Origin of the sequence: Microtetraspora sp. AC03309 (assembly GCF_020826795.1) — a bacterium.
In the GTDB taxonomy this organism is placed as follows: domain Bacteria; phylum Actinomycetota; class Actinomycetes; order Streptosporangiales; family Streptosporangiaceae; genus Microtetraspora; species Microtetraspora glauca.
The window spans coordinates 1-57,671 of the sequence record NZ_JADDIL010000049.1; the positions used below are offsets into that span (position 1 = coordinate 1).

Sequence of the window (57,671 nt, forward strand, 5' to 3'; positions counted from 1 at the left end):
GTTCCCCGCCCTGGTCCCCGCCCTGTTCCCCGCCTTGGGTTCCGCCCGGGTTCCCGTCTCGGTCCGCGGGCCGGTCCTCGTCCGGCTGCCCGCCCGGTCGCTCGTAGGGCTCCGCCCAGCGGCGCAGCGCTTCGGCCAGGTGGCCGCCGAGCTGGTCGGCCTGGTGGCGCAGGAAGTAGTGCCCGGCGTGCGGGATCACCGCGAGCTCCACCCGGTCGGCGAAGGCCGTCCACTCCCGATAGCGCTCCTCGTACAACTCGGTCGCGCGGTCGGCGCCGCCGATGACCACCAGCACCGGCGCGCGCAGCCGGCGGCGCGCCGGATCGGCGAGCCGGCGGGTGAACCACGCCTGCGCCTGGCGGGCGTCGTGCCTGAGCGCGTTGACGGCCGTCTCGACCGCGGCGCCCTCCAGGTCCTCGGGCAGGCCGCCCATCGCCCGAAGGACGTCACGGTAGGCGCGGTCGGACAACCAGCGGTCGGCGGGCAGATGCCGGTTGATCCACGCGGACACCTTTCCGGGGAGCCGCGCGGTCGGGAAGCTGCCGCCGAGGAAGACGCCGGTGATCGGGACGCCCGTCTCCTCCAGCCGCAGGGCCAGGGCGGTGGCGAGCGCCGTGCCGACACAGTGCCCGTAGACCGAGATCGGCCCGGTCTCCCGCGCGGCGAGTTCGGCCACGCACCGCTCGACCACCTCCTCCAGCGGCCGCGGCTCCTCGTCGGGGCGGGCGGGATCGTGGCCGGGCAGTTCGAGCGCCAGCAGTTCCACTCCCTCCGGCAGCGCCTCGGCCAGCGGCCGGTAGACGGCCGCCGAGCCGCCGCCGTACGGCACGCAGACCACGGTCGCGGTCGCCTTCGCCCCCGCCTTCGGGCCGCCGAGCCGGTGCAGCAGCCCACCCTGGCCGCCGGAACGGCCGTCGAGGTGGGCGGCGAGCTCGCGCACGGTCGGATGGGTGAACAGGTCGATGACCCGCAACCCCCCGTCGATCTCGTGCACGGCCTTGACGGCGGTGAAGGAGTCGCCGCCGAGCGCGAAGAAGTCGTCGGTCGCGCCGACGGACTCCACGCCGAGCAGTCGCGCCCAGATCTCCGCGAGCCTCCGTTCCGTGTCCGTGGCGGGGGCCACCCGCTCGCCCGTGCTCACCGCGCCCAGCTCCGCGGCCAGCCGGGTGCGGTCCACCTTGCCGTTGGCGTTCAGCGGGAACGCGTCAAGCAACGTGATCACCGACGGCACCATGTAGTCGGGCAGCGCGTCCCGCAGCGCCGCGCGGACGTCGTCCACGGTCGGCACACCCGCACCCACACCCACGCCCGGCGCGGTGGGGACCAGCCAGGCGGCCAGGCGGCGCCCCGTACCCTCGCCGACCGGGAGGACCACGGCCTCCGCGACGCCGGGAAGCGCCCGGCACACGGCGGCGACTTCGCCCGGCTCGACCCGGTATCCCCTGATTTTCACCTGATCGTCGATCCGGCCGAGGAACTCGACGAATCCCTCGGAGGTCACCCGGGCCCGGTCGCCCGACCGGTACCAGCGGCCGTCGTCCCGCGTCACATAGCGCGGATCCTCCGGATGCCCCAGGTAGCCCCGCGCCACCTGCGGGCCGCCGATCCACAACTCGCCCGCCACGCCGTACGGCAGGGCACGCCCGGCGTGGTCGGCCACGAAGCACCGCGCCTCCGGCAGCGGCAGGCCCAGCGGGACGTTCGCCGTCGCACGCGGCGCGTTCCCGGTGGAGCAGCCGAGCACGGCGACGGTCGTCTCCGTCGGACCGTAGTGAACCTGGACCTCCAGGTCGGGCCGTACCTCCGCGATGCGGTCCACCAGCGCCCACGGGACAGCCTCGCCCGCCAGGACCAGCACGCGGCGCGGCAGCACCGCCGCCAGGTCGCCGTGCGAGGCCAGCAGCTCCAGGTGGCTGGGCACGCACTTGAGGAAGTCGACCGCGTGCCCGGTCATGTGCGCGGCGAAGGCGGGCGGGTCGGTCGCCGTGTCCCGGTCCAGCAGATGCAGCGCCGCGCCCGTGGTCAGCGCTCCGAAGACGTTGAGGATGCCCAGGTCGGCGGCGGCTGTGGACGCCAGCGCCCACGATTCGAGCGGACCGGCCGGGCACAGGCGGGACAGGATGCCGTCGAGGTACGCCGTGATGTTCCGGTGCTCGACCGCCACGCCCTTGGGCGTACCGGTCGAGCCGGAGGTGAAGATCACATAGGCGAGATCCTCCGGCCCGACCTCGCTCCCCACCTCGCTCCCCACCGCGGTGCCCACCTCGACGCCGTCCGGTACGGCGCCGTCGGCGGCACCCGCGTCCGGAAGCCAGGGCGGGACGGCGGCGACGCCCTCCGGCACCCGGGCGGCGAGATCGGCGGCGCAGACCACGACGCGTGCCCCGGCGGTGGCGAGCATCGCCGCGATCCGGTCGGCGGGCGCGGCGTCGTCGATCGGGACGTAACCCGCGCCCGCCTTCAGCACGCCGAGCATGGCCACGGGCAGGTCCCGGGTGCGCTCCATCAGGACGGCGACCCGGTCCCCGCGCTTCACTCCCGCCTCGCGGAGGCGGTGGGCGAGCCGGGCCGCGCGCTCCTCCAGTTCCGCGTAGTCGAGCGTGCCGTCCGCCGCCACGACCGCCGTCGCCGACGGTGTGCGTCCCGCGTGTGCGGAGATCCGCCCGTGCAGGGTCCGCTCGTGCAGGGTCGGCTCGTTCAGGGTCGGCTCGTTCAGGGTCCGCTCGTTCAGGGTCGGCCCGCCGACCGGCGTTCCGGGAGGCCCCGCCAGCAGCGCGTCCACGCCCGGATCGAGGTCCAGGTCGCCGATCCGGCGGTCGGGGTCGGCGGTCAGCTGGTCCAGGACCGCCAGGAAGAAACCGGCGATCCGCCGCGCGGTCGACTCGTCGAACAACTCGGGCCGGTAGGCCAGCCCGCCCCACAGTCCGGTGCGGGTGTCCTGGACGGTCCAGCTCAGGTCGAACTTCGCGGTGACCGGCTTCATCTCCACGGCGTGCGCGTCGAGTCCGGGGAAGCCGGTGACCGGCCCCGGCGCGTCGTACACGTTGAGCAGGACCTGCGGCAGCACCTGCCCGGCGCCGAGCGGCTCGCCCGCGTGCGCGAAGGCGTCCAACGTCTCCGCGCGGACCCGTTCGACCAGGTCCCTGCCGGTGAGGGCGTCCTCCACCGAGGTTCGGACGACCAGGGTCTGGAGGAAGCAGCCGATCAGCCGCTCGGTCTCGGGATGCCGTCGTCCCGACTCCGGCACGCCGACGGCGATGTCGGAGCCGCCCGACACCCGCGCCAGCATGGCCTGCAACCCGGCGAGCAGGACCATGAACACCGTCGCGCCGCTCGCGGCGGCGAGCGCCCGCACCCGCGCGGCCAGCTCGTCCGGCAGGTCGAGGTCGAGCAGCCCCACCCCGGTGCCGGGCGCGGCGGGCCGTACGCGGTCCACGGGAAGCGCGATCTCGGCCGGCATCCCGTCCAGTTCGACCGCCCACCAGCCGGGGTCCTCGGCTTCGGTGGCCAGCCGCTGCCATTCCGAGACGTCCGCGAACTGGCGGTCGAGGGCCGGGGGAGCGGGCCGGGCTCCCGTACGGGCCGCGTAGAGGTCGGCGAGGTCCCGGAGGAGGACGCCGCGCGACCAGGCGTCGCTGGCGATGTGGTGAAGGACGAGGGCGAGCACGTGCTCGCGCGGGCCGGTGGCGAGGATCGAGGCCCGCAGCGGGTACTCCTCCTCCAGCCGGAACGGCCGCGTCGCCAGCTCCGCGAGCCGCCGCTCCACCCGGTCCTCGCCGGGGCCGCGATCCTCCAGGCCCGTGATCATGCCTGTGATCGGGTCCGGGATCGGGTCCGTGAACAGGTCCGTGATCAGGTCCACGGTGACCCGGGACGCGGGACCGGTCAACGCGTACGGCTCCGCGTCGCGTACCTCGACGGTCGAGCGCAGCACCTCGTGCCGCTCGGCCAGGTCCACGACGGCGAGCCGCAGCGCCTCCACGTCGAGGTCGCCGTCGAGACGGATCACGACCGGCACGTTGTAGGCCGCGCTGTCCGGGTCCACCTCTCCGGCCAGCCACATCTGGCGCTGGACCGGGGACAGCGGGACCGGGCCGGTGCCCGCCCGCCGGGGGATCGCGACGGCCGCCGGAGCCGCCTCGCTCCGGGGCAACGCGTCCAGCCCGGCGGCCAGGTCGGCGAGCACCGGACGCTCGAAGAGCAGCCGCAGCGGGACCGTGGTCCCGAGCCCGGCGGTGAGCCGCCCGGCCACGCGCACGGCGGTGAAGGAGTCGCCGCCCAGCGCGAAGAAGTCCGCGTTCACGTCGATCGTGTCCGCACCGATCGCGTTCGGGCCGGTCCCGCGCACTCCGAGCAGCTCGGCCCAGATCTCCGCGATCAGCCGTTCGGTGCCCGTCTCGGGCGCGGGCCCTCCGTCGCCCGGCCCGACACCACCCGCCCCGAAACCGCCGTACGGGTCGGCGGCGGCCAGGTCGAGCAGGTCGAGCAGCCGGGTCCGGTCCACCTTGCCGTTGGTGTTCAGCGGCAGCGCGTCCACGAGCGTGATCGTCGACGGCACCATGTAGTCCGGCAGCACGCGCCGCAGCGCCGCGCGTACGCCCTCAACGGTGACGGTGACGGTGTCGGTGACGGCGGTGTCCGACCGGGGGACCAGCCACGCGGCCAGCCTCCGTGCCGTGCCTTCTCCCGTCGGGAGGACCACGACCTCCGCCACGCCGGGCAGCGACCGGCAGGTGGCGGCGACCTCGCCCGGCTCGACCCGGTATCCCCTGATCTTCACCTGGTCGTCGACGCGGCCGAGGAACTCCACGAACCCGTCGCGGGTGATCCGCACCCGGTCGCCGGACCCGTAGTGACGACCGTCGGCGCGGTCCGCGTAACGGGCGTCGCCGGGGGCGCCCAGATATCCCCGCGCGACCTGCGGGCCGCCGATCCACAACTCGCCCACAACCCCGTACGGCAGAGCACGCCCGGCCGGGTCGGCGACGAAGCAGCGCGCTCCCGGGAAGGGCGTGCCGAGCGGCACCACGGATCCCGTACGCGGGGTCGTCGCGGCCACGCATCCGAGTACCGAGATCGTCGTCTCCGTCGGACCGTAGTGGATCTGGACCTCCAGGTCGGGCCGTACCTCCGCGATCCGGTCGACCAGCGTCCAGGGCGTGGCCTCGCCGGCGAGCACGAGCAGGCGGCGGGGGAGCACCGCGGCGAGATCGCCGTGCGCCGCCAGCAGTTCGAGCTGGCTGGGCACGCATTTCACCGCGTCCACGTCGTGCCGGCGCAGCCAGTCCGCGTACGCCTCCGGATCGACCGCGGTCTCCCTGCCGAGCAGGTGCAGCGCCGCGCCCGTGGTCAGCGCGCCGAAGACGTTCAGGAGGCCGAGGTCGGCGGCGATCGTCGAGACGAGCGCGTACGAGCGGGGCGTCGTGCCGTCCCGTCCGATCCGGGAAAGTACCGCGTCGAGATAGGCGGCCACCTGGCGATGCTCGACCGCCACCCCCTTGGGCGTACCGGTCGAGCCGGAGGTGAAGATCACATAGGCGAGGTCGTCCGGCCGGGCCGCGCCGTGGTCGCCGTGGTCGCCGCTGTCGCTGCCGTCGCCGTCGTCGCCCCTGTTGTCGCGGCTCGCGTCGTTCGCGACCGGGTCGTGCGCGGATCCGTGCGCGGCGTCGCCGGGCGTGATCACGGTGACGCCGGCGGGCAGTCGGTCCGCGAGCTCGGGGGCGCAGACCGCGACGCGGACTCCGCCTGCGGACACGACGGCGGCGATCCGGTCGGCGGGCGCGGCGTCGTCGATCGGGACGTAGGCCGCCCCGGCCCTGAGCACGCCGAGGAGGGCCACGGGCAGGTCCCGGGTCCGTTCCATCAGGAGCGCCACCCGGTCGCCGCGCGCGACGCCGGCCGCCCGCAACCGGCCGGCGAGACCGCTCGCGCGCTCGTCCAGCTCCGCGTAGGTGAGCGTGCCGTCCGCCGCCACGACGGCCGTGGCCGAAGGGGTGCGGGCCGCCTGCGCGGTGATCCGCCCATGCAGAGTCGGTTCGCCGAGCACGGGCGGATCCGGTTCGGAGAGGGCGGGATCGGCGCCGGGTTCGAGCTCCAGCTCGCCCACGGGGCGCTCCGGATCCGCGACGAGCTGGGCGAGCAGGGCGCCGAACCAGCCCGCGAGGCGGGCCGCCGTGTCCGGCTCGTACAGGTCGGTGCGGTAGGTCAGGCTGCCGTGCAGGGCGGTGCCGTCGTCGAGGAAGGTCCACGCCTGGTCGAACTTCGCGGCGAAGGGCGGCACCTCGATCGTCTCGGCCGTCAGCCCGGGGAAGCCGGTGACCTCCGCGGGAGCGTCGTAGACGTTGAGCAGCACGTCGAACAGCGGCGCCGCCGTACCGGACCGGTGCGGGCGCACCCGCTCCACCACGCGGTCGAACGGCACGTCGGCGTGGCCGAAGACGTCGAGAGCACGGGCGCGGGCCCGCCCGACCAGGTCCCTGCCGCTGAGGTCGCCGTCGACCCGGTCGCGGATGACCAGGGTCTCGACCAGGCAGCCGACCATGGACTCGGTGTCCTGATGCCGGCGGCCCGACTCCGGCACGCCCACCGTCACGTCGGAGGTGACGCCGGAGGCGCCGGACACGCGTGCCAGTGTCGCCTGGAGCGCCGCCAGGAGCACCATGAACACCGTCGCTCCGCTCTCCGCGGCCAGCGCGCGCAATCGCGCGGCGGTCTCGGGGGCGACGGCGACGTCCGCCACCCCGGCGTGCCACCCCGGCGACGTCGTGGACCCCCCGGCTTCCGAGGTTCCGGCGACCGCCGTACGGTCCGGTGGCAGGCCGGGCACCGGTTCCAGCCCGGCGAGGTAGTCCTCCCACCAATCGAGCGTCCGCTCCGTCTGCGGGGACTCGGCCCGGGCGTTCGACCACGCGGCCACGTCGGGGTAACCCAGCGACGGCGGGTCGAGCGCGGGCCCGGTCCCGGCGCGGAAGCGGTACAGCGCGGCGAGGTCGTCGAGCAGCAGCGGCTGCGCCCACGCGTCGATCGCGATGTGGTGCATGAGCAGGACCAGCACGTGCTCGCGGGGACCGGTGGCGAGGATCGCCGCCCGCAGCGGACGCTCCTCCGCCAGCCGGAACGGCACACGCGCCAGCTCCGCGAGCCGCTCCTCCAGCGCCTCCGGGGCGACGTCCTCCACCGCGACGGCGATCCCGTCCGCGTCACCCGTGACCGCGTACGGCTCGCCGTCGCGGACCTCCACCGTCGAGCGCAGCACCTCGTGCCGCTCCACGACGTCCACCACGGCCCGGCGCAGCGCGTCCACGTCCAGCTCGCCGCGCAGCCGCAGCACGAGCGGCACGTTGTAGGCCGGGCTGTCCCGGTCCACCTCGGACGCGAGCCACATCCGCCGCTGCACGGGCGACAGCCGCCACGGCCCGCCGTCCGTACGGCGCGGGATGCCCGCCGACGCCGTCTGGCGTGCCCGCGCGATGCGCTGGTCGAGCAGGGCGCGCAGCCGGTCATCTCCGGAGACGACGGTCATGAGCGGGCCTCCTGTCCGGCCATCTCGGCGATGACCAGTCGTTCCACTTCGGTGGCGTAGTCGGCGAGTACGGGATGGTCGAACAGGAGGCGTACGGCCAGGTCGCAGGCGAGCGCCTCACGCAGCCGGACGGTCACGCGGGTGGCCAGCAGCGACGTGCCGCCGAGCGCGAAGAAGTCGTCGCGGGCCCCGACGAGGGGAGCACGCAGCACCTCCTGCCAGATCTCGGCGGTGAACTCCTGCATCGGGCCTTCCGGCGGCGTGTGGGGCGCGGCCGCCACCTCGACGTCCTCCAGGGCGCGGCGGTCGAGCTTGCCGCTGACGGTGCGGGGGAGCGTGGCGTGCGCGGCCCATCGGCGGGGCACCATGTAGCCGGGGAGCCGGTCCCTGGCGTAGTCCTCCAGTTCGGAGGTCCGTTGCTCGCCGCGCCAGACGACGTGCCCGACGAGGTGGGCGTCGGGGCCGCTCGTGGCGACGACCGCGAGATCGGTGACGGCGGGGTGGGCGCGCAGCACCGCGTCGATCTCGCCCGGCTCGACGCGGTAGCCGCGTACCTTCACCTGCTCGTCCCTGCGGCCGACGAAGTCGAGCACCAGTCCGCCCGCGCCGTCCGGGATCCAGCGCACGATGTCCCCGGACCGGTAGCGCCGCGCCGGGGCGGTCGCGGGGTCGGCGCCGAACGCGGGGTCGGGGACGAACGCGGCGGCGGACAGCTCGGGACGCCCGCGATACCCGCGGGCGACGCCGGGACCGCCCAGCCACAGCTCGCCGGGCACCCCGGGAGGCAGCAGCCGGCCGAGCGGATCGACGACGTAGAGGCGCTCGCCGGGGAGCGGGTGCCCGATGGGCACGCTCTCCCCGACCGGCCCGGTCACCGGATGGACGGTGGAGGCCACGGTCACCTCGGCCGGGCCGTACGCGTTCCAGAGCTTCCCGGCCCGCGCCTGGAGCTCCCGCGCCAGCGTGGGATCGAACGGCTCGCCGCCGACCATGAGCCGCATCTCGGGACGGCCCCGCCAGCCCGCCTCCACCATGAGCCGCATCCGGCTCGGCGTGGTGAGCACGAGGGTGACCCCGGCCGAGTCGCACAGCTCGGCGAGGGCACGGCCGTCGAAGGCCGTCGCGGTGTCGGCCATGACCACGCGGCCTCCCGCCGTGAGCGTGGCCCACAAATCGAACGCGGAGACGTCGAACACCATCGGAGCCACCGCGAGCACGGCGTCGTCCCCGGTCAGCCCCGGATCGGCCTGGATGGAGACGACGAACGCGGCCAGCGCGCGATGGGGGATCTCGATGCCCTTGGGCCGTCCGGTCGAGCCCGACGTGAAGATCACGTAGGCGAGTCCCCCGGGGTCGGCCTCCGGGATCTCGCCGCGGGGCACCGCCATCAGCGCCTCCGCGTCGAGGACCGTCACGCCGCCGATCGGCGCGACCGCGGCGTGCGCCTCCTCGCCGAGGGCGAGCACCCGCCGTACGCCGCCGTCCTCGGCGATCGCCGCCAGCCGCATGGCCGGCAGGTCGGGGTCCATCGGCACGTACGCGCCGCCCGCCCGCAGCACGCCGAGCAGGACCGCGGGCAGGTGGTGATCGCGGGGCAGGCTCACACCGACCGGCTCCTCCGCGGTGACGCCCGCGGCGACGAGTCCGGTCGCGACCCTGGCGGAGATCTCCTCCAGCTCACCGTAGGTCAGCCGGGTTCCGGCCGCCTCGATCGCGATCCGGCGCCGATCCTGCGTGATGATCGCGTCCACGATGGTGGCGGGCGGGTCGATCTCCGCTCCGGTGCCCGCCGCGAGCAGGGCCGTACGCTCCTCCTCCGAGACGAGGCGCAGCGCGGAGACCGGCGTGCGCGGGTCGTCCAGGCCGCGTTCGAGCGCGTGGAGCAGCGCGTCGGCGACCCGTTCCGCGTCGGCCGCGCCGAAGCGCGAGGCGGCGTACTCGACCAGCAGCTCCGGCCCGTCGGCACCGGTGTTCACCAGGACCGTCAGCTCCGCCACCGCGCCGCCGCAGTCCAGCTCGCCGACCAGCTCGACCCGGACCGGCCCCGCCTCCAGTACGGCGGGCACGTCCTCGGGTTGCACCGACAGCACGATCGGCGCGGGGCCGGACCCGGGAGGGCGGGGCACCGCGCCGGAGACCGCCGACCCGACCTGCTCCTGGTGGGCGAGCGCCCCGGTGATCGCCGCGCCCGCCGCACCCACCAGGTCCCCGAACGCCGGATCGTCGCCGAAGCGTACGGGGACAGGGAGCACGCCGAGCAGCGGCCCCACGACCCGGTCCAGGCCGGGCCGGTCGCGTTCGGCGGCGGCCAGGCCGATCATCGTCTCGGCACGCCCGGTCAGGCCGCCGATCACGGTGGCGAGCGCGGCCAGGTGGACCGCCGCGGGGGTGACGCCGTGGCGTGCGGCGACCCTTCTGATCCCCGTTTCGAGCGCGGGACCGATCGGCCGCCTGAGCCGGCGTCCCGTGTGCGTCGCCGCCCGCTCCGCGCCCAGGAGGTCGTACGGCACGGCGGCGTCGGCGAGCGCCTCCCGCCAGTGGGCCGTCTCGCGGGGAAGCGCCGCCTCCCGGCGCTCCTCCTCGCGCACCGCCACGTCCCCGAGCTGGAGGGCCGGGTCGGGGACCGGCAACCTGGCCAGCCCGGCCGCGAGCTCGTCGATCAGGATCCGGGTCGACCAGCCGTCGAACACGAGGTGATCCGTGACGACGATCAGCTCGGCCGCCGCCGTACCCGTCCAGGCGAGAACCGCGCGCAGCAGCGGCACGTCCGAGGCCGGGTCGAACGGCGTCGCGGCCAGGTCGGCGAGGCGCAGGATCTCGGCCTCGCGGGCCTCCGGTGCCAGGTCGCGCAGGTCGTGCTCGGCCACGCGTACGGGTGCGGGGGCGCGGACGCGGGCGACCGGCTCACCGTCGTGGTGCTCGATGACGGAGCGCAGCGGTTCGTGGCGGCTCACGATGCCGTCGAGAGCGGCTCGGAACGGCCCCGCGGTCGCGGCGCCGCGCACGCGGAGCCGTAGGGCGATCGTCGTGGCCCGCGTTCCCGGCTCGATCTGCCGCAGTGCCCAGAACTGGCGTTGCATGTCGGTGAGCGGATAGCGGTCGCGCCCGGCGTGCCGGACGAGGGGAGCGCGCCCGCCGGATCCGGCGCGTACGCGCCCGGCCAGCGCCGCCACGGTGGGGTCGGCGAGGAACTCGTGCAGTGGCACCTCGGTCCCGAGTTCCGCGCCCGCCCGCGCCACGACGCGGGCCGCCGCGAGGGAGTGCCCGCCGAGATCGGGGAATCGGTCCTCCACGCCCACCTGCGCGGCGTCGATTCCCAGCACGCCGGCGACGATCCCGGCGAGCCGCCGTTCGAGGTCGTCGCGGGGCGCCGTCGTCGCCTCGCGCGCGGCGGCCCGTACGGCGCCGAGGGCCTGGCGGTCGATCTTGCCGTTCGGGTTCAGCGGGAGCCTGTCGAGGAGGGCGAGGCGGTCCGGAACCATGTAGCCGGGCAGGCGCCCGCGCAGATAGTCCAGCAGTTCCCGCTCGGCCGCGTCGCCGGTCTGGTCGCCGGTCTGGTCGCCGGTCTGGACGCTGGTCTGGACGCTGGTCTGGACGTATCCCGCGAGCCGCCGGGTGCCGTCCGCGTCGGGCAACGCCAGCACGGCGGCGGCCGTCACGCGGGTATGGGCGGCGAGGGTCCGTTCGATCTCGCCGAGCTCCACCCGGTGGCCGCGGATCTTCACCTGGTCGTCGGCCCGCCCGGCGAAGTGGTAGACGCCGCCGTCGAATCTGACCAGGTCGCCGGTCCGGTAGATCCGCCCGGCACCGGGGCGTTCGATGAACCGGTCCTCGCCGGGGCGGCCCCCGGAGGGACGGCCGAGGTAGCCGCGCGCCACCACGGGGCCGCTCACCCACAGCTCGCCGACCTCGCCTTCGGCGACCTCGGCGCCGTCGGCGTCCCTGACGCTCACCACGGCGCCGGCGATGGGCGACCCGATCGGCGGGACGCCGGTCGCCCCGCGCGGGACCTCGTGGGCGAGGCACTGGATGGTGCACTCGGTCGGCCCGTAGAGGTTGAAGACCCGCTCGACCTGCGGGTTCCGGTAGATCGCGGCGATCAGCTCAGCCGACGCCGCCTCCGCCCCCGAGTGCACCAGGCGCGTACGCGGCGGCAACGGGCCCGTGCGCAGCAACGCGGCCAGCACGGAGGGCGGCCCGCCGAGGACCGTCACCTCGTCGCGCGCCGGCAGGCCCGGCAGGGCGAGCAGGTTGTCCGCCAGGATCACCGTGCCGCCCACCAGTAGCGGCGCGAAGATCTCCATCACGGAGGGGTCGAAGGAGATCGACGCGGCTGCCAGCGTGCCGGCCAGCGTTTCGGGCGTCCACGTCTCGGTGATCCAGGTGAGCTGGTTCATCGCGCCGCGGTGCTCGACGGCCACGCCCTTGGGCCGGCCGGTCGATCCGGACGTGTAGATGACATACGCCAGGTCGTCGGGCGACACCGCCGTGCCCGGATCCGTATCCGGGACCGCCGCGTCGTCGGCTCCGGCGAGGATCACGCGCGCTTCCAGCAGGTGGGCGAGTCCCGGAAGTGTGATCATCGACTTCAGGCCGCTGTCGGCGGCGACGAGCCGGAGCCGGTCCGGGGGATAGGCCGGGTCCAGCGGCACGTAGGCCGCTCCCGCCTTGAGAACACCGAGCAACGCGGGGATCAGATGTTCGCCCCGGTCGAGGAGCACCCCCACGGGTTCCTCTCGGGCGACGCCGTTCCTGAGGAGCGCGTGCGCGATCCGGTTCGCGCGCCGATCCATCTCCTTGTAGGAGACTCGCAGGTCACCGGCCACGTAGGCGATCGCGTCGGGTGTCCGCTCCGCCTGGGCCGTCACCGCTACATGAATGGTCACGGCCGCTGACACTAGACAGCAATGATCATTTATCCAATGATATGTCACATATCTGGTGCCAAAACGGTATAAAACTGCCTCACGCGCATTATTGCGGCCAGCGTGATATCGGCGAGGCCCCGCACCGATCCGGTACGGGGCCTCGACGGCGGCGCTCTCGCGGGCTCAGGTCAGGGCGGACACCACCCGGGCGCGGTGGGCGGCGGGGGAGCCCCACGCCGCGTAGAGGGCACGGGCCTTCCTGATCCACAGGCTCGGGTCGTACTCGTCGGTGTAGCCGATCGCCCCGTGCACCTGCAGGGCGATCTTCGCCGCCGCGTACGCGGCCTCCGACGCCGCGACCTTCGCGGCGGACACGTCACGCGCGAAGTCGGGCGAGCCGTACGCGAGGGCCGCGCCGTGGACCAGCGGGCGGGCGTACTCCAGGCCGACGAGGGCGTCGGCCAGGTGGTGCTTGACCGCCTGGAACTCGCCGATCGGCCGGCCGAACTGCCGCCGCGCCGTGGCGTACTCCACCGAGACGTCCAGCAGCGCGCGACCCACGCCGACGAGCTGCGCGGCGCAGGCGAGCGCGCCCATGTCGTACGCCGCCTCGCCCGCCGCGCGCACGGCGGGCCCGGACGCGAGCACGTCGCCCCCGGTGACCGAGAACAGCCGCCGGGCCGGATCGAGGGAGGCGCGCGCCTCGCCGGGCACGCCCGCGCGCAGCTCGTCGCCGTCCACCACCAGGACGACGTCGGCCGCGTCCGCGTCCAGCGCGTACGGCATGGCGGGGGGCAGCGCGAGCGACGCGACGGTCGTCCCCTCGGCGATCCCGGCCGACCAGGCGCCGAACTCCGTGCCCGATCCCGTGCCCGATCCCGTGCCCGGCCCGCCGCCCGGCCCGTCCTGAAGGTGGCCGAGCAGCGCGGCGACGGCGACCGTCTCGGCGAACGGCCCGGGTACGGCGTGCCGTCCCAGCTCGTGGAACGCGGTCACCAGCTCGACGGGGAGCGGTCCCGCGCCACCCGCCGACTCGGGCACGGCGATCGCGAGGACCCCGGCGTCGGCGAGCGAGCGCCACAGGGCGCGGCCCGAGTCACGCGTTCCGGCCGACCAGTCGCGGATCACGGCCGGCGTGCCCGCCTCGGCCAGGAGCTTGTGCAGGGTGTCGCCGAACAGCCGCTGCTCGGCGTCGAGGATGAACTTCACGGCTGCCTTCCGAACATCGTCGCAAACATCGTCGCAGTGTCACGGTCGCGTGCCATCGGTCACCGTCCCGCTCTGGGCAGGCCGAGCACACGCTCGGCGATGACGTTGCGCTGGATCTCGTTCGTCCCGGCGTAGATCGGGCCGGCGAGGGCGAAGACGTAGCCCTCCAGCCACTCGCCGTCGAGCTCTCCGTCCGGGCCGAGCAGGTCGAGGGCCGTCTCGTGCAGCGCCACGTCGAGCTCCGACCAGAAGATCTTGTTGATGCTGGACTCGGCGCCGACGTCCTCGGTCCGCGAGATGGTCTCGAACCCCTTCAAGCGGTACGCGCGTGACTTGATCCAGGCGTCGGCCACCCGGTCGCGCAGCGCCGTGTCGGCGGGGTCCGCGTGCTCCTTCCAGAGGTCGACCAGGCGGTCGGCGGCGGCGAGGAACCGGCCGGGGCTGCGCAGCGTGAGCCCGCGCTCGTTGCCGGTGGTGCTCATCGCGACCCGCCAGCCCTCGCCCGGCGTGCCGATCACATCCCGGTCGGGCACGAAGACGTCGTCGAAGAAGAGCTCGGCGAACGCCGGCTTTCCGTCGATGCGGCCGATCGGGCGCCGGGTGACGCCCTTCGCGTCCAGGGGGAACATCAGGTAGGTCAGGCCGCGGTGCCGCTCGGCCTCGGGACCTGCGCGGAACGGGCCGAAGCCCCAGTCGGCGAAGGCCGCGCGGGAGCTCCACGTCTTCTGGCCGTTCAGCAGCCAGCCGCCGTCGACCCGGGTCGCGGTGGCGCGCAGGGAGGCCAGGTCGCTGCCCGCTCCCGGCTCCGACCACGCCTGGGCCCAGATGACCTCGCCCGAGGCCATCGACGGCAGGACCCGGTCGAGCTGCTCGGGCGTGCCGTGGTTGAACAACGTCGGGGCGAGGAGGTTGATGCCGTTCTGGCTGACCCGTCCCGGGGCGCCGGCGGCGTAGTACTCCTCCTCGAAGATCAGCCACTCCAGCGGGCTCGCGTCCCGCCCGCCGTACCGCGCGGGCCAGGACACGACGGACAGCCGCGCCTCGTGGAGCTCGTGCTCCCAGGCGCGGTGCGCGGCGAAGCCCTCCTCGACCTCCAGGGAGGGCAGGGGAGTGGCGGGGACGTGGGCACGCAGCCAGTCCCGGACCTCGGCCCGGAACGGTTCCACCGACGACAGGTCAAGATCCATCAGCGGCCGCCTTCATGCTCTTGGGGTCCATCCCGGCCAGGGAGTCGGCCGAGGTCTCCGCGTTGTGCGCGTGCGCGAGGTGGTGGAGGCCGAACACCGAGTCCATCCCGGCGTGCATGCCCTGGAGGTCCTCGGCCTGGTTCACGGCCTTCTTCGTCAGCGCGAGCCCGAGGCGCGGCATGGCGGCGATCTTCTCCGCCAGCGCGAAGGTCTCGGTCTCCAGCTCGTCGCGGGCGACGACCCGGTTGACCATGCCCACCTCGTACGCGCGCCGGGCGGGCATCCGGTCGCCGGTGTAGAGGAACTCCTTGGCGATCCGCGGCGGCATCATCCACGGGTGGGCGAAGTACTCCACGCCCGGAATGCCCATGCGCACCACCGGGTCGGCGAAGAACGCGTCGTCGGAGGCGACGATCAGGTCGCACACCCAGGCGAGCATGAGCCCGCCCGCGATGCAGGCGCCCTGCACCATCGCGATCGTCGGCTTGGGGATCTCGCGCCAGCGGCGGCACATGCCGAGGTACACCTCGGACTCGCGGGCGAAGCGGCTCTCGGCGCCCTCCTTGCCCACGTGGTCCCACCACAGGACCGCCTTGCGCTCGAAGGAGACGTGCGCGTCCCTTTCCGGCGTGCCGATGTCGTGCCCGGCGGAGAAGTGCCTGCCCTCGCCGGCCAGCACGATCACCTTGACCTCGTCGTCGGCGACGGCCCGGTAGAAGGCCTCGTCCAGGGCATAGGTCATCGCGGAGTTCTGCGCGTTGCGGTACTCCGGGCGGTTCATGGTGACCACCGCCACCGGCCCGCGCCGCTCGTAGCGCACTACGGTCATCGGGGACCCCTCATTCTTTCTAACAATTGTTTGGTAGAGTAAACCATGTGAAGCTCAGTGAGGAGGGCCGGGGATGAAGCCGTCCTATGTTCCGGGTCACGGTCTGCTGCGTGACCGCGTGGCGGTGGTGACCGCCGCGGCCGGCACCGGCATCGGCGGCGCCTGCGCCCGCCGCATGCTGGAGGAGGGCGCCCGCGTGGTCATCAGCGACGCCCACGAGCGGCGGCTGTCGGAAAGCCTCGCCGCCCTGGAGAAGGAGTTCGATCCCGCCTCGGTGACCGCGGTGCCCTGCGATGTGACCTCGGAGGAGCAGGTGCAGCACCTGTTCTCGGCCGCGGAGGAGCGCTTCGGCCCGGTCGACGTGGTGATCAACAACGCCGGTCTCGGCGGTACGGCGAAGCTCGTCGAGATGACCGACGAGCAGTGGAGCCGGGTGCTCGACGTGACGCTGAACGGCACCATGCGGTGCACTCGCGCCGCGCTGACCCGCATGCAGCCGCGCGGCCGCGGCGTGATCGTGAACAACGCCTCGGTGATCGGCTGGCGGGCGCAGGAGGGCCAGGCGCACTACGCGGCGGCCAAGGCCGGGGTCATGGCGCTGACGCGGTGCGCGGCGATCGAGGCCGCGCCGTACGGCGTGCGGATCAACGCCGTGGCGCCCTCGCTGGCCATGCACCCCTTCCTGGCCAAGGTGACCACGGAGGAGCTGCTGGACGAGCTCACCAGGAAGGAGGCGCTCGGCCGGTACGCCGAGCCGTGGGAGGTCGCCAACGTGATGGTCTTCCTCGCCAGCGACTACTCCTCGTACATGACCGGAGAGGTCGTCTCCGTGTCCAGCCAGCACCCCTGAAAGGGTCACTCGTCCCATGAGTCCACGTCGCCGAGACTCCGCGAGCACCGCGGCAGCGCGGGCCGAGCGGCGGGCCGAGCTGCTCGCGGCGGCGGCCGAGGTCTTCGCCTCGCGGGGATACGCCGTCACCACGGTCCGTGAGGTGGCCGACGCGGCGGGTATTCTCGGCGGCAGCCTCTACTACCACTTCGACTCCAAGGAGTCGATGGCCGACGAGATCCTCTCGGCCTTCCTCACCGACATGTGGGCGGCCTACGAGGAGGTGCTCGACGCGGGTCTCGGCGCGCGCGAGACCTTCCGGGCGCTGATCGGTGCGTCGTTCCAGACGATCGACCACCATCGCCCCGCAGTTGTGATTTATCAGAACGAATCAAAACATCTGACGACAAATCCGCGTTTCTCGTACCTGCTGGACAGCCAGCAGCGGTTCAGGGAGGTGTGGTTGTCGGTGCTGGACCGGGGCGTCCTGGACGGCGAGCTCCGCGCCGACCTCGACACCGGCCTCATCTACCGGTTCATCCGCGACACCGTCTGGGTGGCCGCGAGCTGGTACCGGAACGACGGCCCCCTGTCCGCGGACGAGATCGCCAGGCAGTACCTCGCGATGGTCCTGGAAGGGATCCTTCAACCTAAGGAGTTCTGATGGCGGAGGCATACATCGTCGAAGCGGTGCGCACCCCCGTGGGCAAGCGGAACGGCGGCCTGTCCGGCGTGCACCCGGCCGACCTGGGCGCGCACGCGCTGAACGCGCTGATGGCCCGCTCCGGCGTGGACCCGTCGGCAGTGGAGGACGTGGTCTTCGGCTGCCTCGACACGGTCGGACCGCAGGCCGGCGACATCGCGCGCACCTGCTGGCTCGCCGCCGGGCTGCCCGAGGAGGTCCCCGGCGTCACCGTCGACCGGCAGTGCGGCTCGTCCCAGCAGGCGCTGCACTTCGCCGCGCAGGCCGTCATGTCCGGCACCTCCGACCTCGTGGTCGCGGGCGGCGTGCAGAACATGTCGCAGATCCCGATCGCCTTCGCCTCGCGCGGCGCCGCCGACTCGCTCGGCCTCACCGAGGGCCCGTACGTCGGCTCGCGCGGCTGGCAGGCCAGGTACGGCAAGCAGGACGTGTCGCAGTTCCGCGGCGCCGAGATGATCGCCAGGGACTGGGACATCTCGCGTGAGGACATGGAGGCGTTCGCCTTCCAGTCGCACCAGCGCGCGATCAGGGCCATCGACGAGGGACGTTTCGCCAAGGAGATCGAGCCCATCGAGGGCGTCGAGCACGACGAGGGCCCGCGCCGCGACACCACGCTCGAGAAGATGGCGGGGCTGAAGACCCTGGAGGACGGCGGCCGGCTGACCGCCGCGGTGGCCTCGCAGATCTCCGACGGCGCCGCCGCCCTCCTCATCGCCTCCGAGGAGGCCGTGCGGACACACGGCCTGCGCCCCCGCGCCCGCATCCACCACCTGTCCGCGCGCGGTGAGGACCCCATCCGCATGCTGTCCGCGCCGATCCCCGCCACGGCGTACGCGCTGAAGAAGACCGGCATGCAGATCGGCGACATGGACCTGGTCGAGATCAACGAGGCGTTCGCCTCGGTCGTGCTGGCCTGGCTGAAGGAGACCGGCGCCGACCCCGAGCGCGTCAACCCCAACGGCGGCGCGATCGCTCTCGGCCACCCCCTCGGCGCCACCGGGGCCCGGCTCATGATCACGCTGCTGCACGAGCTGGAGCGCACCGGCGGCCGCTACGGCATGCAGACCATGTGCGAGGGCGGCGGCCAGGCGAACGTCACCATCATCGAGCGCCTCTGATCCCACGTCTCGGACCGGCCGCCGTATCCCGCCCGCTATCGGGCCGACGACGGTGGCCGGTAGAGGTACCACCGCTGGGTGCCCGTCGTGATGAGGGGCACCCGCCGCCACGCCGCCAGGAACCCGGCCGGCGTGTCCTTCCTGTTGCTGATGACGCCGACCCACTCCTTGCGGACCAGCGCGGCGTCGATCTGCCGGGGAAGCTCGTACCCGCCGTAGTTCGTGGTGATCCCCCTCATGCCGCAGCCGGTCAGGTATCCCACCTGGATGGCCGCGTGGCCGTACAGGAAGCAGGGCGTCGTGATGCCGAGACCACGCAGGGCCTCGGCGGCGAGGCGGTCGGGCTCGCGCGCGGCGCCCTCGGTCTCGGCCCGCTCGAGCAGCGTGCCGCCCTGGAGCACGAAGAACGCGGCCATCGCGACCGCGACCAGCACGCGGCCGATCCGCACCCGGGCGACCGAGGCCAGACCGCAGGCCACGGGCAGCGACAGCAGCGCGTAGACCGGCAGGAGGAAGCGCGGCGCGGCGTACCCGATCGTGAAGATGTACGACAGGGCGAGCGCGGTCCCCGAGGCGGTGGCGATGAGCAGAGGCCGCCGCCGCGCGGGCTTGCGTATGGCCCACAGGCCGACCGCCGTGAGGACCGGGATCGCGGCGAACCAGGCGACGTGCGCCAGCGGGAAGTCACCACAGGGGTGACCGAACCTGCACAGGACGGGACCGTCCAGAGCGCGGAGATGCTCGCCCAGGCTGAAGTGGAGCCCGGCCTCGTTCTTCGCGCCGGCGGCGGCGAGCCGCGCGAACGGGCCGTGGTAGCTCAGCGCCGCCTCGACGAGCCACTCGCCCCAGCCGACCGCGAGCCCCGCGACGACGGCGACGGCCGCGCGGAAGCGCCTGGTCACCAGGCCGTACGCCACGAGGGGGAGCGCCAGCCACGACGCGTCCGTCGGGCGGACCAGCGACGCGAGGGCGAAGGCGAGCGCGACGCCCACGAGGGCACCCTTGCGCTTGGCCATGCAGAAGAGGCCGGCACCGCCGACCGCGCAGAAGGCGACCCAGACGTTCGGCATCGCCTCGCCGCCGTAGAACAGCGCCGTCCACAACCCGGCGAACAGGGCCGCGGCGGCGGGTACGGCGGCCCCTGGGCGCAGCCGCACCCAGGGGAGGTAGGCGAGGAACAGCCCGAGACCCGACAGCAGGCTGAGATAGACGCGGATGACGATGACGGAGGAGGTGAACATCGTCACCGGCGCGACCAGCAGGGGGACGCCCCGGGCGCGCGGCGCGCTGAACCAGGCCGGGGGAATGCCCGGGGTGACCTGGCTGACGTAGATGCTCTCGTCCCAGCCCAGTCCCACCCTGACCGTCACCAGGAGCTGGATCGTCGAGTAGCAGACGGCCACCGCGGCGAGCGCCAGGTGCCAACGGCGTGAGGCCATCCACGCCCTGGCGCCCTTCCGGGAGGACCGGCCCGGCGCTCGCGAGGAGGCGCCACCCCGTGTGGCGGTCTCCGTAAGCTGATTCATCGTATTTCTCCCCGTCACAACCGGCGCAGGTGTCTCACCTGGCTCGGCGGAATCGTCTGCGCCAGATTAGTTAGCGCTTATTCAGCGATCGGCGAGCATCGGGTAAAGGCAGGTTTAACTCCGCTCCTGCCGGTTACGAACGGGATTTTCCGGTCGCGGGCCCGCTCACCCACCAGATGTTCGCCCGACCGCCGCGTTCCGCGAAAACCCCTGGTCCCGGTCGCTGCGAATCACGCCGCTCGGGAAAGCGGGCGACCCGGCGGTTTGCGTAATGACGGGGATGCCTTGGAAAAGGCTATAAATCCGGATATATAGCTCGGTGTGCGGGGCCATCGCCTTCCGGGTATCCACACGCCGATCCCGGAAATCGAGTCCGCTCGAATTCCCGGACCGGCCATCCCTTGCCGAGCAGCCAGGAACGGTGATCCGGAGTGAGCGGTTTCGAGCCGAGGAACCTTCTGAGCCCCTGCCTGCTGCTGCTCCTCGGCGAGCGTCCGGACCACGGCTACGAACTCGTCCAGCGGCTGCGTCCCCTCGGCATCACCGATGGCGACACGAGCACCGTCTACCGGACTCTGCGCTCGCTGGAACATCACGGATGCCTGTGCTCCGACTGGGTGCCCTCCGGCGCGGGCCCGGCGCGACGCATCTACCGGCTCACCGCCAAGGGGCGGGCGGAGCTGCTGAGCTGGCTGGGCACGCTGGAGGAGACGCGCAGGAGGCTCGACTACTACATGCGCAGGCTGGCGCCGCTCTTCGACAACCGCCGCCCGCACGAGGCCGGCGACGTGGAACGGTGACAGCGGAGGGGTGACACCCGGCTCCGCTACATCCGCTTCATCTTGATGTAGCGGCGGATGTCCGGCCACTGCATGACGACCAGCGTGACCATGACACAGGTCAGGACCACCGCGGTCACCTTGAGCTTCCTCATCGCCGCACGCTCCGTTCCCCCGGGTACTCTCCCGGGCGCTCGTCAGGACCCGGCCCGCCGCTCTCCGCGATCAGGTCCGCGACCACCGACACGACCATGCGCGCGGCCTCGCCGGCCGCCGCGCGTACCGGGGGGCTGAGCTCGACCAGAACGTCCTCGTCGGGCGTGCCCCGCAGTACGGACGTCGGCTCACAGCACAGGACGAGCACACGCGGAGGGATCCGGCCGAGCTCGCGGGCGAGGCGCAGGACCTGCACCGGGTCCATGCCGTGGGTCTCCACCGGGACGCCTCCCTCGTCCGAGAGCCGCGGCTCCAGCAGCGTCAGCGTCCCGGGAGCCTCACCGCGCGGCGCGGCGTCCACGAAGAGCACGGCGGCGTAGTCCCGTTGCAGCGCGTAGGCCAGGTCCATGCCGCGGATCCCGAAGTCCACGACGTCCACGCCCGCCGGCACCTCGACCTGGTCCAGGCGGCGGACGACCTCGACTCCGAAGCCGTCGTCGCCGAGGAAGATGTTGCCGATCCCGGCGACGAGGACGCGCACCGGCCGCTCCGCGCCGGGATCGGGGGCCAGCGGTTCGACCTCCTCCGGCGAGTAGAAGAACCGGTGACCGGGCAGCCGCGCCTCTCCGAGGTCGCGGCCGGGGTCGTCCTCCAGGGTGACCGCGAGGTGCGGCGTGCCATCCTCGTCCTGCTCGACCGCCTCGACGACGGCGACCCGCCCGTCGAGCGCGAGGTCGAAGATGTCCGCGCGGGACGAGCGCGGCCGCAGCCGCACCCGGCTGCCGGGGCCGACGGACACGCCGTCCACGACCACCGCGTCCGGTCCCCGCCCCTCCATGCGCGTCCAGAAGTCCATGTTCACGTTCCCGGCCCCTCCCCGGTCATCGGCCCCATGTCCGGCCGCATGTCCGGCCGCATGTCCGGCCGCACGTCGCGCAGGGTGCCGTGCAGCCGCATGAGCTGATCCGGCGTGAGCGAGGCGCAGCGGTCGAGGATCTCCCGCGCCCGGGGATCGCCGTCGCGGATCTCCCTGCGCTCCTCGTCGGTCAGCGACAGGACGCTCAGGGTCAGCAGCTGGTCGATCTCCGTGGAGTCGAAGAGGTCGCCGGGGCTCTCCGGCGCGATCTCCGGGTGGTCGTACAGGATGATCGGCGCCGACAACATCGTGTCCCGCGTTCCCTCCGGCCCCACGAGGACGGGCCAGACGCCGATGTTCCTGCATCCCTCCGCGACCGTCCGGAGCTCGGCCGGAGGATCCATGAGCGACACGAACCCGCCGTCGCCGTCGCCGTGGGCGCGCAGCACCGTGTGGCAGGACAGGAGCGTCCGTCTCATCGCCTCCTCGCGGTCGTCGCCCTCCCAGCCGCTGGTGTTGACCACCAGGACGGTGAGCCGGAACACCCCGGGCGCCGACCGCTCCGCGCGGATCTCCACCTCGCCGCGCACCTTCCTCCAGGTGCGGACGATCGCCCCGACCCGGCGTCCGGACGGATCCGACAGCCACTCCACCTCGCGGCCCGCGGGAACGTCGATCGGCACACGATGGGGATGCTCCACGAGGACCCCGAGGGGGAGGTCGCACACCGGCACCTCGCGCTCGGTCGCCTCCTCGCGCGGGAGATGCCGCAGGTCGCCGGCCATCAGCTCCGGCACCGGTTCCAACCGGGTCCCGTTCCCGTCCTCGCGCGGCCGGGCCGGGTCGTACGCTACCGCGTGCAGGAAGCGCACCTCGACGTCGACGGTGTCCTCGGGCGCCGCCTCGACCAGGCACTGCGTCTGGGCGTACCACGCGTCGCCCCCGGCCGTGCCGTACGCGCGGGGGTGGATCCCGCCGAGCGTCCAGCGGTGCCGGTTCTTCAGCGCCGACGGCCGGTAGGGCCACAGCAGGTAGCCCTCGTACAGCACCGCCTGGGCGATCCGCCGTACCGAGTCCTCCACCTGCTGCTTCACCTGCTGCTTCACCGGGTCCATGGCTCGGTCACCGCCCCTCGAGCAGGGCCGACATCACGTCGTCCCATCCGGTGAGCGTGTTGCCCACCCGGTAGGCGTACAGCCGGTCGAAGACCGCGCGGTCCAGGCGCAGCCAGGCGCTGCCGGGAAAGTAGTGGTCCATCAGGTCCTTCCAGACGCTCACCGGCATGGCGAACTCGGCCTCGGTGTCCCAGGGGATCCGCGCCGCCTGCAGCCGTCCCTCATCGAGATAGAAGATCGTGCCGCTGAAGTGGAACTCCAGCGGGACCTGCCCGTCCGGCAGGGCGTGGAAGTACTTGGCCGCCACCACCTCGAAGTCGTACGTGCAGGTCACCGGGATCTCGGTCACGCAGGTGCCGCCGTCGAACGCCGGGACCTGGGTCGTTGTCTGCGTCCACAGCAGGCTCCGCAGCGCGCGGCCCCAGCCCTCCTGTACGCCGAACAGCTCGGCGAGGCGTTCCCCCGCGACGGCGTCGTAGGAGCGGCGTGCCGCCGCGATGCGGATCTGCGTGTGCAGGGCGACGGAGCGGATCTCGGCGGGGCCCGCGCTGTCGAGCCGCGTCCGGAACAGCAGCGTCGGGAGGGCGGCGAACTCCGCCGCCTCCACGCCCTCGACCAGGATCCGCACCGTGGGCGGGCAGGCCGTCGTCGTCATCGGATGATCGCCTCCGCCTCAGGCCGGTGAGAGGTTCGGCATGCGCGGGTCGATGGCGTCGTGCGCGCGCGGATTGATGCCGGTGGACCTGGCGGCCGTCGAGCGCCCGTCCGGGAGGTGGCCCTTCTGGTGGGCGTAGTGCCCCTTCGTGTTGCCCTCCCTGACCCCCTTGAGGTGCGCGGTGGCGTCCGGCCGGATCATGGGGCGTCCCGTCCTGATCGGCTCGGCCGCCTTCCCTTTCCTGGTCTTCGTGCCGCCCTCCGCCTTGGTCTTCGTCATCTCCGGGCTCCTTCCGGTCGGTTCCCGTCGTGCGTGCCGCCGCCGGCGGCGTCCACGGACCTGGACCGCCGGCGCAGGTCGGCGAAGAAGCCGCCGATCTCGCGCCAGACGTCCGGCCCGCCGGCCAGGCCCTTCCAGTGCGTGCGGATCAGGCCCACCAGCGCGTAGCAGTCGTCGATCGGCACGAGCCAGTGGTCGCGCGCGTCGCCCGTCCGGTTGACCAGCAGTGCCTCCACGTCGGGGGCCAGACTGCCGAGCACCGGGTTGGCCGCCTCCAGCCGCGCCCAGGTCGGCCGGGCCAGCGGGGACTCGACGGGGCCTCCCGGGCTGGGATAGAGGAGCACGGCCCGCCGCGCCGTCGAGTTATGGAAGAAGAAGGCCATCTGGACGGGGATGTTCAGGCCGTCCCAGGCCGCGTCGTCCAGGGCGAAGCCGCGGAGGTGCCAACGCCGGTCGGGGACGGCGCGGTACCGCTGCCCGCTCTCCTCCGCCCGGTCGAACAGCGTCGCGCAGGGCCGGCAGGCGCAGCGGAGCTCGCGGCTGGACAGGTCGACCAGGTGCCGGTGACCGTCGGCGACAGGAACGGCGCACAGGTCGCACCGTTCCGAGAAGTCCCGCCCGGACTGATCCCGCCCGGACTGATCCCGCCCGGACCGGTCGGGCTCCGCCGGGGACGGGGCCACCGGCGCCTGGACGAGGTACCTGCGCAGGGCGCCCATCGTGAAACGTCGCTCCATGGTGCCCGCCTCACGACGTCCGGGCGCCGGTACGGCCCCGCAGCAGGCTGTCGGCGGGGATCACGGCCGGCGGCGGTGCGGCCTCCTCGACCTCGACCCGCGCGACCTCCGGCGCGGCGTCGCGGATCGCCTCCTCCAGCGTGGCGCGCATGGCCGGAGCCGAGGAGCGGCATCCGCCGCGCCCGCGCAGGCGGACCCGCGCCACACCGCCCTCGACGCCCACCAGCTCGGCGGTGGCTCCGCCGAGCTGCGGGGCGGCCCGCTCCACCGCCTCCCGGACGCGGGTCTCCGTGTCCGACGGGTGCAGGCCGTGCAGCAGGAGCAGGTGCGCGACCAGTTCGTCGGCCGCCAGCGTGTCGACCAGCGCGGTACCGCTCACGGTCGCGGCCGCCGCCATGATCCGGGACAGGCCCTCGCCGTACAACTCCAGGAGCGGCTGGAGGAGCTCCGTGACCGTGGCCCTGGCGTCCGGGTCGGTCATCGACTCGACCCGTTCCAGCAGGGCCTCCACGCGGTGCGCGCGGTCGGCCGCCTCGTCGTCGTTCAGCGGGGTGTGCGGTGACATCGTCCCCACCTCAGCCCGAGACGCTCGTGCCGAGTGTGGGGGAGTGCACCTTTCTGATCACCTGTCCGTCGCCGAGGTACATGTGCACGCCGCAGGGCAGGCAGGGGTCGAAGCTGCGCACCGTGCGCATGATGTCGATGCCCTTGAAGTTCTCCGGGCCGTTCTCCTCGAAGATGTGCATGCCCTGCACGGCGTCCTCGTACGGCCCCGGCGTCCCGTAGATGTCCCGGGGGCTGGCGTTCCACGGCGTCGGCGGATACGGGTGGTAGTTCGCGATCTTCCCGTCGCGGATCACCATGTGGTGCGACAGGACGCCGCGGACCGCCTCGTGGAAGCCGCAGCCGATCCCGTCCTCGGGGACGTCGAAGTCCGTGAAGACCTTCGTCCGCCCCGCCCTGACCTCGCCCAGCGCCTGCTCCACGAAGTGGACCGCCATCGCCGCCGCGTACGCGATGAAGTACACGCGGGCGCGGTCCCGTTCGATGGTGTTGGACCACTGCGGGATCTTCCACTCGAACTGCATCTCGGGCATCGCCGCGCTCTTGGGGAGGTTGATCTGCACGCTGTGGCCGGTCGCCTTCACCGTGCCCGTGTCGACGAGACCGGCGAGGGCGGTGGTCCAGAGCCTGGCGATGGGGCCGCCCCCGGTGTCCAGCGCGAGATAGTCGCCGCTGCGGGAGTCGTACCAGCGCGGGCTCATGACCCAGCTGTAGTTGCCGTTCTCCAGGTCGCGCTTCTGCGGCCGGGGGAGCGTCGTCTGGTTCCACGGGTGCCGCTGGTCGACCGGGTTGCCGAGCGGGTCGTGGGTGACGAACGTCTCCTCGCCCTCCCAGTCGTCGTAGTACGAGCTGCCCAGCAGGATGCGGATGCCGAGGTTGATGTCCACCAGGTTCGTCGTCAGGAGCTGGCCGTCCAGGACGATGCCGGGGGTCACGAACATCGACCGGCCCCAGTCGTTCATGGTGCGGTAGTCGTAGTCCACCACGTCGGGGTCCTGGAAGGCGCCCCAGCAGCCGAGCATGACGCGGCGCCGCCCGACCTCCTCGTAACCCGGCATGGCCTCGTAGAAGAAGTCGAAGATGTCGTCGTTCATCGGGACGGCCTTCTTGATGAAGTCCAGCGCCCGCAGCAGCCGCACCATGTAGTCGGTGAACACCTGGGGCGTCGCGACCGTCCCCACGCCTCCGGGATAGAGGGTGGACGGGTGCACGTGCCGCCCCTCCATCAGGCAGAACATCTCGCGGGTGAGCCGGCTCATCTGCAGCGCCTCGCGGTACGCCGCCCCGGTGAACGGGTTGAAGGCGCGCATGATGTCGGCGATCGTGCGGTAGCCGTGGATGTGGCCGCGCGGCGCCTCGGTCGTCTCCGCCCTGCGGAGCAGGCTGGGGTTCGTCTCCTTGACCATCTGCTCGCAGAAGTCGACGAACACCAGGTTGTCCTGGAAGATCGTGTGGTCGAACATGTACTCGGCGGCCTCGCCGAGGTTGACGATCATCTCCCCCAGCGGCGGGGTCTTGATGCCGTAGGCCATGTTCTGCGCGTAGACGGAACAGGTGGCGTGGTTGTCGCCGCAGATGCCGCAGATCCGGCTGGTGATGAAGTGCGAGTCGCGCGGGTCCTTGCCGCGCATGAACACGCTGTAGCCACGGAAGAGCGACGACGTGCTCTTGCACTCCACGACTTCCTTGTTGCTGAAGTCGATCTTCGTGTAGATGCCGAGGTTGCCGATGATCCTGGTGATCGGGTCCCAGGACATGTCGACCAGCGTCCGCTGGTCCTCCGGCGCCTTCTGCGATCGGATTGCCACCGTGTCGTTCCCCTCTACTACCGTTGCGGCCAGCGCGGGGCGTACCCGCTCGTGAGCTTCGGACGGTTGTGGCGCCAGCGGGGCTCCGCGTTGACCGTCGTGTTCGTGATCCCGCGCAGCCTGCGGATCATCCCGCCGTACACGCTGGACATGGCCGAGGACACGGTCCCGCCGGGCGGCTCGTCCATGAAGGGCATGAACTTGTCCGGGAAGCCCGGCATGGTGCAGCCGATGCAGATGCCGCCGACGTTGGGGCAGCCGCCGATCCCGTCCATCCAGCCGCGCTTGGGGACGTTGCAGTTGACCACCGGGCCCCAGCAGCCGAGCCGCACCTGGCACTTCGGCGAGTTGTAGTCCTTGGCGAAGTCGCCCTGCTCGTAGTAGCCGGCCCGGTCGCACCCCTCGTGCACCGTCTTGCCGAAGAGCCACGTCGGCCGGAGTTGCTCGTCGAGCGGGATCATGGGGGCCATCCCGGCGGCCTGGTAGAGCAGCCAGGTCAGGGTCTCCATGAAGTTGTCCGGCTGCACCGGGCAGCCGGGCACGTTGACGATGGGGAGCCCGCCGGCCGAGCGGAAGTCCTTGCCGAGATAGTCGGCGAGGCCCATGCATCCCGTCGGGTTCCCCGCCATGGCGTGGATGCCGCCGTACGTGGCGCAGGTGCCGGCCGCGACGACCGCCCACGCCCTCGGCGCGAGCCGGTCGATCCACTCGTTGACCGTGATGGGCTCGCCCGTCACGGGGTCGTTGCCCATGGACGTCCAGTAGCCCTCGCCGTTGATCTGCTCGTTGGGGATCGATCCCTCGACGACGAAGATGAACGGGCCGAGCTCGTCCCGTGCCGCCCGGTGGAAGGCCGCCATGAACTCGTCGCCCACCTGCTGGGCCAGGACCTTGTTGTGCAGGTGGACCTTGGGCAGGCCGGGGACGAGGCCGAGCACGACGTCCTCGATGCTCGGCAGCGTCGCGGCGGTCACCGAGACCGTGTCCCCGTCGCAGCTCATCCCCTCCGAGGTCCACAGAATGTGCACCTCGTCCAGAGCGGCTGCGGTGGTAACCCCTGGTGCGCTCATGGCCTACCCCCCTCCTGGCCACAGCGGGCGTCACGCCGTGTGCATCAACGTCTATCAACCTCCGGCGGGCTTGGTAAGTGCGCCGTGCACCTAGTGCGTACGGTCTGACCTGCGGTTACTTGGCGGGAGATGGTGGTCTCGATGCCGGCTGAGGGGTTTGCCGCGACCCGCCCGCCTCCGGAGCGTAGCGGATCAGTGAAAGCTAGATGAATATGTCATGACATAAGGACGTGCTATTGCTTTGTCGTTAAATCGTAGTTACGTTCTTGGTGCAACATCATCCCCCCGAAAGAGGAGGCGCGATGCGTCCCCTGTCCACCATCTCCCTGGCGGCTGCCGCGCTGCTGCTGGTCGGCGTGCAGCCGGCGTCGGCCGCGGGCCAGGGCGTCAAGACCGTATACCCCGAGCTGGAGACCCCGGCGCTGTTCGACGACGAGGCGGGCGGCAACTCCAACGCCGACGACCCGGCGATCTGGGTGCACCCGTCGAAGTCGTCGAAGAGCGTGGTGATCGGCACCGCGAAGGAGGGCGGCCTCTTCGTCTACAACCTGGACGGCGAGCAGCTCCAGCACTTCGCGGCCCCCGCCGCGCCGGGTCCCGACGACGAGCCGGGACGGTTCAACAACGTCGACGTCACCTATGGCTTCGGCGGGCGGGACCTCGCGGTCGTCTCCGACCGCGGCCGGGACCAGCTCAGGATCTACTCCATCTCGGGCGGGCAGCTCACCGACGTGACCGACCCGGCCGCGCCGTTCCTCTTCAACTCCACACAAGCCGAGGTGAACGAGGGTGGCACCGGGTACGGTCTGACCACGTACAAGAACTCCACCGGCACGTACGCGGTGGTCAGCCGGCGGCACAACACCGACGTCGGCCTGATCAAGCTGCTTCCGAAGCCGAACGGCAAGGTGGGCTACGAAGTCGTCAGGACGCTGGCCCTGCCCGCCACGTTCGCCCTGCCGAACGGCCAGACCTGGATCCCGTGCGACGAGCCGGGCCGGACACCCCAGGTCGAGGGCATGGTCGTGGACGACCAGACCGACACCCTCTACGCCGGCCAGGAGGACGTCGGCATCTGGAAGGTCTCGGCCGACCTGACCGGGACGCCGGTGCTCGTGGACAAGGTCAAGGAGTTCGGCGTGCCGGGGACGTACGACCCGGCCACCGAGGAGTGCACGCCCGGCACGGACCCCGGCTTCGGCGGCCAGCGCCTGACGGCCGACGTCGAGGGCCTCACGATCTACTACCGCGACAACGGCAAGGGCTACCTGCTGGCCTCCAGCCAGGGCGACAACACCTTCGCCGTCTACAAGAAGGAGGGCTCCAACGCCTACCTCGGCCAGTTCCGGATCAGCCCGCACAACGGGGTGGACGGTGTCGAGGTGAGCGACGGCTCGACCGTGCTCAACGTCCCGCTCGGTGATTTCGACGAGGGCCTGTTCATCGCGCACGACGGCGTCAACACGCCCGCCGAGGGTGACCGCGAGATCACGAACTTCAAGTTCGTCGGCTGGGGCGACATCGCGGACGAGCTCGACCTTGACGTGGACACCGACGGCTACGACCCCCGTGACTGACGGCACAACCGATAGCGGGTAGGGCCGAGACGAGGAAGACCCCCGGCGAATCGCCTCGCCGGGGGTCTTTCCTTTCACGGGATCAGCCGTGGTTGACGCGCCAGAAGTCGGAGATGGTCTGGCGGCTGCGCAGGTCGTCGACCAGCCTCGCGGGGTCGGTGTGGAAGAGCTGGTTCTGCCAGTCGTCCAGGCCCGTCGGGATGACGAGCGGCTTGACCGAGGCGTTGCCGGAGACGCCGCCCTCGCCGATCTCGTGCTTGACGCCCTCCTCGGTCATGATGAAGTGGACGAACAGCTTGGCCGCGTTGGGGTGCTTGGTCTTCGTGGCGATCGCGGCGAACTTGGGATAGCTGTTGCCGACGAACGGCGCCATCCCGGCGCAGGTCGCCTGGTTGTATCCCTTGTCGTCGTTGTTGCGGAACTTCGCGATCGACATGAAGCCGATCTTCTTGTCCGTGGTGTCGGGCGCGCCCACCGAACCCGAGATGTCCTCGTCGGAGCCGGTCAGCACGGGCTTGTTGACCGAGAGCCGCTTGACCCACTCGTAGGCCGCGGACTTCTCCTTGGTCTCCAGGGGCTTGCCGTACTTGGTCTGGTAGGCCTGCTCCAGCGCCTGGTTGCCGTGCGCGTCGAGCTGGGTGAAGAACGACAACACGGTGGGCTTGCCCAGCGGGTCCTGCATGACGAGCTTGCCGGCCCACTCCGGCTCGGTGAGGTCCCAGACGTTCTTCACCGGGCAGCCGTCGGGCGAGAGTTTCGTGTTGTAGGCGAAGACGTTGGCCTTCGACAGCGCTAAGAGCGGGTTCTGGTTCTCGGCCGGGATCTGGTCCTTGAGGTCGGCCGGCACCCAGGTCTGGACCACACCCTGCGGGATGAGCTGGCCCATCAGCACGCCGCCGTCCTCGAACATCGTCGCGTCGATCGTGATGTTGTCCGCCGCGTGCTCCCTGATCATCTTCTCCGCGGTCTGCGGGCTGTCGGACTTCACGCCCTCCATGGGGATGCCGTACTTCGCGGTGAAGGCCTTGGCGACCTCCTCGATGTCGCCGCTGGAGTCGTACACCATGAGGCCGCCCTCCTTCTTGGCCGCCTCGACCAGCGCGTTCAGGTCGAAGTTCGCGTCGACGGAGGCGCTGGGCAGCGGCGCCGCGTCCGTCGAGCCGGGGGAGTCGGTGCCGGTGGACGGCGCGCACGCGGCGACGGCCAGTGCCAGCAGCGCCACAGGGATGATCTTCCGGGTACGCCTCACGATGGCGTCACTCCTCTTGCCTCTCAGGGGGGTCGTGCGCGACGCCCAGTGCCCCCAGGTCGTGTCGAATCACGTCCTGCCGCGCGCGGCGGCATTCGTCGGACACTCCCTCGCGGGCGCCACGGTGGGCTCAACGATGAACGTCATGTGAACAATTTGTCAAGACATTCTTACGTATTTAGGGCGGTTGACTTCGGCGCGTTACACGGAGCATGGAGAGGTGTTGGTCAGGACATTCTGATGTCCTGTACGGTCACGTTGTGACTGTGACGAAGCTGGACATCGACCTGGATCGGTCGAGCCCCGTGCCCCTCTACTTCCAGGTGGCCGAGCAGATCGCGCGGGCGATCCAGGCCGGAGAGCTGGCCCCCGGATCCCGGCTCGACAACGAGGTCCTGCTGGCCGATCGGCTGGGGCTCTCCCGGCCGACCATCCGCCAGGCCATCCAGTACCTCGTCGACAAGGGCCTGGTGGTGCGCAAACGCGGGGTCGGCACCCAGGTCGTCCACGGCCAGGTCAAGCGGGCGGTCGAGCTCACCAGCCTGTACGACGATCTGCGCAGGGTGGGCCAGGAGCCGGCCACACGTGTCCTGGCCATCGAGACGGTGCCCGCGGACGAGTCGACGGCGGGGGCGCTCGGCGTCGCCACGGGCACCGAGGTGGTCCGGCTGGAGCGGCTCAGGTACGCCGAGGGGAAGCCGCTTGCCCTGATGCACAACTGGCTGCCGCCGGGGCCGGCGTCGCTGACCGCCGAGGCGCTGGAGGCGCGCGGCTTGTACGAGCTGCTGCGTGCGGCCGGGGTGCGGATGCGGGTGGCCGCCCAGCGGATCGGCGCCCGCACGGCCACCCCGGCCGAGGTCCGGCTGCTGGAGGAACGCCGCGCCTGCCCGCTGCTCACGATGGTGCGCACGACGTACGACGACCAGGGGAGGGCGGTCGAGCACGGCTCACACGTCTACCGCGCGTCCCACTACTCCTTGGAGGTCACGCTCGTCGAGCGCTGAACCGTCCGTTTCGGCTGGTGATGATGATAGTTCGTCAGAATGTCAGGACAAACTCTTGACGATGCGACCGCCGGTCATCTAGAACTGGAGGCCCCGGACAAGGAGTCGATATGCGTGTGGGTCTGCTGGGTCTTGGTCGCATAGGAGCATTTCATGCCACCTCCCTCGCCGCCCTCGTGGAGGAACTGGTCGTCTTCGACGCTGACACGAGCAGGGCCGAGGAGGCGGCGGGGCGGCTCGGAGCCCGCGTGGGAGACCCCTTCGCCGCCGACGCGGTGGTGATCGCGACCCCCACCTCCACGCACGCGGAGGCGCTGCTCCGGGCCTGCGAGCTGGGTGTGCCGGCGTTCTGCGAGAAGCCCGCGGCGCCCACTGTGGAGGAGACCGTGCGGGTGGCCGAGGCCGCCGAGCGCACCGGCACCCTCGTGCACATCGGGTTCCAGCGGCGCTTCGACGCCGGGTACGCCGCCGCGCGCGCCGCCCTGGCCTCCGGCGAGCTGGGCGAGCTGCACCGGGTCCACCTGCTGACCGCCGACCCCCGGCCGCCCGCCCCCGGCTACATCCCGCTGTCCGGCGGGATCTTCCGTGACTGCCACATCCACGACTTCGACATCCTGCGCTGGGTCACCGGCAGGGAGGTGGACGTCGTCTACGCCACCGGATCCAACCGGGGCGAGGCGTTCTTCGCCGAGGCGGGCGACGTCGACAACAGCGCCGCGCTGCTGACCCTCGACGACGGCACGCTCGCCACGATGCAGGGCTCCCGCTACAACGGCGCGGGGTATGACGTGCGGATGGAGCTGGCCGGCACCCTGGGGACGCGCGCGGTCGGGCTCGGCGAGCGTACCCCGGTGAGCTCCGTCGAGGGCCTCGCGCCGCAGGGCGAGCCGTGGCCGGACTTCCAGGCCAGGTTCGAGGCCGCGTACGTCGCCGAGATGGGCGCGTTCCTCGCGGCCGCGCGGGGCGAGCGCGAGAGCCCCTGCACCGTCCGTGACGCGCTGGCCGCCCTCTACATCGCCGAGGCGGCAGACCTTTCCCGTCGTACGGACCGGCCGGTCCGTCTCCTGGAGGTGACCAAGTGAGGATCGCCGCTGCTCCGATCTCGTGGGGTGTGTGCGAGGTGCCCGGATGGGGGCACCAGATGGCGGCGGAGCGGGTGCTCGCCGAGATGGCGGAGCTCGGCCTGACGGCCACCGAGCTCGGCCCGGACGGCTTCCTTCCCCCTGATCCCGCGGACCGGGCGTCCCTGCTCGGCCGGTACGGCATGCGCGCCGTGGGCGGCTTCGTGCCCGTGGTGCTGCACGATCCGGGCCACGACCCGATGCCGGGCCTGCGCGCCACGCTGGCCTCGTTCGACGCCGACATGGTGGTCGTCCTGGCCGCCGCCACCGGCGTGGACGGGTACGACGCCCGCCCGGAACTCGGCACCGGGGGCTGGCGCACGCTGCTCGCCAACCTGGAGCGGATCCGGCGCGAGACGTCCCACCTGGTCACCCTGCACCCGCACGTCGGGACCATGGTCGAGAGCCGGGACGAGGTGAACCGGGTGCTCGACGGGTGCGACATCGCGCTCTGCCTCGACACCGGGCATCTCCTCATCGGCGGCACCGACCCCGTGGACATCGTCCGCGACCGTCCCGGCCGCGTCGCGCACGTCCACCTCAAGGACGTGGACGCCGAGCTCGCCGGGCGGGTCCGGGAGGGCGCGCTCACCTACACAGAGGCCGTCAGGGCGGGGATCTACCGCCCGCTCGGCAAGGGAGACGTGGACGTCGCCCGGATCGTCGGCGGCCTCGACCGGGCCGGATACCGCGGCTGGTATGTCATGGAGCAGGACCTCATCCTCGACGCCGAGCCCTCCGCCGGAGACGGCCCGATCGAGGACGTCCGGGCCGGCGTCGCGTTTCTCGGGAGCGCCGCGTGACGGACGTGCTCACCATCGGCCGGGTCGGCGTGGACGTCTACCCCCTCCAGACCGGGGTGTCGCTCCGGGAGGTTTCGACCTTCGGCAAATACCTCGGCGGCAGCCCGGTCAACGTGGCCGTCGCCGCCGCCAGGCTCGGCCGGTCCAGTGCCGTGATCACCCGGACCGGGGCCGACCCGTTCGGATTGTTCGTCCACGACGCCCTCCGCGAGTACGGAGTGGACGACCGGTACGTCCTCGCGGTGCCGGGCCTGCCCACGCCGGTGACCTTCTGCGAGATCAGGCCGCCGGAGGACTTCCCGCTCTACTTCTACCGCTTCCCCAAGGCCCCCGACCTGGAGATTCTCCCCTCCGAGCTGGACCTGCGGGCCATCGCGCGGATCCCGCTGTTCTGGGCGACCGTGACCGGCCTGTCCCAGGAGCCGTCCCGGGCCGCGCACTTCGCGGCCTGGCGGTCGCGGGGGCGCAGGCCGCACACGGTGCTCGACCTCGACTACCGCCCGATGTTCTGGACGAGCATGGAGGCGGCCGGGGAGCAGGTGCGGCGCGCTCTCGCGCACGTCACCGTGGCGGTCGGCAACGTCGACGAGGCCGAGGTGGCCACCGGCACGCGTGAGCCGTACGCCGCGGCCGAGGCGCTGCTGGAGGCGGGCGTGGAACTGGCGATCGTCAAACGTGGTTCGGCCGGCGTGCTGGGCATGACCAGGAAAGAGACCGTGGAAGTGCCCCCGGTCCCGGTGGACGTCGTCAACGGGCTCGGTGCCGGAGACGCCTTCGGCGGAGCGCTCTGCCACGGCCTGCTCTCGGGCTGGCCGCTGGAGCGCACCCTGCGCTTCGCCAACGCGGCGGGCGCGATCGTCGCAGGACGGCTGGCGTGCGCGCCCGCGATGCCCACGGCCGAGGAAGTCGAGGCCGTCCTTGCGGGTGGCTCATTGAGGGGGGACGTGTCAGATGCGTGAGGAGGACTACCGCCGGCTGCTCGACGACCGCGCGTGGTACCCCGGCCGGGTGGCCGACACGGCCGCGCTGCGCAGGCGCCGGCCGCTGATGGTCGACCGGGACCAGCTGCTGATCATCGCGGCGGACCATCCGGCGAGGGGCGCCCTCGGCGTGGGCGGCCGTCCGATGGCGATGGAGAACCGCGTCGACCTGCTCGACCGGCTGCTGACCGCCCTGGCCAGGCCCGGCGTCGACGGCCTGCTCGCCACCCCCGACATCGTCGAGGACCTGCTGCTGCTCGGCGCGCTCGACGACAAGATCGTGATCGGCTCGATGAACCGGGGCGGCGTCCAGAACGCGGTGTTCGAGTTCGACGACCGCTTCACCGCCTACGACGCCCGGTCCATCGCGGCGATGCGCCTGGACGGCGGCAAGATGCTGTGCCGGATCGCCCCCGAGGACACCGCGACCGCCGCCACCCTGGAGAGCTGCGGCCAGGCCATCACCCAGCTCGCCGGGCACGGCCTGATGGCGATGATCGAGCCGTTCTGGTCCGGCCGGGTCGACGGCGTCGTCACCCACGACCTGTCCCCGGAGGCGGTGGTCCGCGCGATCAGCATCTGCCAGGGGCTCGGCGCGACCTCGGCCAGGACCTGGCTGAAGATTCCCGTGATCGACGACATGGAGCGGGTCATGCGGGCCACGACGCTGCCGACGCTGCTGCTCGGAGGCGACCCCGCCCAGGATCCCGACCGGGTCTTCGCGTCCTGGAGCAAGGCGCTGCGGCTGCCCGGTGTGCGCGGCCTGGTCGTCGGCAGGGCGCTGCTCTACCCGCCCGACGACGACGTGGCCACGGCGGTGGACACCGCGGCGGGCCTGCTGGAGATATCGGGAGGTACCCCATCATGAGACTCACCACGGCCCAGGCGCTGGTCCTCTTCCTGTCCCGGCAGTGGAGCGAACGGGACGGCGTGGAGCGGCGGCTGATCGAGGGCTGCTTCGGCATCTTCGGCCACGGCAACGTCGCGGGCGTCGGCCAGGCGCTGGCCGAGCAGGGCGGGGGCACCCGGTCGGCCCTGCCGTACTATCTGGCGCGCAACGAGCAGGCCATGGTCCACACCGCCGTCGGGTACGCGCGGGCGGCGAACCGGCTGTCCACGTTCGCCTGCACCACCTCGATCGGCCCCGGTGCGACCAACATGGTCACCGGGGCGGCGCTGGCCACGATCAACCGGATCCCGGTGCTGCTGCTCCCGGGCGACGTCTTCGCCACCAGGGTCGCCAGCCCGGTGCTCCAGGAGCTGGAGGACCCGCGCTCCTACGACGTGACGGTCAACGACACGCTGCGGCCGGTCTCCCGCTTCTTCGACCGGATCAACCGGCCCGAGCAGCTCCCGTCGGCGCTGCTCGCCGCGATGCGGGTGCTCACCGACCCGGCCGAGACCGGCGCGGTCACCCTCGCGCTGCCGCAGGACGTGCAGGCCGAGGCGTACGACTGGCCGGACGAGCTGTTCCGTGAGCGCGTGTGGCACGTTCCGCGTCCGGTGCCGGAGCCCGCCGCGCTGGCCCGTGCCGTACGCGCCCTGGAGTCCTCGAAGCGGCCGCTGATCGTGGCCGGCGGCGGGGTCAGGTACAGCGAGGCGTGGGATGAGCTGCGGCACTTCGCCGAGAAGCACGGCATCCCGGTCGGCGAGACCCAGGCGGGCAAGGGCGCGCTCCCGCACGACCATCCGCTCGCGGTCGGCGCCATCGGCCACACCGGTACGGAGGCCGCCGACACGCTGGCCCGCGAGGCCGACCTGGTGATCGGCGTCGGCACCCGCTACAGCGACTTCACCACCGCCTCGCGGACGCTGTTCGGCGCCGCGCGGTTCCTCAACCTCAACGTCACCGCCTTCGACGCGGCCAAGCACGCGGGCGAGATGGTGGTCGCCGACGCCAAGGAGGCGCTCCTCGCCCTCGACGCGGCGGTCGGCAGGACCGTGGGCGCGGCGGGCTGGCGGGCCGATCCCGAGTGGACCGCGCGGGCGGCGAACCTGGCCGACGGATGGCGGGCGGAGATCGCCGGAGCCGTCTCCGGCGACGCGCTGACCCAGCCGGTGCTCCTCGGCATCGTCAACGACGTGGTGAACGACCTGCCCGACGGCGGCGTGGTGGTCAACGCCGCCGGATCGATGCCGGGTGACCTGCACAGGCTGTGGCGGGCGTCCGACCCCGAGGAGTACCACGTCGAGTACGGCTACTCCTGCATGGGCTACGAGATCGCCGGAGGGCTGGGCGTGAAGCTGGCCCGTCCGGAACGCGAGGTGGTCGTGCTGGTGGGCGACGGGTCGTACCTCATGATGGCCCAGGAGATCGCCACCGCCGTGCAGGAGGGCGTCAAGCTCGTCGTCGTGCTGGTCGACAACCACGGGTTCGCCTCCATCGGCAACCTGTCGGAGTCGGTGGGCGCGCGGCGGCTCGGCACGGCGTACCGCCTGCGCGGCGAGTCGGGCGACCTGGACGGCGACCGGCTCCCCGTGGACCTGGCCGTCAACGCGGCCAGCCTCGGCGCGGACGTGCTGACGGCCAGGGATCCGGAGGGCCTGCGGGCCGCGCTCGCCGAGGCGGTCGCGGCCACGACCACCACGGTCGTCTACGTCGAGCCCGTCCCGGGAGAGGGGCCGGGCGCGCAGGCATGGTGGGACGTCCCGGTCGCCGAGGTGTCGAACCTGCCCGAGGTGCGGGCGGCACGGGAACGCTATGACGAGCACAAGCGCGACCAGCGGCTCTACCTCTGATGGGGTGGACGCTCGCGTTCGCCGCCGTGGCGATCCTGTTCGTGCTGATCAGCGGGGCCAACGACGGCGCCACGCTCATCGGGCTCGGGCTCAGGTTCCCCCGCTCCCCGGGCTGGCTGATCGCGGCGCTCCCGCTGCTGGTGATCTTCGCGGCGCCGTACGCGCTGGGCGTGGAGGTGGCGCGGACGTTCACCGAGCGGCTGGCGAACCTCGGCACCGGCACGGGCGCCGCGGTGTTCCTCGCGGGAGTGGTGACCGGCGTGGTCGTGGTCGCCGTCCTCACCGGCAAGGGGCTGCCGACCAGCCTGACCCTGGCGGTGATCGGGGGGATCGCCGGCGCCGGGCTGGGCGCCGGGCTCCCGGTGTCGTGGTCGGGCCTGGTGTCCGTCCTGGTGATCGGCGCCGCCGCGCCCCTGGTCGGCCTGCTGCTGGGGCTCCTGCTGGGAGCGTCGTCGCGCCGCGTGCCGTCCTTCCGCGGGATGCCCCGGGTCGTCCTCGGCGCGCATGTGCTGGCCTACACCGCGCAGTGCGTGGCGTACGCGGTGAACGACGGCCAGAAGATGATCGCGGTCGTGAGCGTGGCGGTCGGCGTGGCCCGCGCGGGAGTGGGCGGTGTCGGGCCGGTCGAGGTCCCGCCCGTCTGGATGGCCCTGCTCGCGGGGTTGTTCCTCGTCGGGGCGCTGACCAGCCTCACCCGGGTCGGCGAACGGCTCGGCCGCGGCCTGGTCATCACCCGCCCGCTGCACATCGTGTCGGCCGAGACGGCGGCCACCGGCGCCGTGCTCGGGAGCGCGGCGCTCGGAAGTCCGGTGAGCATGACCCAGTCCATCACCGCCGGAGTGGTGGGCGTGGCGGCGAGCGAGGGCGTACGGAGGGTGCGATGGCAGGGCGTCGTGAACATGGGTACGGCATGGCTGGTCACGCTGCCGTCGTCGATGGCGCTGGCCTGCCTCGCCGGCCTCGCGCTGAGACTGGTGTGAGCGCCGACCGCCGCCTCAGGCGGTTCGTACGCGCATGGGACGACCTGCGGGGCCGGTCAGGACGGCGGATCGTGGACCTGGTCCGCGGCCAGATCGCGGTCGCCAGGGCGGGAGCCGTACTGGCCCGCTCGGTGGCGGAGGGCACGATCGAGCGGTCGGCGGCGCGCGTCCAGATGGCCGAGGTGGAGCACGAGGGAGACGCGGAACGCGCCGAGCTCGTCCGCGTCCTGCGCCGGGTGCTCACCACCCCCATCGACAGGGAGGACCTGTTCCGGCTCTCCCGGTCGATCGACGACGTGCTCGACCACCTGCGCGACTACGTGCGCGAGACGGACCTGTTCGGGCCGAAGGACCTCGGATTCGCGGTCGAGCCGCTGCAGGCGGTGATCGACGGCCTGGACGAGCTGGAGGTCGCCGTCGACAAGATCATCGATGATCCGGGCTCGGTGACCCGGGCCGTGCTCGCCACACGCAAGGCGTGCAGCCGGGTCCGCCAGCTCTACCAGACCCGGTTGGCCGAGCTGTTCGCCGGCCCGCTGGAGATGGACACCCTGCGCAGGCGCGAGCTGCTGTCCCGGCTGGACGCGGTGGGCCGCCGGCTCGGCGAGGCGGCCGACGCCCTCGCCGACGCCATGCTCAAGCGAAGCCACTGAGAAGTGGAACCATCCCCCCGAAGGAAATCCCCATGGCAGTTCTCACCAAGGCGGAAGCACCGCCACCCCCGCCGGGACGGCGCAGGCTGCTGTACCGGCTCCAGGTTCTGCGCCATGATCCGACCGCCGCGCTCGGCCTGATCCTGGTCGTCGTCCTCGGCTACCTCGTCGTGGCGCCGCTGGTCGCGGTGCTCTCCGACTCGGCCCGGCTGCAGTACGGCGACGAGATCCACGCCGGTCAGCGTCCCGGAGAATGGACCGGCTACTACCTCTGGCGGGTGTTCCGCTCGCAGATCAGCGGCCTGCTGTTCTGGGAGCCGCTGCTCAACACGCTGGTGGTCTCCGTCGGGACCACGTTGTTCGCGCTCATCGTCGGCGGAGGCATGGCCTGGCTCGTGACCAGGACGAACGTGCCGGGCCGCAAATGGCTGGCCGGCGCGCTCGTGGTGCCGTACATGCTGCCGTCGTGGACGTTCTCCCTGGCCTGGCTGACGCTGTTCAAGAACGAGCGCGCCGCCGGCCAGGTCGGGATCCTGCAGTCCGTGGGCATCAGGACGCCCGACTGGCTCGCCTACGGCCCGCTGCCGATCATCGTCACCCTGGGGCTGCACTACTACCCGTTCGTGCTGCTCCTGGTCGGCAACGCGCTGCGCCGCATCGACGTCCAGCTGGAGGACTCGGCCCGCATCCTCGGCGCCCCGCAGCGGACCGTCATCCGGCGGATCGTGGTGCCGCTGATGCTCCCCGCGCTCTCGTCCGCGGTGCTGTTGGTCATCGGCCGGGTGCTAGGCACGTTCGGCACGCCGTACGTGCTGGGACTGCCGGCGGACTACCGGGTGTTGTCCACCGGGCTGTTCCAGTCGATCAGGGACCGCAGCACCGGCGTCGCCTCGGTGATCGCGATGGTGATCGTCGCCATCGGCATTCTGATCGTCCTGGCCGACACCCGGATGATGCGCGAGCACCGCCGGTTCGTCACCGTGGGCGGCAAGGGCGCGATGGACCGGCTGGGCGACCTGCGCCGCTGGCGCTGGCCCGCGTTCGCGCTCGGCGTGGTCGTCTTCGTGGTGAGCGTGCTGGTCCCCGTGCTCACCCTGCTGCTGTCCACGGTCACCCGCACGCCACTGGACCTGTCCACGTTCACGCTGGACTACTGGCTGGCCGAGCGGCTGCCCGGCGCGGTCGGCTTCCCGCACGGCGTGTTCCGCGGATCCGAACTGTGGGCGGCGGCCTGGAACTCGCTGCGCATCGTCGGCCTCGCCTCGATCATCTGCGCCGTCCTCGGCCTGCTGATCGGATACGTCGTGGTGCGCGGGACGGCGCCGCGCGTCGCCGCCTTCCTCCGCCAGGTCTCGTTCCTTCCCTACCTCATCCCCGGCATCGCGTTCGCGGCGGCCTCGCTGTCCCTGTTCGCCGTCGCCAGGGGTCCGATCCCCGCGTTGTACGGCACCACGTTCCTGCTGATCCTGGTGATGGCGGTGACGCACCTGCCGTACAGCTCACGCTCGGGCATCGCGGCGATGACGCAGCTCGGCCGTGAGCCGGAGGAGGCCGCGCAGATCGCGGGCGCGTCCTGGTGGCAACGCATGAGCAGGATCGTCTTCCCGATCCAGAAGGGCGCCCTCGTCACCGGGATCATCCTGCCGTTCGTCTCCGGTCTCAAGGAGCTCAGCATCGTGATCATGCTGACCACCACCGGGACCCAGCTGCTCACGACCCTCTCCATCGGGCTCGTGGACTACGGATACACCCAGCTCGCCAACGCGGTCGTGCTCGTGATCGCCTTGGTGTCCTTCACCATGACCTACCTGACCCAGCGGCTGACCAACAGCAGCCTGGCGTCCGGCCTGGGAGGATAGATGCCGAACATCACCTTGAGCGGAGTCGCCAAGAGCTACGGCGGCCACGAGTACGCCGTCAGGAACCTCGACCTGACCATTCCGGACGGCGCCTTCATGTGCCTTCTCGGTCCCTCCGGCTGCGGCAAGACCACCACCCTGCGGATGATCGCCGGGCTGGAGCAGCCGACCGCCGGCACCATCGCGGTCGGCGACCGGATCCTCGACTCCGTCGAACTCGGCCGCTATGTCCCGCCGGAGAAGCGCGGCATGGGGCTGGTCTTCCAGAACTACGCCCTCTGGCCGCACCTGTCGATCCGCGAGAACGTCGAGTTCGGGCTGCGTATGCGCAAGGTGCCCGGCCCCGAGCGGCGGGCCAGGGCGGAGGAGGCGCTGCGGATGGTCCACGTGGACGCCGCGATGGACCGCTATCCCTCCCAGCTCTCCGGCGGCCAGCAGCAGCGCGTCGCACTGGCCAGGATGCTGGCGATCAACCCCGAGGTGCTGCTGCTCGACGAGCCGCTGTCCAACCTCGACGCGCAGCTGCGGCTGGAGATGCGCGCCGAGCTCAAGCGCATCCACGAGGAGTCGGGCGCGACCATCGTCTTCGTCACCCACGACCAGCTCGAGGCGCTGACGATGGCGACGGACATCGCGGTCATGAACCAGGGCGAGCTGCAGCAGCTCGCCGCTCCGATGGACATGTACGACCGGCCGGCCAACCGGTTCGTCGCCGAGTTCGTCGGCAGCCCTCCCATGGCCATCGTGGACACCGGCCCCGAGCCGGGCGGGCTGGCCGGCTCGCTGCTCCGGCATGTCGCCGCGCGGGCGGAGTGCGTCCCCGCCGCCGTCGGCATCCGGCCCGAGGCGATCCGGTTCGGCCCGCCTCCGGCGGGAGCCTGGCATGAGGAGGCGACGGTCGAGGCCGTGCTCCCCGCCGGGTCGTCCTGGACCGTACGGCTCCGCATCCTGGACACGGACCTGTACGCCGTCTCCTACACGCCGGTCGACTCCGCCCCCGGGGACACGGTGACCTGCTGGACCGAGCGGATGCACCTGTTCGACGCGGACGGCGCCCGGATCGCCGCCTGGGACGAGGCGGGGGTGGCCGCGTGATCCGGCCGAAGGCGCTGCTCCTGGACTTCGGCGGCGTGATCGTCGAGACCGCGAGGCGACCGGAGTGGGCGGCGGAGCTCGCCGCCGAAGTACACGGCATGCTGACCCGGGCGGGCTTCGAGGAGCTCGGCGTCGAGGACGTCGAGAGCGACATCCAGGCGGCCGCCCGTGCCGACAAGTACTGGAAGGACTCCACCTCGCGGCAGTTCGACCCGGAGGAGATGACACACAGCCGGTACTGGGCCGACTTCGTCGCCGGCGACTGGCCCGTCCAGGCGCGTTCCCTGGTGACGGCCGAGGCGACACCGCTCTGCCGTCGGATGGGCGAGCTGCGCAGCGACCGCAAGACGCGTCCCGTGATGGAGGAACTGCTGGCCGCCTGCTGGGCCAACGGCGTCGTGCCCGGCGTGGTGAGCAACGCCCTGTGCGGGGCCGTGCACCGCGACTACATGGCCGCGACCGGCCTCGACCGCCAGGTGGCGGTGCAGGTCTACAGCGACGAGGTCGGTGTGCGCAAACCCAACCCGGAGATGATCTGGATCGCCTGCCGGGCCCTGGGCGTGGACCCCGCGGAGGTCTGGTACGTCGGCGACAACTACGACAGGGACGTGGTCTGCGGAGCCCGCGCCAAGGTCGGAGCCACCGTGCTCATGGCGTCCCGGAGCACGGACAAGATTCCCTACAAGGTACGGCAGCGCCCTCAGGCGATCGTCGAGGACCCGCGCGGCCTGCTGGAACTCCTGGAGGAGACATGGATCTGAGCATCTCGCGTGACCTGGCCGCCATCGCGGTGGAAGCGGCCAGGTCGGTCGGTGACCAGCTCAGGAAGGCGTTCAGGTCCCGCCCCGCCGTACAGACGAAGCGCGACTTCCACGACCCGGTCACCGAGCACGACAAGGCGGCGGAGGAGCGCATCCGCGAGGTCCTGACCCGGCTGTGCCCGGACAGCGTCATCGTGGGGGAGGAGGGCGGCACCCACGGAGAGGGCACCATCCGCTGGTACGTCGACCCCATCGACGGCACCGCGAACTTCGCCGCCGGCCTGCCGTTCTTCTGCACGTCCATCGGGGCGGTGGTCGACGACGAGGTGGTGGCGGGCACCATCTACGACCCAGTGAGCGGCGACGAGTTCACCGCCTCTCTCGAAGGCGCGTTCTGCAACGGCGAGGCGATCCGCAGCAGGGGCGCGCGCACCGACCGCGAGGCGGTGCTGCTGTCGAGCTTCCCCACCCCGCGCGACCTCGCCGCCGAAGGCGACGCCGCGCTGCACCGCTTCGCCCGGATGGTCGACGCGTTCGCGACCACCCGCCGCCCGGGGAGCGCCGCGCTGAAGCTCGCCCACGTCGCCGCCGGCTGGTCCGACGTGGCCTACGGCACCCACGTCAACGCCTGGGACGTGGCCGCGGGCTCGCTCCTGGTCGAGCGGGCCGGAGGCGTGTTCATCCCACTGTCCGGCAGCGTCTTCGTCCCCGGCGGCTACCTCGCCTGCGTGGGCGGGTTCGACCTCGCGGGCTCCGTGATGGCGGAGATCTCCACGAGGAGGGCCTCGTGATCCGCTGGATCGTCACCGACCTGGACGGCACGCTCGTCGGGCGCGACCTGGCCATGGTCCCCGAGAGCGGGGACGCGTTGCGCCGGTTCATGGCGGTGGGCGGCGAGGTGATCGTCGCCACCGGCCGGATGGAGTCGTCGGCCCGCCGCTACGTCGAGGAGCTGGGGCTGACCAGCCCGGCGATCCTCTACAACGGGGCGCGGACCGTGGATCTCGGCTCGGGGGCCGTGCTGCGCTCGCGCGCCCTGCCGGTGGACGCGTGGAAGTCCCTGATCGGCATGTTCGACGAGCTTCCTGAGGGCGTCTACCCCGTGGCGTTCACCGGGGGCGAGGCGCTGGCCGTGCACGACGTGCCCGAGTTGCGGGACTACGCGCGGCGGGACGGGGTCGCGCTGCGCGACCCCGGTGACTGGGCGGCGCTGCCGCCCGGTGAGATCACCAAGTGCATGCTGATCGGCGCCGCCCCGGTCGAGGTCGAGCTGCCGGGGACGGTCGTCCTGCGGTCCGAGGCGACCTACCTCGAGGTGCTGCCCGAGGGGGCGACGAAGGGCACCGCGCTGCGCGAGCTCGCCGCGTCGCGCGGGGTGCCGATGGAGCAGATCGCGGCCATCGGTGACAACCCCAACGACCTGGACATGATCGCGGCGGCCGGACTGGGTGCCGCGGTCGGGGACGGCCATCCGGACGTCCGCGCGGCGGCCGGTGTCGTGGTGGGCGCCTGCGCGGACGGCGCGGTAGCCGATCTCGTCGAGCTCGTCATGGCGGCACGGTGAGCGGGCCGGTGAGCGGGCACGGTGAGCGGGCACGGTGACCGGGCCGGTGACCGGGCCGGGGGGAGTGGGTGACGGGCGCCTCGGGCTGCTGAGCCGCGGTTCGTGTCAGGCGGTGCCGATGGTGTTGCGCTGAGCGATGTGTCCGCTGTTGAGGGATACGACATAGTGCGTGTGGCTTTGCCGGTTTAATTCACTAACCTGGCTCAATCATCGGAGATCTACCGGGTATTGCGTGATCAAGCGCTTTTCTCCCACCTCACCTTCGGGGGTGCCTGGTGCCCGGAAAATCGATCTATGTCGAACAGGATGAGAAGTTCCAGGGAAGTTCCCCTCAGTGGTGGTACGAGCAGTTCTGGATCGAGGCGCGTCCCTCCCGGGTACGGCGGCGCCGCTGGATCGCCGGCGTCGGCGCCGTGGCCGGGCTCCTGCTGGCGATGCGGTTCGCGCTCTCCCCGGTCCTGATGGCCCCGCTCGGCGCCGCCGTCGCCGCCGGAGGCGACCTGCTCCTCGTCTGGTGGGACCACGAGTCGACCGCCGTATGGAGGGGCAAGCGCCGCGGCGAGGTGCGCACCGGCAAGCTCCTCCGCCGCGGTCTGCGCCGACGCGGCTACAACGTGCTGGACGGCCGTGCCGTACCGGGTGAGACGTCGATCGACCACCTCGTGATCGGGCCGGGCGGGGTGTGGCTCGTGGACAACGAGGCATGGGGTCCCGACGTCTACATCGCCCGATACGGCGACAAGCTCTTCTTCGAGGAGAAGTCGGGAAGCTCGGTGGCCAAGGGGCTGACCGACGCGGCGGCCACCATGTCGGAGTTGCTGTCCCGCGAGTCGGGCGTGGAGGTGACCGTCCGGCCGCTGCTCGCGGTGCACGGCGGCAAGCTCTTCACCCCCGGCGGGCCGCGCGGGGTGGTCGTCGCCGAGGGGCTCATCCTCGCCTATCCCCGGGTGGCGCCCCGCGTCGTCCTCGCGGGAGGAGACGCGGGCTACGACGCGAGGCAGGTCGAGACGCTCACCCGTACCGCCGCCCGGATCCTGCGCCGCGTCTTCTGACGCTGTCCTGCCGCTGTTCCGGCGCTGTTCCGGTGCGGTGCGCGGACGCCTGCCGCGGGAGGGAAAACCGGTTGGGCGGGCGGCTCCGAAGACCTACGATGGCGCGTCGTGAGTCATGGAGTGTGCCCGCCGGACCTGCTCGGCGTGACGGAACTGCCCGATGGACGGACGCTGGGATGGGCGCAGTGGGGAGCGCCGGACGGGACGCCGGTGCTGTTCTTCTCCGGCGCGGCGATGGGGCGGAGCCTCGGATTCGGCGCTGACGTGCTCGGCCGGCTCGGAGTGCGGCTGATCGCGGTGGACCGTCCGGGGCTCGGCGCCTCCGGCCCCCGTCCGGGCCGGACGCTGGACGACTGGGCCTCCGACGTCGCGCACCTGGCCGAGCGGCTGGACCTGCCGGATTTCGGGATCGTCGGCTTCTCCCAGGGCGCGCCGTTCGCGCTGGCCTGCGCGGCGGCGGGCCTGCCGAAGGCCGTGGCCGTGGTCTCGGGGCAGGACGACCTGACCCATCCGGCCTTCGCCGAACTGCTCGACCCGGGTGTGGCGGGCCTGCTCCACGCCGTGGCCGCCGATCCGGAGGGGTTCGAGGCGACGTTCGCCCAGGACGCCGACGCGGAGATGATGTGGCGGCTGGTCATCGGGACGAGCTCCGACGCCGATCTCGCGGTGTACACCGAACCAGCCTTCGCGGCGGCCTACCGCACGGCGCTGGAGGAGGGCTTCCGGCAGGGACCGGCGGGCTACGTCCGCGACCTCGTGCTGGCCTTCGGCCGCTGGCCGTTCGACCCGGCACTGATCGCCGTTCCGGTGGACCTCTGGTACGGCGGGCACGACACCAGCACCGTCCACTCGCCAGACCACGGAGCGGAGATGTCGCACCGGGTCCCCGCCTCGCGCAGGCACCTGCTGCCCGAGGCGGGCGGATCGCTGCTGTGGACCCACGCCGAGGAGATCCTGGCGTCCCTCCTGGACACGTTACGGCGCTGAAGCGCCGGCGTCGTCGTCCGGCTCGTCGTCCGGCGCGTCGCTCGCCGCCAGCCGGTCGAAGATCTCGATCGCGGCCTGCCGCACCTCGTCGGGCGTGATGCCGTCGAGGGCGACGCGGGCCTGGTCGATGTCGCGCGCGGTGGCGCAGCTGATCGCCACCGACGTTGCCGCCGCCTGGTGCAGCGATCCGGGCGGCGCGTTGTCCGCCATCTCCCTGGCACTCGTGGCGACGTCGAGGTTGTCTCTGGGGTTCACGGCTCTCCTCAGACTGTAGGCGGCTCAGGTCATTGTCGGGTATGCGTGCGGTGCCGGACATGCAAGCGGCCGAAGTGCGCCGCTCAGTGCTTTCGAGGCTCGGGCGCGGGCACGCCGATGATGAGCCGGCGTGCGGCGTCCCACGCGGCGCGCAGCGCGTGGTTGACCTGCGGTGACTCCTGCCCCAGGACGCGGATCCATGCGCCGCGCTCCCCGGGCAGCACGCTGGCGCCGCCGCGCAATCCGGTGCGCGTGATCAGCGGGGCGAGGGCGTGGTGCAGCGTGTCGGCCACCTCGGACGCCGGGACCGCTCCGGTCACGACGAACAGCGAGGCCATCACCCCGGCGCCGCCGAACACGGCGGGCCCGGTCACCCCGGCGTCGCCGGGCACCAGCCGTACGGTGTCGGCGAAGATCGGCTCACCGTCCGGCCCGGCCACCTCCAGGTCGCCGCAGAAGGCCGCGTACGCGTGCCGCTCGCCGTGCGCCAGGCGGCCCGCGAGCAGCGTCTCGCCGATCACGACCGTGGCCGACGGGTCGGCCGTGACCTCGATCCGCTGGTAGTAGCGGGAGTCCACGTACGGGATGGTCGCGTCGGGCAGGTACTCCAGATAGCTGTCCGGACCGGCGGTGAGGCGGACGAGCTGCGTGGCGTAGTCCTGCTCCATCCGATAGATCTTGGTGGCGGCCTGGGTGGTCAGGTGGACGGCCGTCCCCGGGCCGCACGCGACGTCCGTCCGGTAGCGGTCGCCCTGCAGGATCCCCCCACCGGACGACAGCAGCAGGACGTACGCCATGTCCGGCCGCAGCGGGTCGTAATAGTGCGGCCGCATGATCTGCAGCGGTGATTTCTGGAAGTGCCCGGACAGCTCGGTACGCCGTACGGACCGGGTGAACGCCAGATCGAGCACGCCCACCTTGCCGGGGCTTCCCACCGGCAGGGTGTCGGGGACCTGCGCGTACCGCGTGACGGCCTCCGGGATCCCGGAGACCGTGTACCACTCGGGAGCCAGCCGATCCACGGGATCCGCTGGATCCGCCGGGTCCACGGGGTCCGCCGGGGGCGTGTGGTCCGGGGTCTCTACCGTGCCGGTGAACACGCCACCGCCATGCGCTCCTCGACGAAGTCGGCGACCTCCGGTACGCCGGTCCCGGTCAGGCAGTCGGTCAGGATGACCGGCCGCTCGCCGCGCACGTCGTGCGCCGCCCCCTCCATGACCGCCAGGTCCGCCCGCACGTACTTCGCGATGTCGATCTTGTTGATGACGAGCAGGTCCGAGTCGGTGATGCCGGGGCCGCGCTTGCGCGGCATCTTGTCGCCCTCGGCCGTGTCCAGCACGAAGACGAAGACATCGGTGAGCGCCGGGCTGAACGTCAGCGTCAGGTTGTCGCCGCCGCTCTCGTACAGGAGCACGTCGATGTCGGGGAAACGGTCGAGCAACTCGGCGCCGGCGGCGAGGTTCATCGTCGGGTCGTCGCGCACCGCCGTGTGCGGGCAGGCGCCGGTCTCCACGCCGACGACCCGCTCGGGGGCGAGGATCCCGGCGAGCACCCGGCGGACGTGCTGGGCGTCCTCCTGGGTGTAGATGTCGTTGGTGATGACGCCGGGCCGGTGGCCCCGCTCGGTCAGGATCGGCACCAGTGCCTCGATCAGGGCGGTCTTGCCGGAGCCCACCGGCCCGCCGATGCCTACCTTGAACACGTTCTGCATGGAGTCTTCCTTGTTCGTGCGTGCCGGGTGGTGAACGAGCCGGTCAGGTGGTGAACAGGCGGGCCGCCGCCCGCTCGTGCGCGGCGGACGCGGCGTCGGCGGCCGGGGTGGAGCTGTGGATGTCGCGCGGAACGCGGGCCGCGAGGGCCACCCGCGCCGCGTGCCCGATCTCGTCCCGCACGCAGTACAGGATCGACTGGGCCTGGCGGAAGTCGATCCGCCCGAGCCGTACGGCGGCGCTCGCCACGCCGGACGCGAACGAGAAGAGGTCACCGGTGACGGCGTTCTCGACGCTCACTCCGGAAGCGGCGTGCAGCGCGCCGACCACGACCGCGTGGTTGCCCGGCGTGGCCTTCGCGCGGACCAGATCCGACAGCCGGTCGGGCACCGGCCCGCCGAAGACCAGGCAGGCGGTGTCGAGCACCTGCCGCCCGGTCCTGGTGGCGGCCGCGCGGATCTCGCGGTTGAGCTTGACCGCGTGCAGCCGCCGGTCGGCCGCGACCAGCGCGTCCCAGTCGCCGCCGGTGACGGCCCGGTGCGCGAGGACCAGCGCCCTGCCGTCGCCGGGCCCGGCCGAGTGGCGGAGCAGGTCCACCAGGTAGGCGGTGACGTCCACCGGACCTTCCTGAACGAACCCCTCCAGGCCGTACGACAGCGTGTACCGGCCGCTCGGGAACGCCGAGTCGGTCAGCTGGAGCTGGGCCAGCAGCGGCCCCGGGTCCGTTCGCACGCTCACGCCAGGAAGAACAGCTGGGTGAGCGGCAGCGTCCGGGCCGGCTCGATCGTGGCGTGCTCTCCGTCCACCGTGACCTTGTACGTCTCCGGATCCACCCGGATCTCCGGCAGGGCGTTGTTGCGGATCATGTGCTGCTTGGTGACCGTGCGGGTGTTCCGGACGGGGCGGATGATGCGCTGCAGGCCCAGCTTCTCCGGGACGCCCGCCGCGATGGCCGCCTGCGACATGAAGGTGACGTTCGTCTTCGGCAGGGCCCGGCCGTAGGCCGCGAACGTGGGCCGGAAGTAGACCGGCTGCGGAGTGGGCAGCGAGGCGTTCGGGTCGCCCATCTGGGACCAGATGATCATCCCACCCTTGATCACGATGTACGGCTTGGCGGCGAAGGACGTCATCGGCCAGATCACGATGTCGGCGATCTTGCCGTCCTCCAGGGAGCCGATCGCGTCCGCCACGCCCGTGGTACGGGCCGGGTTGATGGTGAGCTTCGCCAGGTAGCGCAGCACCCGGAAGTTGTCGTTGCGCTCGGAGTCCTCCGGCAGCCTGCCGCGCCGCTCCTTGCAGAGATGGGCGACCTGGAACGCCCGGGTGAAGGTCTCGCCGATCCGGCCCATCGCCTGGGAGTCGGACGAGACCATGCTGATCACGCCCAGGTCGTGCATCACGGTCTCGGCGGCGATCGTCTCGGCGCGTACGCGGCTGTCGGCGAAGGCCACGTCCTCCGGCACGTCGTGGCTGAGGTGGTGGCAGACCATCACCATGTCGAGCAGTTCGTCGACCGAGTTCACCGTGTAGGGCAGCGTCGGATTGGTCGACGAGGGCAGCACGTTCGGCTCACCGGTGACGCGGAGCAGGTCGGGGGCGTGCCCGCCGCCGGCGCCCTCGCTGTGGAACGTGTGGATCGCCCGCCCGTTGAAGGCGTCGATCGAGTCCTCGACGAAGCCGCTCTCGTTGAGGCTGTCGGTGTGGATCGCGATCTGGATGTCGTACTCGTCGGCGACGCGCAGGGAGGTGTCGATGACGGCGGGCGTCGTCCCCCAGTCCTCGTGGACCTTCAGCGCGCACGCCCCGGCGAGGATCTGCTCGGTGAGCGGTCCGGGGAGGCTGCTGTTGCCCTTGCCCATCAGGCCGATGTTGATCGGCAGCGACTCGAACGACTGGAGCATGGCGCCGATGGCCCACGGGCCCGGCGTGCAGGTGGTGCCCCGGCTGCCGTCCGAGGGGCCGACGCCGCCGGCGATCAGCGTGGTGATGCCGTTGCTGAGCGCGGCCTCGACCTGCAGTGGGGAGAGCAGGTGGACGTGCGGGTCGATCGCGCCCGCTGTGGCGATCATGTGCTCGCCGGAGAGTACCTCGGTGCCCGGCCCGATGATGAGCCGCCGGTCCACGCCGTTCTGGGTGTGCGGGTTCCCCGACTTGCCGATCCCGGCGATCAGGCCGTCCTTGATGCCGATGTCCCCCTTGACCACGCCGAGGATCGGGTCGATGACCACCACGTTGGTGATCACCATGTCGAGGGCGACGGTCGAGTTGGTCGAGGCGGGGTCTGCGGCCATGCCGTCGCGGACGGTCTTGCCGCCGCCGTACACGGCCTCGTCGCCGTAGCAACCGGCGTTGTGGTCCTTCTCCACCTCGACGACGAGGTTGGTGTCCGCGAGCCGGAACCGGTCGCCGACCGTGGGGCCGAACATGTCGGCGTACTGCCGGCGGCTCATGGTGGTCATCAGGACTCTCCCTTCTTGGTGGTCCGGGGCTTGGCCGCCCTCTTCGGTTTCTCGGGTGTCTCTGCCGCCTTGGCCGCCTTGGTGGGTTTGGTGGGTTTGGCGGGCTTTTCGGCCTTCGCCGGCTTCCCGGGTTTCTCGGCCTTCGCCGGCTTTCCCGGCTGCTCGGCCTGCGCCGCCATGACCGGCTGCACGACCTCTCCGGTGTCGGTGAAGCCGAAGGCCCGCAGCTTCATCAGGGCGACGGCGTGGGTCCGCCCCGAGCGGATGGACCCGTTGACCAGGCCGCCGAAGCCCACCAGGCGCAGGCCGCCGCCGTACTCGACGAGGGGCACCTCACGCGTGTCGCCCGGTTCGAGGCGGACCGCGGTGCCCGCCGGGATGTCCAGGCGCATGCCGAAGGCCGCGTCCCGGTCGAAGGCGAGCGCCCGGTTGGCCTCGAAGAAGTGATAGTGCGAGCAGACCTGGACGGCCCGGTCCCCGGTGTTCCGCACGGTCAGGGTCGTCTTCCTGCGGCCCACGTTGATCTCGATGGGCTCGTCGCCGTACAGGTATCTCTCGCCGTGCGGCAGGCGCTCGTGCGCGTCGGCTCGTGCTTTGGTCGCCATGGCTCCCTCTCAGTGGCCGTGGTTGCGGTCGTGGTGGTGGTGCTCGTGCCGGCCGGACGGCGCGGCGGCGAGGCCGTCGTCGCGATGCTCGGCCCATCGGTGCTCGGCGGCGGCGACCCGCCGCCCGACCAGTTCCTCCAGGGCGACGGGGGAGAGCAGCGGGCCCGACCCGGTCGCGTCCTCGGGTACGACGGGCTCGACGAACGAGGCCGGGACGACGACCACGTGCCGGGCGCCGAGCAGGCGGCATCGGGTCACGCCCTCCGCCACGTCCGGATCCCCGCCGATCAGCGCGACCTCGACCCAGCGACACCCGCTGTGCTGCCGGGCGAGCCGGGCCACCCGGAACAGCTCGGCGTCCTCCGCGGCGGACGCCGCCGGCGCGGCGACCAGGATCGCCCGCTCCTCCGGCTCCGGTACGGCGACCCGCCCGGCCGCGGCCCGGATCCACCCGACCAAGTGGTCCGCCGTGGCGAGGGCGGGCGCCAGCAGCAGCTCACCCGGCTCGCGGCCACGGCTGTTCCAGCGAAGCACCTGCGCGACGTCGTCGACGAGCCCGGCGTCCCGTCCCAGGGTCATCGGGACGACGACGGCCGGCCGGCGGGTCAGCGCGTGTAGCCCCGAGCCGACTCCGGTGACGGTCTCCCGGCAGAGCCCGCGCAGTGCGCTGCCGTACCCGCTCTCGTGCCCTCCCACGAGCACGACCTCACGCGTCACCCTCACCGCCGCCGCCGTCTCCGCCGCGCCCTCGGTCGCCGCCCGGGTCCGGACCGCCGACACGCTCAGCCGCCGACGGGGTCGTGGCAGGAGACCAGCTTGGTGCCGTCCGGGAAGGTCGTCTCGATCTGCATGAGCGGGAGCATCTCGCGCACGCCGTCCATCACATCCTCGGGGCCGACCACGTGCTTGCCCAGCTCCATGCAGTCGGCGACGCTCTTGCCGTCGCGCGCGGCCTCCAGGATCGCCGCGCTGACCAGAGCCACCGTCTCGCCGTAGTTCAGCTTCAGCCCGCGTTGCCTGCGCTTGGCGGCCAGGTCGGCCACGACGTAGATCAGCAGCTTGTCGATCTCGCGCGGTGTGAGGTTCATGGGTTTCCCTTTCTTGCGCGGTTCCTCCACCCGGCCCGGGTCATGTCCGGCGAAGCCGGGACAGCACCGGTACGGCGGCGAGGAACACCCAGGTGACGAGGACGAACGGCCAGGTGAGCGTGTGGCCGCCGAACGGCAGGAAGAAGTTGGTGATGGCCGCGGTCAGGGCGGTGGCCGAGGCCGCGCCGATCACCGCGTACAGGACGCCGAGCGGCGACAGGACGACGAAGACGCCGCAGAGCGCCATCGCCGTCAGGACGGCGTTGTAGCCGTACAGTCCGGCGGCGACGTGGGCGGCGGGTGCGCCCAGGGCCCAGGCGACGAACATGCCGAGCAGGCTGGAGAGGACCGCGGCCGCCGCGGCGACCCGGCTCGCCACCAGCAGCCCGACCAGGAAGATGAGGCCGACGTACCACTTGTCCTGGAAGAAGATCTGGCCGATCCCCCGGAACATGCCCTGCCAGACGTCGTTCCAGGACAGCGCGACGGGGCCGTGCGCGGCGGACGGCGGCGCCGGCCCGATCCTGCCCCGCGCCACATACTGGAAGGAGAAGGCGGCGAGCAGCATGACGGTCGTGATCACGCAGAACGGCGCGGTGAGGGTCGGCAGGTTGTACGGCGTCAGCACGCCGTTCAGCGCCGACGTGAGCACGCTTCCGCCGATGCTCCCGCCGATGGTCAGCAGCATGGTCACCCAGCTCGTCCCGAAGTACAGGACGAAGGCCACGCCGATGAGCGTGCCGGGGAAGCCTTCCAGCCCGAGCCTGATCCGGTCCGGCGCGGCGCCGAACACGTACGCGGTGAGCGTGGCCACCCCCGAGCCGAGCAGGCCGAACATCCCGTACTGCCAGCCGCCGACGAACAGGGCGACGATGAAGAGGACGCCGGTCCAGTAGCTGGCCATGAAGTCGACCTGACCGACACCCCTGATCACGGGAAGCAGCGCGACCAGCGGTGGGCGTCGCATGGCTTCGGCGAGCGGGTGCGGGGTCGCGGGTGTCAAGGAGTGGCCTCTCCCAGAACGAGGACATGCCGTGGTGAGGGCGTGCTTCTCGCCGGCTTATTTCCGCGCGGCCGTCGCCGGACGCGTGCCTGGGCGATGAAGGGACCGGCTACGGAGGAAGACTTTGCCTTACCCGCGCCTCGCCGATCCGCGGACGAGGAAGGAACAGAAGGTGATCCTGCTCCGTTAAGCGAGGTTCCGTGATGCCGATCGGACTCAACACGGGCGACTCCGCCTGGGTGCTCGTGAGCACCGCGATGGTGCTGCTCATGACCCCGGGCCTGGCGTTCTTCTACGGCGGAATGGTCCGTGCGAAGAACGTCTTCAGCATGGTCTTCATGAGCTTCGTCTCGATCAGCATCGTGACGATCATCTGGTTCGGCTACGGCTACGGCCTCGCGTTCGGCAAGGACGCCGGTGGGCTCGGCCTGATCGGCTGGGGTGACTTCCGCTTCGCGGACGTCCTGCCGACGGACCTCACCGGCAGAGTCCCGACGTACGCCTTCGCGCTCTTCCAGCTCACGTTCGCGATCATCACGGTGGCGCTGATCAGCGGCTCGGTCGCCGGGCGCATCCGCGTCGGTCCGTGGATGGTCTTCTCCCTGTTGTGGGCGACCTTCGTCTACTCGCCGGTGGCGCACTGGGTGTTCGACCGTACGGGCTGGATCAACAAGATGGGGACGCTCGACTTCGCCGGAGGGCTGGTGGTCGAGCTGAACTCGGGGATGGCCGGGCTCGCGCTGGCGATCGCACTTGGGCCGGGCATCCGCTACCGGCGCAGGGAGCCGCCGGAGCCCAGCAACATCCCGATGGTCATGATCGGCCTGGCCCTGCTCTGGTTCGGCTGGTTCGGATTCAACGGCGGATCCGCGATGGCGGACGGCAGGGTCGCGGTCAACGCCTTCGCGAACACGTTCATCGCCGGCTGCTCCGGGATGCTCACCTGGATGGCGGTCGAATGGTTCAGGAAGCGGCGGCTCAGCAAGCTCGGCTCGGGCACCGGCGCCGTCGCCGGGCTGGTCGCCATCACGCCCTCGTGCGCGTACGTGAACGTCGAGGGCGCCTTCGCGATCGGCATCTTCGCCGCGCTGGTCTGCTCGTTCGCGGTCCAGTGGAAGTTCGTGCTCGGGTACGACGACACGCTGGACGTGGTCGGGGTGCACGGCGCGGGCGGCGTCGTGGGCCTGCTCGCGCTCGGCTTCTTCTCGACCGGCTTTCTCGGCAAGGCGGGGCTGTTCTACGGCGGCGGGGGAGCGCTGCTCGGCAAGCAGGTCCTGGCGATCCTCGCGGTGATGTTCTACACCTTCGTCGTCACGTACCTGCTCGGCAAGCTCGTGGACAGGACGCTGCGGATGAAGGAGACGGAGGAGGAGCAGCTCGCCGGATCGGACCTCCAGTTCGGCACGGAGTGACGCTCACGGGGGCGGAGCGTCCGGAGGGCCGGGGGATCGCCGGGCGGCCGGCGGCGAGCTCGCCTTCGCGGGCACGCCCGCCGGCCTCGCCGCCACGACCGCCCGCCACGACCGCCCGCCGCGGGACGTCTGCTAACGGACCTTGACCCAGCCCCTGCCGATGAGGTCGTCCCTGGTGATCTCGTCGAGGTAGTCCCCGATGCTGCCGCCGTAGTCCAGCGTCACGGGCGCCCAGTAGTGCGACGCGCGGAACTTCCCGTAGTAGCTGGACTTGAGCCATACGTTGAACGACATGGTGATCTTGGTGTAGTCGAGCGAGCGGACCACGCAGTACACCCCGTAGTTTCCCGCGGAGTTCCGCTTCTGGGCGCCGCACTTGGCGCCCCTGGGCTTGGTCACGAACCTGACCTTCGACACGATGCCGTGCGGCAGGTCCGTCTCCAGGACCAGCGCCTCGTCGTCGATCTGGTCGGGACGGGTGACCGTGAAGGTGAAGCGGGCGGGCCTGCCCCTCCTGATCGCCGAGGGGTAGGTCACCCGGACCTTGGTCGTCCGCCGCTCGACCGTGGAGGAACCGGCGGACGCGTGCGCCGGGACGGGGGACATGACGGGGGACATGAGGAGCGCCGCCGTGAGACACGTGGCGGCGGTGAGGAACCTACGCATGATCGCCCTCTGCTTGGGGGAGTGTCGATTCGCTGGTGCACTCTTACGATCACAAGAGGGAATCTGTCCGGCAAGCACTTTTTGTCCATTCGTCACCCTCAGTCCGGGGGATGTTCGTGGACGGCGTCCTCCCCCCAGGGCCGCGATGACCGTACGGCCGTGAGGGGAGAAGCGGGGAAGGCACGTCAGTCGTCGTCCCCGGCGTCGTGGCCGCTGTCGTCGGTGCCGGTGTGACGCTGGTGGTGGTCGCCGCGGTCGTCATCGTGGTCGGCCTCGTTCTTCAGGACCGACCCCTTCACCGCGTCGACGGTGATCTCCCGCGCGGCGCCCTTGGCGGTCCGCAGTTCGATGTCCCAGACCTGGCGTCCGTGCTCCCACTCCAGCTCGGTGGCGGTGACCCAGCCGCCGGGAACCTTGGCGAGGGCCGCCCGTACCGCCTGCTCGTTCGAGACCGCGGGCGCCTTGGCCGCGGACGGGGAGGCGGAGGGGGCGGAAGCCTGGTCCGCGGCGAAGGCGGCGGTCCCGCCGGCGGTGATGGCGGCCGCCGCGGCGAGTCCGGCGATGATCGTGAGCTTGCGCATTCTGACCTCCGGTGCGTTCGGTGTCCTTGCTGACACCCGAAGGTTCTCCTGATCAGTCATAGCGGCGAGCTTCCGGAACCCTAACGAGGAGTTAATTCGGCGGAGGCCCGAGTTCCACGATGACGAGCGCGCCCCCGTCCGGCCCTCCGGCCGTCTCCAGCGAGCCGCCCGACCGTTCGGCGGCTCGCCGGGTGATGTCCAGCCCGAGGCCGGTGGAGGCTCCGCCGCTCACCCCGCGCCGCGCCGGGTCACCGCCGCCGAAGCCCGGCCCCTCGTCGCCGACCACGAGTACGGCTCCGCCGCCTGGACGCCGGTCGAGCCGGACGGCGAAGGGCGTGCCCTCGGGCGTGTGCGCGAACACGTTCTCCAGGAGGGCGTCCACGCAGGTGGCCAGGGCCTCGGCGGTGAGCCCGACGAGGACGGGGGAGCCCGCCAGGTCGCGGGTGACCCGGCGGTCCTGGTCCCGGGCGAGCATCGCCCAGTAGTCCAGGCGTTCCGCGACGACGAGCGCCGCGTCGCACTCGCCGGTGGCGTCCTGCCGCGAACGCCGTGCCTCCTTGATCACCTGGGTGACCATGCGCTCCATCGACTCCACCGCGGCCGACACCCGCGTGGCCTGCTCGCTCTCCGGCAGGGCGTCGGCCTCCAGCCGCAACGCGGTCAGCGGCGTACGCAGCCGGTGGGACAGGTCGGCCACCGCCTCCCGCTCCTGCGCGAGCAGCACGAGGATGCGCCCCGCGAGATGATTCAGCGCGGTGGCGACCTCGCGTACCTCCCGCGGCCCCTCGGCGGGCGCGCGGGCGGACAGTTCGCCGGCGGCGAGCCGGTGCGAAACCCGCGCCAGCCCCGAGATGAGGCGGACCTGCGAGCGGGCCAGGCGGTCGGCGACCACCAGGCTGATCAGGAGCAGCCCGAGGCCGAGCAGCCCGAGGATCGCCCGCGCCCTCGCCACGCCACGGGTCAGATCCTCGTCGGACACGAACGTGCGGATGACCGCCGTACGCGCCGACGTCCCCTGGACGGCCACGAGGATCTCCCGCCCTCCGGAGGCGTTCGCGGTAAGACTGCGGCCGGTGAAGGCGAGCCGGACCGCGTCCGACTCGGCCGCGGGCGCCCCCAGCACACCACCCGAGGGCAGGAAGACCGTGAGCGGGAAGCCGCCCGCGCTGTTGGCCTGCTCCAATGCCAGTTCGAGCCCGGTCCGGCCGCCCGCCGAGACCACGGGCACCAGCGACTGGGCGCGTACGAGCGCGTCGGCGGTGGCCCGGTCCGCGGCGAGCACGCCGGCCAGGAACGCGAGCGGGGCGAGGAAGGCGACCAGGGCCAGGGAGACGGTGGAGGCCACCAGGACGAGCAGGCGCCGCCTCATATGCCAGGGTCCACCAGCTTGACGCCCACACCTCTGACGGCGCGGATGTAGCGGGGCTCCTGCGCGGACTCGCCGAGCTTGTTGCGCAGCCACGAGAGGTGGACGTCGACGGTCTTGTCCGCCCCGCCGTACGGCACCTGCCAGACCTGGGTGAGCAACTCGCGCTTGCTGACCACCTGGCCGGGACGCGCGGCCAGATAGCAGAGGAGGTCGAACTCCTTGGGCCGCAGATCCAGGGACGTGCCGCGCATCGTCACCTCGCGGCTGCGCGGGTCGATGCGCAGCTCGCC

Annotated in this window: 49 protein-coding genes and 1 pseudogene (1 of these 50 running past the window's edge); 21 read left to right on the forward strand and 29 right to left on the reverse strand. The window is 71.9% G+C overall.

What is annotated here, in order from left to right:
- The 5 genes from IMZ11_RS26020 to IMZ11_RS26040 form a co-directional block, all read right to left on the reverse strand.
- Nucleotides 1-7,522, reverse strand: a 7,522-nt coding sequence (locus tag IMZ11_RS26020; protein ID WP_228645031.1) for a non-ribosomal peptide synthetase, incomplete at its 3' end; no start/stop codon positions are given.
- Complete coding sequence (locus IMZ11_RS26025) at nt 7,519-12,408, reverse strand: non-ribosomal peptide synthetase (RefSeq protein WP_228645032.1); 4,890 nt, start codon at nt 12,406-12,408, stop codon at nt 7,519-7,521. The genes IMZ11_RS26020 and IMZ11_RS26025, both read right to left, overlap by 4 nt.
- A 165-nt stretch (nt 12,409-12,573) precedes the next feature.
- Nucleotides 12,574-13,599 carry an acyl-CoA dehydrogenase family protein gene (locus IMZ11_RS26030; protein WP_228645033.1) on the reverse strand — a complete coding sequence of 342 codons (1,026 nt, stop codon included), beginning with the start codon at nt 13,597-13,599 and terminating at the stop codon, nt 12,574-12,576.
- A gap of 59 nt (nt 13,600-13,658) precedes the next feature.
- On the reverse strand, nt 13,659-14,786 hold the full coding sequence (locus IMZ11_RS26035; protein ID WP_061257864.1) for an acyl-CoA dehydrogenase family protein: 1,128 nt from the start codon (nt 14,784-14,786) through the stop codon (nt 13,659-13,661).
- Entirely contained in the window at nt 14,776-15,615 is an 840-nt protein-coding gene (locus IMZ11_RS26040) for an enoyl-CoA hydratase (protein ID WP_061257865.1), read from the reverse strand. Before IMZ11_RS26040 ends, IMZ11_RS26035 begins: the two co-directional genes overlap by 11 nt.
- Nucleotides 15,616-15,688: 73 nt before the next feature.
- Here IMZ11_RS26040 and IMZ11_RS26045 point away from each other — a divergent pair, with 73 nt between their 5' ends.
- The 3 genes from IMZ11_RS26045 to IMZ11_RS26055 are packed head-to-tail and all read left to right on the forward strand — an operon-like array spanning nt 15,689 to nt 18,265.
- Nucleotides 15,689-16,465: an SDR family oxidoreductase gene (locus IMZ11_RS26045; protein ID WP_228645034.1), complete on the forward strand. Its 777-nt coding sequence runs from the start codon at nt 15,689-15,691 to the stop codon at nt 16,463-16,465.
- A gap of 16 nt (nt 16,466-16,481) precedes the next feature.
- Nucleotides 16,482-17,108 (forward strand): TetR/AcrR family transcriptional regulator, encoded by a 627-nt coding sequence (locus IMZ11_RS26050; RefSeq protein ID WP_061257867.1) that lies wholly within the window; start codon nt 16,482-16,484, stop codon nt 17,106-17,108.
- A complete protein-coding gene (locus IMZ11_RS26055; RefSeq protein ID WP_228645035.1) occupies nt 17,108-18,265 on the forward strand; it encodes an acetyl-CoA C-acetyltransferase in 1,158 nt (385 codons plus the stop codon). Before IMZ11_RS26050 ends, IMZ11_RS26055 begins: the two co-directional genes overlap by 1 nt.
- A gap of 35 nt (nt 18,266-18,300) precedes the next feature.
- Here the strand turns inward: IMZ11_RS26055 and IMZ11_RS26060 are convergent, their stop codons facing one another.
- The gene (locus IMZ11_RS26060) at nt 18,301-19,791 is read right to left on the reverse strand and encodes a hypothetical protein (protein ID WP_228645036.1); all 1,491 of its coding nucleotides are present in this window, start codon (nt 19,789-19,791) and stop codon (nt 18,301-18,303) included.
- 431 nt (nt 19,792-20,222) lie between these two features.
- Between IMZ11_RS26060 and IMZ11_RS26065 the strand changes: the two genes are divergently transcribed.
- Nucleotides 20,223-20,591, forward strand: a complete 369-nt coding sequence (locus tag IMZ11_RS26065; protein ID WP_228645037.1) for a PadR family transcriptional regulator — start codon at nt 20,223-20,225, stop codon at nt 20,589-20,591.
- Nucleotides 20,592-20,617: 26 nt separating this feature from the next.
- Here the strand turns inward: IMZ11_RS26065 and IMZ11_RS46760 are convergent, their stop codons facing one another.
- Genes IMZ11_RS46760 through IMZ11_RS26105 form a run of 9 tightly spaced genes read right to left on the reverse strand, consistent with a single transcriptional unit; the run spans nt 20,618 to nt 27,810 of the window.
- Nucleotides 20,618-20,725, reverse strand: coding sequence for a hypothetical protein (locus IMZ11_RS46760; RefSeq protein WP_374462750.1), 108 nt, complete (start codon nt 20,723-20,725; stop codon nt 20,618-20,620).
- The gene (locus IMZ11_RS26070) at nt 20,722-21,582 is read right to left on the reverse strand and encodes a hydrogenase maturation protease (protein ID WP_228645038.1); all 861 of its coding nucleotides are present in this window, start codon (nt 21,580-21,582) and stop codon (nt 20,722-20,724) included. The genes IMZ11_RS46760 and IMZ11_RS26070 overlap by 4 nt, the downstream gene beginning before the upstream one ends.
- 2 nt (nt 21,583-21,584) lie before the next feature.
- Nucleotides 21,585-22,697: a hypothetical protein gene (locus tag IMZ11_RS26075; protein WP_228645039.1), complete on the reverse strand. Its 1,113-nt coding sequence runs from the start codon at nt 22,695-22,697 to the stop codon at nt 21,585-21,587.
- Nucleotides 22,698-22,704: 7 nt separating this feature from the next.
- Nucleotides 22,705-23,352 (reverse strand): DUF6084 family protein, encoded by a 648-nt coding sequence (locus tag IMZ11_RS26080; protein WP_228645040.1) that lies wholly within the window; start codon nt 23,350-23,352, stop codon nt 22,705-22,707.
- Nucleotides 23,353-23,370: 18 nt separating this feature from the next.
- A complete protein-coding gene (locus IMZ11_RS26085) occupies nt 23,371-23,631 on the reverse strand; it encodes a hypothetical protein (protein ID WP_228645041.1) in 261 nt (86 codons plus the stop codon).
- Complete coding sequence (locus tag IMZ11_RS26090; RefSeq protein ID WP_228645042.1) at nt 23,628-24,368, reverse strand: DUF5947 family protein; 741 nt, start codon at nt 24,366-24,368, stop codon at nt 23,628-23,630. Before IMZ11_RS26090 ends, IMZ11_RS26085 begins: the two co-directional genes overlap by 4 nt.
- Nucleotides 24,369-24,378: 10 nt before the next feature.
- Nucleotides 24,379-24,933 carry a NifU family protein gene (locus IMZ11_RS26095; RefSeq protein WP_228645043.1) on the reverse strand — a complete coding sequence of 185 codons (555 nt, stop codon included), beginning with the start codon at nt 24,931-24,933 and terminating at the stop codon, nt 24,379-24,381.
- Nucleotides 24,934-24,943: 10 nt separating this feature from the next.
- Complete coding sequence (locus tag IMZ11_RS26100; protein ID WP_228645044.1) at nt 24,944-26,740, reverse strand: nickel-dependent hydrogenase large subunit; 1,797 nt, start codon at nt 26,738-26,740, stop codon at nt 24,944-24,946.
- A gap of 17 nt (nt 26,741-26,757) precedes the next feature.
- Nucleotides 26,758-27,810 (reverse strand): hydrogenase expression protein HypE, encoded by a 1,053-nt coding sequence (locus tag IMZ11_RS26105; protein WP_228645045.1) that lies wholly within the window; start codon nt 27,808-27,810, stop codon nt 26,758-26,760.
- Nucleotides 27,811-28,112: 302 nt separating this feature from the next.
- Here IMZ11_RS26105 and IMZ11_RS26110 point away from each other — a divergent pair, with 302 nt between their 5' ends.
- Nucleotides 28,113-29,387: a phytase gene (locus tag IMZ11_RS26110; protein ID WP_228645046.1), complete on the forward strand. Its 1,275-nt coding sequence runs from the start codon at nt 28,113-28,115 to the stop codon at nt 29,385-29,387.
- A gap of 82 nt (nt 29,388-29,469) precedes the next feature.
- On the opposite strand, the gene IMZ11_RS26115 is transcribed toward IMZ11_RS26110, so the two are convergent.
- A complete protein-coding gene (locus IMZ11_RS26115; protein ID WP_228645047.1) occupies nt 29,470-30,636 on the reverse strand; it encodes an ABC transporter substrate-binding protein in 1,167 nt (388 codons plus the stop codon).
- 260 nt (nt 30,637-30,896) lie between these two features.
- Between IMZ11_RS26115 and IMZ11_RS26120 the strand changes: the two genes are divergently transcribed.
- From IMZ11_RS26120 to IMZ11_RS26190, 15 genes are all read left to right on the forward strand, one after another.
- A complete protein-coding gene (locus IMZ11_RS26120; RefSeq protein ID WP_061257877.1) occupies nt 30,897-31,640 on the forward strand; it encodes a GntR family transcriptional regulator in 744 nt (247 codons plus the stop codon).
- 110 nt (nt 31,641-31,750) lie between these two features.
- Nucleotides 31,751-32,722: a Gfo/Idh/MocA family oxidoreductase gene (locus tag IMZ11_RS26125; RefSeq protein WP_228645048.1), complete on the forward strand. Its 972-nt coding sequence runs from the start codon at nt 31,751-31,753 to the stop codon at nt 32,720-32,722.
- Complete coding sequence (locus IMZ11_RS26130) at nt 32,719-33,564, forward strand: TIM barrel protein (protein WP_228645049.1); 846 nt, start codon at nt 32,719-32,721, stop codon at nt 33,562-33,564. Before IMZ11_RS26125 ends, IMZ11_RS26130 begins: the two co-directional genes overlap by 4 nt.
- Nucleotides 33,561-34,523, forward strand: a complete 963-nt coding sequence (gene iolC / locus IMZ11_RS26135; RefSeq protein WP_228645050.1) for a 5-dehydro-2-deoxygluconokinase — start codon at nt 33,561-33,563, stop codon at nt 34,521-34,523. The genes IMZ11_RS26130 and iolC overlap by 4 nt, the downstream gene beginning before the upstream one ends.
- Nucleotides 34,516-35,412, forward strand: coding sequence for a deoxyribose-phosphate aldolase (locus IMZ11_RS26140; RefSeq protein ID WP_228645051.1), 897 nt, complete (start codon nt 34,516-34,518; stop codon nt 35,410-35,412). The genes iolC and IMZ11_RS26140 overlap by 8 nt, the downstream gene beginning before the upstream one ends.
- Nucleotides 35,409-37,283, forward strand: coding sequence for a 3D-(3,5/4)-trihydroxycyclohexane-1,2-dione acylhydrolase (decyclizing) (gene iolD, locus IMZ11_RS26145; RefSeq protein ID WP_228645052.1), 1,875 nt, complete (start codon nt 35,409-35,411; stop codon nt 37,281-37,283). Before IMZ11_RS26140 ends, iolD begins: the two co-directional genes overlap by 4 nt.
- On the forward strand, nt 37,283-38,263 hold the full coding sequence (locus IMZ11_RS26150; RefSeq protein ID WP_061257883.1) for an inorganic phosphate transporter: 981 nt from the start codon (nt 37,283-37,285) through the stop codon (nt 38,261-38,263). The genes iolD and IMZ11_RS26150 overlap by 1 nt, the downstream gene beginning before the upstream one ends.
- Entirely contained in the window at nt 38,260-38,916 is a 657-nt protein-coding gene (locus IMZ11_RS26155; protein ID WP_228645053.1) for a DUF47 domain-containing protein, read from the forward strand. The genes IMZ11_RS26150 and IMZ11_RS26155 overlap by 4 nt, the downstream gene beginning before the upstream one ends.
- Nucleotides 38,917-38,948: 32 nt before the next feature.
- Entirely contained in the window at nt 38,949-40,775 is a 1,827-nt protein-coding gene (locus IMZ11_RS26160) for an iron ABC transporter permease (RefSeq protein ID WP_228645054.1), read from the forward strand.
- Nucleotides 40,776-41,870 carry an ABC transporter ATP-binding protein gene (locus IMZ11_RS26165; protein WP_228645055.1) on the forward strand — a complete coding sequence of 365 codons (1,095 nt, stop codon included), beginning with the start codon at nt 40,776-40,778 and terminating at the stop codon, nt 41,868-41,870.
- Nucleotides 41,867-42,631 (forward strand): HAD family hydrolase, encoded by a 765-nt coding sequence (locus IMZ11_RS26170; protein ID WP_228645057.1) that lies wholly within the window; start codon nt 41,867-41,869, stop codon nt 42,629-42,631. Before IMZ11_RS26165 ends, IMZ11_RS26170 begins: the two co-directional genes overlap by 4 nt.
- Nucleotides 42,622-43,422, forward strand: a complete 801-nt coding sequence (locus tag IMZ11_RS26175) for an inositol monophosphatase family protein (RefSeq protein WP_228645058.1) — start codon at nt 42,622-42,624, stop codon at nt 43,420-43,422. Before IMZ11_RS26170 ends, IMZ11_RS26175 begins: the two co-directional genes overlap by 10 nt.
- Nucleotides 43,419-44,195, forward strand: coding sequence for an HAD family hydrolase (locus IMZ11_RS26180; RefSeq protein ID WP_228645059.1), 777 nt, complete (start codon nt 43,419-43,421; stop codon nt 44,193-44,195). The genes IMZ11_RS26175 and IMZ11_RS26180 overlap by 4 nt, the downstream gene beginning before the upstream one ends.
- A 275-nt stretch (nt 44,196-44,470) precedes the next feature.
- Nucleotides 44,471-45,247 (forward strand): nuclease-related domain-containing protein, encoded by a 777-nt coding sequence (locus tag IMZ11_RS26185; RefSeq protein ID WP_228645060.1) that lies wholly within the window; start codon nt 44,471-44,473, stop codon nt 45,245-45,247.
- A gap of 108 nt (nt 45,248-45,355) precedes the next feature.
- Nucleotides 45,356-46,234, forward strand: a complete 879-nt coding sequence (locus IMZ11_RS26190) for an alpha/beta fold hydrolase (protein WP_228645062.1) — start codon at nt 45,356-45,358, stop codon at nt 46,232-46,234.
- Here IMZ11_RS26190 and IMZ11_RS26195 read toward each other — a convergent pair.
- The 9 genes and pseudogenes from IMZ11_RS26195 to IMZ11_RS26235 all read right to left on the reverse strand — a co-directional run bounded on the left by IMZ11_RS26195 (nt 46,223) and on the right by IMZ11_RS26235 (nt 53,353).
- Nucleotides 46,223-46,489: a hypothetical protein gene (locus tag IMZ11_RS26195; protein WP_228645063.1), complete on the reverse strand. Its 267-nt coding sequence runs from the start codon at nt 46,487-46,489 to the stop codon at nt 46,223-46,225. The two genes, IMZ11_RS26190 and IMZ11_RS26195, sit on opposite strands and share 12 nt — an antisense overlap.
- An 83-nt stretch (nt 46,490-46,572) precedes the next feature.
- The gene (locus tag IMZ11_RS26200) at nt 46,573-47,589 is read right to left on the reverse strand and encodes an urease accessory protein UreD (protein ID WP_228645065.1); all 1,017 of its coding nucleotides are present in this window, start codon (nt 47,587-47,589) and stop codon (nt 46,573-46,575) included.
- Nucleotides 47,571-48,200 (reverse strand): urease accessory protein UreG, encoded by a 630-nt coding sequence (gene ureG / locus IMZ11_RS26205; protein ID WP_228645066.1) that lies wholly within the window; start codon nt 48,198-48,200, stop codon nt 47,571-47,573. The genes IMZ11_RS26200 and ureG overlap by 19 nt, the downstream gene beginning before the upstream one ends.
- Nucleotides 48,201-48,243: 43 nt before the next feature.
- Nucleotides 48,244-48,936 carry an urease accessory protein UreF gene (locus IMZ11_RS26210; protein WP_228645068.1) on the reverse strand — a complete coding sequence of 231 codons (693 nt, stop codon included), beginning with the start codon at nt 48,934-48,936 and terminating at the stop codon, nt 48,244-48,246.
- Complete coding sequence (gene ureC / locus IMZ11_RS26215; RefSeq protein ID WP_228645070.1) at nt 48,933-50,657, reverse strand: urease subunit alpha; 1,725 nt, start codon at nt 50,655-50,657, stop codon at nt 48,933-48,935. Before ureC ends, IMZ11_RS26210 begins: the two co-directional genes overlap by 4 nt.
- Nucleotides 50,658-50,920: 263 nt before the next feature.
- Nucleotides 50,921-51,205: pseudogene (locus tag IMZ11_RS46765) on the reverse strand (urease subunit beta); the annotation flags it as partial.
- Nucleotides 51,206-51,271: 66 nt separating this feature from the next.
- Nucleotides 51,272-52,042, reverse strand: a complete 771-nt coding sequence (locus IMZ11_RS26225) for a hypothetical protein (protein WP_228645074.1) — start codon at nt 52,040-52,042, stop codon at nt 51,272-51,274.
- 2 nt (nt 52,043-52,044) lie between these two features.
- Complete coding sequence (locus IMZ11_RS26230; protein ID WP_228645075.1) at nt 52,045-52,350, reverse strand: urease subunit gamma; 306 nt, start codon at nt 52,348-52,350, stop codon at nt 52,045-52,047.
- 40 nt (nt 52,351-52,390) lie between these two features.
- Complete coding sequence (locus IMZ11_RS26235) at nt 52,391-53,353, reverse strand: urea transporter (RefSeq protein ID WP_228645077.1); 963 nt, start codon at nt 53,351-53,353, stop codon at nt 52,391-52,393.
- 203 nt (nt 53,354-53,556) lie between these two features.
- On the opposite strand from IMZ11_RS26235, the gene IMZ11_RS26240 reads away from it, so the two are divergent.
- The gene (locus IMZ11_RS26240; RefSeq protein ID WP_228645079.1) at nt 53,557-54,765 is read left to right on the forward strand and encodes an ammonium transporter; all 1,209 of its coding nucleotides are present in this window, start codon (nt 53,557-53,559) and stop codon (nt 54,763-54,765) included.
- A 132-nt stretch (nt 54,766-54,897) separates the two neighbouring features.
- On the opposite strand, the gene IMZ11_RS26245 is transcribed toward IMZ11_RS26240, so the two are convergent.
- The 4 genes from IMZ11_RS26245 to IMZ11_RS26260 all read right to left on the reverse strand — a co-directional run.
- Nucleotides 54,898-55,431, reverse strand: a complete 534-nt coding sequence (locus IMZ11_RS26245; protein WP_228645080.1) for a hypothetical protein — start codon at nt 55,429-55,431, stop codon at nt 54,898-54,900.
- Nucleotides 55,432-55,616: 185 nt separating this feature from the next.
- Nucleotides 55,617-56,012 carry a PepSY domain-containing protein gene (locus tag IMZ11_RS26250; protein ID WP_228645082.1) on the reverse strand — a complete coding sequence of 132 codons (396 nt, stop codon included), beginning with the start codon at nt 56,010-56,012 and terminating at the stop codon, nt 55,617-55,619.
- A 91-nt stretch (nt 56,013-56,103) separates the two neighbouring features.
- Nucleotides 56,104-57,381 (reverse strand): HAMP domain-containing sensor histidine kinase, encoded by a 1,278-nt coding sequence (locus IMZ11_RS26255; RefSeq protein WP_228645084.1) that lies wholly within the window; start codon nt 57,379-57,381, stop codon nt 56,104-56,106.
- Nucleotides 57,378-57,671, reverse strand: partial view of a response regulator transcription factor gene (locus tag IMZ11_RS26260; RefSeq protein WP_228645086.1) — the end only. 396 nt of this gene lie beyond the right edge of the window; 294 of the gene's 690 nt are visible here — the last part of the coding sequence; the start codon falls outside the window, past its right edge; the stop codon is at nt 57,378-57,380. The genes IMZ11_RS26255 and IMZ11_RS26260 overlap by 4 nt, the downstream gene beginning before the upstream one ends.

Coding starts and splice junctions, on each gene's coding strand:
- IMZ11_RS26035 (WP_061257864.1), bottom strand. CDS start 14,786: ATGGATCTTGACCTGTCGTCGGTGGAACCGTTCCGGGCCGAGGTCCGG.
- IMZ11_RS26040 (WP_061257865.1), bottom strand. CDS start 15,615: ATGACCGTAGTGCGCTACGAGCGGCGCGGGCCGGTGGCGGTGGTCACC.
- IMZ11_RS26045 (WP_228645034.1), top strand. CDS start 15,689: ATGAAGCCGTCCTATGTTCCGGGTCACGGTCTGCTGCGTGACCGCGTG.
- IMZ11_RS26050 (WP_061257867.1), top strand. CDS start 16,482: ATGAGTCCACGTCGCCGAGACTCCGCGAGCACCGCGGCAGCGCGGGCC.
- IMZ11_RS26055 (WP_228645035.1), top strand. CDS start 17,108: ATGGCGGAGGCATACATCGTCGAAGCGGTGCGCACCCCCGTGGGCAAG.
- IMZ11_RS26060 (WP_228645036.1), bottom strand. CDS start 19,791: ATGAATCAGCTTACGGAGACCGCCACACGGGGTGGCGCCTCCTCGCGA.
- IMZ11_RS46760 (WP_374462750.1), bottom strand. CDS start 20,725: ATGAGGAAGCTCAAGGTGACCGCGGTGGTCCTGACCTGTGTCATGGTC.
- IMZ11_RS26070 (WP_228645038.1), bottom strand. CDS start 21,582: ATGGACTTCTGGACGCGCATGGAGGGGCGGGGACCGGACGCGGTGGTC.
- IMZ11_RS26075 (WP_228645039.1), bottom strand. CDS start 22,697: ATGGACCCGGTGAAGCAGCAGGTGAAGCAGCAGGTGGAGGACTCGGTA.
- IMZ11_RS26080 (WP_228645040.1), bottom strand. CDS start 23,352: ATGACGACGACGGCCTGCCCGCCCACGGTGCGGATCCTGGTCGAGGGC.
- IMZ11_RS26085 (WP_228645041.1), bottom strand. CDS start 23,631: ATGACGAAGACCAAGGCGGAGGGCGGCACGAAGACCAGGAAAGGGAAG.
- IMZ11_RS26090 (WP_228645042.1), bottom strand. CDS start 24,368: ATGGAGCGACGTTTCACGATGGGCGCCCTGCGCAGGTACCTCGTCCAG.
- IMZ11_RS26095 (WP_228645043.1), bottom strand. CDS start 24,933: ATGTCACCGCACACCCCGCTGAACGACGACGAGGCGGCCGACCGCGCG.
- IMZ11_RS26105 (WP_228645045.1), bottom strand. CDS start 27,810: ATGAGCGCACCAGGGGTTACCACCGCAGCCGCTCTGGACGAGGTGCAC.
- IMZ11_RS26110 (WP_228645046.1), top strand. CDS start 28,113: ATGCGTCCCCTGTCCACCATCTCCCTGGCGGCTGCCGCGCTGCTGCTG.
- IMZ11_RS26125 (WP_228645048.1), top strand. CDS start 31,751: ATGCGTGTGGGTCTGCTGGGTCTTGGTCGCATAGGAGCATTTCATGCC.
- IMZ11_RS26140 (WP_228645051.1), top strand. CDS start 34,516: ATGCGTGAGGAGGACTACCGCCGGCTGCTCGACGACCGCGCGTGGTAC.
- iolD (WP_228645052.1), top strand. CDS start 35,409: ATGAGACTCACCACGGCCCAGGCGCTGGTCCTCTTCCTGTCCCGGCAG.
- IMZ11_RS26150 (WP_061257883.1), top strand. CDS start 37,283: ATGGGGTGGACGCTCGCGTTCGCCGCCGTGGCGATCCTGTTCGTGCTG.
- IMZ11_RS26160 (WP_228645054.1), top strand. CDS start 38,949: ATGGCAGTTCTCACCAAGGCGGAAGCACCGCCACCCCCGCCGGGACGG.
- IMZ11_RS26165 (WP_228645055.1), top strand. CDS start 40,776: ATGCCGAACATCACCTTGAGCGGAGTCGCCAAGAGCTACGGCGGCCAC.
- IMZ11_RS26175 (WP_228645058.1), top strand. CDS start 42,622: ATGGATCTGAGCATCTCGCGTGACCTGGCCGCCATCGCGGTGGAAGCG.
- ureG (WP_228645066.1), bottom strand. CDS start 48,200: ATGCAGAACGTGTTCAAGGTAGGCATCGGCGGGCCGGTGGGCTCCGGC.
- ureC (WP_228645070.1), bottom strand. CDS start 50,657: ATGACCACCATGAGCCGCCGGCAGTACGCCGACATGTTCGGCCCCACG.
- IMZ11_RS26230 (WP_228645075.1), bottom strand. CDS start 52,350: ATGAACCTCACACCGCGCGAGATCGACAAGCTGCTGATCTACGTCGTG.
- IMZ11_RS26240 (WP_228645079.1), top strand. CDS start 53,557: ATGCCGATCGGACTCAACACGGGCGACTCCGCCTGGGTGCTCGTGAGC.
- IMZ11_RS26245 (WP_228645080.1), bottom strand. CDS start 55,431: ATGCGTAGGTTCCTCACCGCCGCCACGTGTCTCACGGCGGCGCTCCTC.
- IMZ11_RS26250 (WP_228645082.1), bottom strand. CDS start 56,012: ATGCGCAAGCTCACGATCATCGCCGGACTCGCCGCGGCGGCCGCCATC.
- IMZ11_RS26255 (WP_228645084.1), bottom strand. CDS start 57,381: ATGAGGCGGCGCCTGCTCGTCCTGGTGGCCTCCACCGTCTCCCTGGCC.